This window comes from Paenibacillus sp. J45TS6 (assembly GCF_018403285.1).
Classification (GTDB): Bacteria; Bacillota; Bacilli; order Paenibacillales; family Paenibacillaceae; genus Paenibacillus.
This window is the reverse complement of the sequence record NZ_BOSJ01000004.1, coordinates 115,344-173,014: the sequence shown is the minus strand read 5'-3', so window position 1 is coordinate 173,014 and position 57,671 is coordinate 115,344. Positions and strand designations below refer to the sequence as shown.

At 41.8% G+C, this 57,671-nt stretch carries 51 protein-coding genes and 2 tRNA genes (1 of these 53 only partly in view); 6 read left to right on the top strand and 47 right to left on the bottom strand.

Translation table 11 applies throughout. The features are described 5' to 3' along the window. From KJS58_RS08005 to KJS58_RS07925, 17 genes are all read right to left on the bottom strand, one after another. Window positions 1-79 carry the 5' end (the start) of an HRDC domain-containing protein gene (locus KJS58_RS08005; protein ID WP_213532023.1) on the bottom strand. Its footprint begins 926 nt before the window's first position, so only the first 79 of its 1,005 coding nucleotides appear in the window; it begins with the start codon at window positions 77-79; its stop codon lies beyond the left edge, outside the window. 160 nt (window positions 80-239) lie between these two features. Further along, window positions 240-1,121 carry an ROK family protein gene (locus tag KJS58_RS08000; protein ID WP_332083510.1) on the bottom strand — a complete coding sequence of 294 codons (882 nt, stop codon included), beginning with the start codon at window positions 1,119-1,121 and terminating at the stop codon, window positions 240-242. Between the two features lie 22 nt (window positions 1,122-1,143). Next, window positions 1,144-1,815: an MOSC domain-containing protein gene (locus KJS58_RS07995; protein WP_249717026.1), complete on the bottom strand. Its 672-nt coding sequence runs from the start codon at window positions 1,813-1,815 to the stop codon at window positions 1,144-1,146. A 164-nt stretch (window positions 1,816-1,979) separates the two neighbouring features. Further along, a complete protein-coding gene (locus KJS58_RS07990; protein ID WP_283771256.1) occupies window positions 1,980-2,879 on the bottom strand; it encodes a 5'-3' exonuclease in 900 nt (299 codons plus the stop codon). A gap of 132 nt (window positions 2,880-3,011) precedes the next feature. Further along, complete coding sequence (locus KJS58_RS07985) at window positions 3,012-3,371, bottom strand: arsenate reductase family protein (protein ID WP_213532021.1); 360 nt, start codon at window positions 3,369-3,371, stop codon at window positions 3,012-3,014. 46 nt (window positions 3,372-3,417) lie between these two features. Continuing rightward, the gene (locus KJS58_RS07980; protein ID WP_213532020.1) at window positions 3,418-4,377 is read right to left on the bottom strand and encodes an RluA family pseudouridine synthase; all 960 of its coding nucleotides are present in this window, start codon (window positions 4,375-4,377) and stop codon (window positions 3,418-3,420) included. After that, window positions 4,374-4,943: a cob(I)yrinic acid a,c-diamide adenosyltransferase gene (locus tag KJS58_RS07975; protein ID WP_213532019.1), complete on the bottom strand. Its 570-nt coding sequence runs from the start codon at window positions 4,941-4,943 to the stop codon at window positions 4,374-4,376. The genes KJS58_RS07980 and KJS58_RS07975 overlap by 4 nt, the downstream gene beginning before the upstream one ends. A 12-nt stretch (window positions 4,944-4,955) precedes the next feature. Continuing rightward, window positions 4,956-5,498, bottom strand: a complete 543-nt coding sequence (locus tag KJS58_RS07970) for a bifunctional adenosylcobinamide kinase/adenosylcobinamide-phosphate guanylyltransferase (protein ID WP_213532018.1) — start codon at window positions 5,496-5,498, stop codon at window positions 4,956-4,958. Between the two features lie 49 nt (window positions 5,499-5,547). Then, window positions 5,548-6,114 carry a hypothetical protein gene (locus KJS58_RS07965; protein WP_213532017.1) on the bottom strand — a complete coding sequence of 189 codons (567 nt, stop codon included), beginning with the start codon at window positions 6,112-6,114 and terminating at the stop codon, window positions 5,548-5,550. 107 nt (window positions 6,115-6,221) lie between these two features. Further along, entirely contained in the window at window positions 6,222-6,407 is a 186-nt protein-coding gene (locus KJS58_RS07960; protein WP_374705797.1) for an aspartyl-phosphate phosphatase Spo0E family protein, read from the bottom strand. 233 nt (window positions 6,408-6,640) lie between these two features. Beyond that, window positions 6,641-7,861, bottom strand: coding sequence for an aminotransferase class I/II-fold pyridoxal phosphate-dependent enzyme (locus KJS58_RS07955; protein ID WP_213532016.1), 1,221 nt, complete (start codon window positions 7,859-7,861; stop codon window positions 6,641-6,643). Between the two features lie 15 nt (window positions 7,862-7,876). Continuing rightward, a complete protein-coding gene (locus tag KJS58_RS07950; RefSeq protein WP_160032851.1) occupies window positions 7,877-8,377 on the bottom strand; it encodes an Lrp/AsnC family transcriptional regulator in 501 nt (166 codons plus the stop codon). 168 nt (window positions 8,378-8,545) lie between these two features. Further along, window positions 8,546-8,944, bottom strand: a complete 399-nt coding sequence (locus KJS58_RS07945) for a spore coat protein (RefSeq protein ID WP_213532015.1) — start codon at window positions 8,942-8,944, stop codon at window positions 8,546-8,548. A 43-nt stretch (window positions 8,945-8,987) separates the two neighbouring features. After that, on the bottom strand, window positions 8,988-9,224 hold the full coding sequence (locus KJS58_RS07940) for a hypothetical protein (protein ID WP_213532014.1): 237 nt from the start codon (window positions 9,222-9,224) through the stop codon (window positions 8,988-8,990). Window positions 9,225-9,300: 76 nt separating this feature from the next. Beyond that, window positions 9,301-10,494: an MFS transporter gene (locus tag KJS58_RS07935; protein WP_283771255.1), complete on the bottom strand. Its 1,194-nt coding sequence runs from the start codon at window positions 10,492-10,494 to the stop codon at window positions 9,301-9,303. Window positions 10,495-10,671: 177 nt separating this feature from the next. Continuing rightward, entirely contained in the window at window positions 10,672-11,295 is a 624-nt protein-coding gene (locus KJS58_RS07930) for a hypothetical protein (protein WP_213532013.1), read from the bottom strand. A 150-nt stretch (window positions 11,296-11,445) separates the two neighbouring features. Next, window positions 11,446-13,803: an endonuclease MutS2 gene (locus KJS58_RS07925; RefSeq protein WP_213532012.1), complete on the bottom strand. Its 2,358-nt coding sequence runs from the start codon at window positions 13,801-13,803 to the stop codon at window positions 11,446-11,448. A gap of 155 nt (window positions 13,804-13,958) precedes the next feature. Between KJS58_RS07925 and KJS58_RS07920 the strand changes: the two genes are divergently transcribed. Next, the gene (locus KJS58_RS07920) at window positions 13,959-14,309 is read left to right on the top strand and encodes a phage holin family protein (protein ID WP_213532011.1); all 351 of its coding nucleotides are present in this window, start codon (window positions 13,959-13,961) and stop codon (window positions 14,307-14,309) included. Between the two features lie 170 nt (window positions 14,310-14,479). Next, window positions 14,480-14,863, top strand: coding sequence for a cupredoxin domain-containing protein (locus KJS58_RS07915; RefSeq protein WP_213532010.1), 384 nt, complete (start codon window positions 14,480-14,482; stop codon window positions 14,861-14,863). 86 nt (window positions 14,864-14,949) lie between these two features. Here KJS58_RS07915 and zapA read toward each other — a convergent pair whose 3' ends face one another. From zapA to leuB, 16 genes are all read right to left on the bottom strand, one after another. Continuing rightward, window positions 14,950-17,979, bottom strand: a complete 3,030-nt coding sequence (gene zapA / locus KJS58_RS07910) for a cell division protein ZapA (protein WP_213532009.1) — start codon at window positions 17,977-17,979, stop codon at window positions 14,950-14,952. 213 nt (window positions 17,980-18,192) lie between these two features. After that, window positions 18,193-20,643, bottom strand: a complete 2,451-nt coding sequence (gene pheT, locus KJS58_RS07905; protein ID WP_213532008.1) for a phenylalanine--tRNA ligase subunit beta — start codon at window positions 20,641-20,643, stop codon at window positions 18,193-18,195. 59 nt (window positions 20,644-20,702) lie between these two features. Beyond that, a complete protein-coding gene (pheS, locus tag KJS58_RS07900; RefSeq protein ID WP_213532007.1) occupies window positions 20,703-21,737 on the bottom strand; it encodes a phenylalanine--tRNA ligase subunit alpha in 1,035 nt (344 codons plus the stop codon). A 516-nt stretch (window positions 21,738-22,253) separates the two neighbouring features. Further along, window positions 22,254-24,155 carry a ribosomal protection-like ABC-F family protein gene (gene abc-f / locus KJS58_RS07895; protein WP_213532006.1) on the bottom strand — a complete coding sequence of 634 codons (1,902 nt, stop codon included), beginning with the start codon at window positions 24,153-24,155 and terminating at the stop codon, window positions 22,254-22,256. A gap of 415 nt (window positions 24,156-24,570) precedes the next feature. Continuing rightward, window positions 24,571-25,722 (bottom strand): SGNH/GDSL hydrolase family protein, encoded by a 1,152-nt coding sequence (locus KJS58_RS07890; RefSeq protein ID WP_213532005.1) that lies wholly within the window; start codon window positions 25,720-25,722, stop codon window positions 24,571-24,573. Between the two features lie 138 nt (window positions 25,723-25,860). Further along, window positions 25,861-25,931: transfer RNA gene (locus KJS58_RS07885), tRNA-Gly, on the bottom strand. Window positions 25,932-25,941: 10 nt separating this feature from the next. Next, window positions 25,942-26,015, bottom strand: a tRNA-Pro gene (locus KJS58_RS07880). A gap of 169 nt (window positions 26,016-26,184) precedes the next feature. After that, window positions 26,185-28,308, bottom strand: a complete 2,124-nt coding sequence (locus KJS58_RS07875; protein ID WP_213532004.1) for a putative bifunctional diguanylate cyclase/phosphodiesterase — start codon at window positions 28,306-28,308, stop codon at window positions 26,185-26,187. Window positions 28,309-28,589: 281 nt separating this feature from the next. Further along, a complete protein-coding gene (locus KJS58_RS07870; protein ID WP_191797775.1) occupies window positions 28,590-29,549 on the bottom strand; it encodes an aldolase catalytic domain-containing protein in 960 nt (319 codons plus the stop codon). Between the two features lie 78 nt (window positions 29,550-29,627). Then, window positions 29,628-30,965 carry a hypothetical protein gene (locus tag KJS58_RS07865; protein WP_213532003.1) on the bottom strand — a complete coding sequence of 446 codons (1,338 nt, stop codon included), beginning with the start codon at window positions 30,963-30,965 and terminating at the stop codon, window positions 29,628-29,630. Continuing rightward, window positions 30,958-32,058: a DUF58 domain-containing protein gene (locus tag KJS58_RS07860; protein ID WP_213532002.1), complete on the bottom strand. Its 1,101-nt coding sequence runs from the start codon at window positions 32,056-32,058 to the stop codon at window positions 30,958-30,960. The genes KJS58_RS07865 and KJS58_RS07860 overlap by 8 nt, the downstream gene beginning before the upstream one ends. 3 nt (window positions 32,059-32,061) lie before the next feature. Continuing rightward, entirely contained in the window at window positions 32,062-33,009 is a 948-nt protein-coding gene (locus tag KJS58_RS07855; protein WP_249717068.1) for an AAA family ATPase, read from the bottom strand. 191 nt (window positions 33,010-33,200) lie between these two features. Further along, entirely contained in the window at window positions 33,201-34,721 is a 1,521-nt protein-coding gene (locus tag KJS58_RS07850; protein WP_249717024.1) for a leucyl aminopeptidase, read from the bottom strand. 193 nt (window positions 34,722-34,914) lie between these two features. Beyond that, window positions 34,915-36,018 (bottom strand): ATP-binding protein, encoded by a 1,104-nt coding sequence (locus tag KJS58_RS07845; RefSeq protein WP_213531999.1) that lies wholly within the window; start codon window positions 36,016-36,018, stop codon window positions 34,915-34,917. Between the two features lie 443 nt (window positions 36,019-36,461). After that, the gene (locus tag KJS58_RS07840; RefSeq protein ID WP_160032835.1) at window positions 36,462-36,884 is read right to left on the bottom strand and encodes a hypothetical protein; all 423 of its coding nucleotides are present in this window, start codon (window positions 36,882-36,884) and stop codon (window positions 36,462-36,464) included. A gap of 458 nt (window positions 36,885-37,342) precedes the next feature. Further along, window positions 37,343-38,443, bottom strand: coding sequence for a 3-isopropylmalate dehydrogenase (gene leuB, locus KJS58_RS07835; RefSeq protein WP_213531998.1), 1,101 nt, complete (start codon window positions 38,441-38,443; stop codon window positions 37,343-37,345). 268 nt (window positions 38,444-38,711) lie between these two features. Here leuB and KJS58_RS07830 point away from each other — a divergent pair, with 268 nt between their 5' ends. Next, window positions 38,712-39,692 carry an aldo/keto reductase gene (locus KJS58_RS07830; protein ID WP_213531997.1) on the top strand — a complete coding sequence of 327 codons (981 nt, stop codon included), beginning with the start codon at window positions 38,712-38,714 and terminating at the stop codon, window positions 39,690-39,692. A gap of 125 nt (window positions 39,693-39,817) precedes the next feature. Here the strand turns inward: KJS58_RS07830 and KJS58_RS07825 are convergent, their stop codons facing one another. The 4 genes from KJS58_RS07825 to ilvB all read right to left on the bottom strand — a co-directional run bounded on the left by KJS58_RS07825 (window position 39,818) and on the right by ilvB (window position 44,914). Further along, window positions 39,818-41,359, bottom strand: a complete 1,542-nt coding sequence (locus KJS58_RS07825; protein ID WP_213531996.1) for a 2-isopropylmalate synthase — start codon at window positions 41,357-41,359, stop codon at window positions 39,818-39,820. A 114-nt stretch (window positions 41,360-41,473) separates the two neighbouring features. After that, window positions 41,474-42,466, bottom strand: a complete 993-nt coding sequence (ilvC, locus tag KJS58_RS07820) for a ketol-acid reductoisomerase (protein WP_213531995.1) — start codon at window positions 42,464-42,466, stop codon at window positions 41,474-41,476. 237 nt (window positions 42,467-42,703) lie between these two features. After that, window positions 42,704-43,186 (bottom strand): acetolactate synthase small subunit, encoded by a 483-nt coding sequence (gene ilvN / locus KJS58_RS07815; RefSeq protein WP_201450698.1) that lies wholly within the window; start codon window positions 43,184-43,186, stop codon window positions 42,704-42,706. A 3-nt stretch (window positions 43,187-43,189) separates the two neighbouring features. Next, window positions 43,190-44,914 carry a biosynthetic-type acetolactate synthase large subunit gene (gene ilvB, locus KJS58_RS07810; RefSeq protein WP_374705796.1) on the bottom strand — a complete coding sequence of 575 codons (1,725 nt, stop codon included), beginning with the start codon at window positions 44,912-44,914 and terminating at the stop codon, window positions 43,190-43,192. Between the two features lie 595 nt (window positions 44,915-45,509). Here ilvB and KJS58_RS07805 point away from each other — a divergent pair. Beyond that, window positions 45,510-45,962 carry a GNAT family N-acetyltransferase gene (locus KJS58_RS07805; RefSeq protein ID WP_213531993.1) on the top strand — a complete coding sequence of 151 codons (453 nt, stop codon included), beginning with the start codon at window positions 45,510-45,512 and terminating at the stop codon, window positions 45,960-45,962. Window positions 45,963-45,996: 34 nt separating this feature from the next. On the opposite strand, the gene KJS58_RS07800 is transcribed toward KJS58_RS07805, so the two are convergent. The 9 genes from KJS58_RS07800 to KJS58_RS07760 all read right to left on the bottom strand — a co-directional run bounded on the left by KJS58_RS07800 (window position 45,997) and on the right by KJS58_RS07760 (window position 54,483). Continuing rightward, window positions 45,997-46,419 carry a hypothetical protein gene (locus KJS58_RS07800; protein WP_213531992.1) on the bottom strand — a complete coding sequence of 141 codons (423 nt, stop codon included), beginning with the start codon at window positions 46,417-46,419 and terminating at the stop codon, window positions 45,997-45,999. A gap of 151 nt (window positions 46,420-46,570) precedes the next feature. Further along, window positions 46,571-47,545: an ABC transporter permease gene (locus KJS58_RS07795; protein WP_213531991.1), complete on the bottom strand. Its 975-nt coding sequence runs from the start codon at window positions 47,543-47,545 to the stop codon at window positions 46,571-46,573. A 2-nt stretch (window positions 47,546-47,547) separates the two neighbouring features. Continuing rightward, a complete protein-coding gene (locus KJS58_RS07790; RefSeq protein WP_213531990.1) occupies window positions 47,548-48,627 on the bottom strand; it encodes an ABC transporter permease in 1,080 nt (359 codons plus the stop codon). Then, window positions 48,620-50,158, bottom strand: coding sequence for an ABC transporter ATP-binding protein (locus tag KJS58_RS07785; protein WP_213531989.1), 1,539 nt, complete (start codon window positions 50,156-50,158; stop codon window positions 48,620-48,622). The genes KJS58_RS07790 and KJS58_RS07785 overlap by 8 nt, the downstream gene beginning before the upstream one ends. A 161-nt stretch (window positions 50,159-50,319) precedes the next feature. After that, complete coding sequence (locus KJS58_RS07780; RefSeq protein ID WP_213531988.1) at window positions 50,320-51,351, bottom strand: BMP family lipoprotein; 1,032 nt, start codon at window positions 51,349-51,351, stop codon at window positions 50,320-50,322. A gap of 470 nt (window positions 51,352-51,821) precedes the next feature. Further along, on the bottom strand, window positions 51,822-52,181 hold the full coding sequence (gene rplT / locus KJS58_RS07775; protein WP_160032823.1) for a 50S ribosomal protein L20: 360 nt from the start codon (window positions 52,179-52,181) through the stop codon (window positions 51,822-51,824). 73 nt (window positions 52,182-52,254) lie between these two features. Then, on the bottom strand, window positions 52,255-52,455 hold the full coding sequence (gene rpmI / locus KJS58_RS07770; RefSeq protein ID WP_213531987.1) for a 50S ribosomal protein L35: 201 nt from the start codon (window positions 52,453-52,455) through the stop codon (window positions 52,255-52,257). A gap of 30 nt (window positions 52,456-52,485) precedes the next feature. Beyond that, window positions 52,486-52,980 carry a translation initiation factor IF-3 gene (gene infC / locus KJS58_RS07765; protein WP_160032821.1) on the bottom strand — a complete coding sequence of 165 codons (495 nt, stop codon included), beginning with the start codon at window positions 52,978-52,980 and terminating at the stop codon, window positions 52,486-52,488. Window positions 52,981-53,244: 264 nt separating this feature from the next. Then, window positions 53,245-54,483 carry a glycosyltransferase family 2 protein gene (locus tag KJS58_RS07760; protein WP_213531986.1) on the bottom strand — a complete coding sequence of 413 codons (1,239 nt, stop codon included), beginning with the start codon at window positions 54,481-54,483 and terminating at the stop codon, window positions 53,245-53,247. Window positions 54,484-55,039: 556 nt separating this feature from the next. Between KJS58_RS07760 and KJS58_RS07755 the strand changes: the two genes are divergently transcribed. Next, window positions 55,040-55,567: a phosphatase PAP2 family protein gene (locus KJS58_RS07755; RefSeq protein ID WP_213531985.1), complete on the top strand. Its 528-nt coding sequence runs from the start codon at window positions 55,040-55,042 to the stop codon at window positions 55,565-55,567. Between the two features lie 55 nt (window positions 55,568-55,622). Further along, window positions 55,623-56,756 carry an MGDG synthase family glycosyltransferase gene (locus KJS58_RS07750; protein WP_483874589.1) on the top strand — a complete coding sequence of 378 codons (1,134 nt, stop codon included), beginning with the start codon at window positions 55,623-55,625 and terminating at the stop codon, window positions 56,754-56,756. A gap of 68 nt (window positions 56,757-56,824) precedes the next feature. Here KJS58_RS07750 and trmB read toward each other — a convergent pair whose 3' ends face one another. Next, window positions 56,825-57,574, bottom strand: a complete 750-nt coding sequence (gene trmB / locus KJS58_RS07745) for a tRNA (guanosine(46)-N7)-methyltransferase TrmB (RefSeq protein ID WP_213531983.1) — start codon at window positions 57,572-57,574, stop codon at window positions 56,825-56,827. Window positions 57,575-57,671 lie beyond the last annotated feature (97 nt).

Here is a 57,671-nt window from a genome sequence, read left to right as displayed (position 1 = left end):
CCCCTATCCATAGTTGTGCATACTTTGCCCCGCTTTGCTCTGATGTTACAGATAATTGATTCATAAATACAATGTTCATTTTCTTGCCAGCCTCCTCTCAAAATCAGGCAGTACAAAAGTAACACGCAAAAAAGCACCTCTCTCACATATCCATGTGAGAGAGGTGCTTCCTCATGTAACTCCGCGCTGTTCTGTTACCAAATACTATACCATAAATGTAAGTAATTTCAATCTTAATTTTATTGTTCTTCTAAAGCCAGCTTCGCAAGAGCGAGTGAACCGCAAATACCAGCATTGTCTCCGAGTTCCGGATACACGACATATTGATCGATGTGCTCGGTAATACTCGAATGTTGTACATATCCTCCTAAGAGTGTCTTCAACTGGCGTCTAATCTCAGGGAACAATTGCTCCTGCTTCATTACACCGCCGCCCATAATAATCTTTTGCGGTGAAAGAATAAGTACATAATTGACCAAAGCTTGAGCCAAATAATAAGCTTCCATCTCCCAAGCAGGATGATCGGTCGGTAGTTCCACACCAGCTTTTCCCCAGCGTTTAAGGATCGCAGGCCCGGCTGCCATCCCTTCAAGACAATCACCATGAAATGGACAGAAGCCTTCAAAGGTATCATTCGGATGGCGTCTTACACTGATATGTCCCATTTCTGGATGAGATAGACCATGAACCAGTTGTCCTCCAACAACGGCTCCTGCTCCGATTCCTGTACCGACAGTGATGTAAATACAGCTGTCTAATCCCTTTGCAGCGCCCCAAGTGTACTCACCAAGTGCAGCTCCATTTACATCCGTATCGAAATTCATAGGTACATCAAAATGTTCTTTTAGCTTGCCAATCATGTCATAACCGCCCCAAAACGGTTTAGGCGTTGTTGTAATATGTCCATATGTAGGACTATTCTTAATCGGATCGATTGGCCCGAAGGAGCCTACACCAAGTGCATCGAATTTCTTGCCTTCAAAAAAAGCAATAACTTGGGCCATCGTTTCTTCAGGGGTTGTCGTCGGAAAACTAACTCTTTCAAAAATTTCACCCTGTTCATTACCGATCCCGCATACAAACTTTGTTCCACCAGCTTCAATAGCACCTAATACTCGCACATTAACACCCTTTCGAATCATTCTAGTTGAGTTTTCGCTTTTCCATTCTTTTTGTCAGTGTGGATTTCCAGCTCGCTGATAGAGAATCCACAGAAAGAAGCTTATGTATCGCATGAAAATCATCTTTATTCTGATGCATAATGTAGTTTGCTTCCATTACACTTACACTGTTAGCTGCTCGCGAACACAGAATAAGTTCACTCTCAGCTGATACATATCCTTCTTCTAGTACTCGAAAATAGTACCCTGTAATCCCAGTCGTTTGAAACTTCAAAGGAAGCTCCTTAGCATTGTATTTCACACCTAGTTTAAAACAAGGTTCGCGCGGCTGACTCACTTGTACTGTTGCTTCTCCAAGCTTCCATATATCACCGATATATGTGTCCTGCTCACTGCAGCCGGATACCGTAATATTCTCGCCAAACGCGCCTGGCTGCAAGTTTTGTCCCAAAAAAGCTTCGTACGAAGGGTAAGCAAGATAGTCGAATACACACACGGCCTTATCTACGCCTCCATGGTGTATCAGATCGGCCTGTTCATCACGAGCAAACCCTGTTTTTGATAAATATATACGATCTGAAACAGGATGTTTATCGATGGCTGAATAAAATTCTTGCCTGCCGCTTTTCATCCGTTTCTTGGTTCCAACGTTTAGAGATACGATCCGATATGAAACTGACTCTATATCATTCAATGGTAACGCCTCCACTTTTTCTAGATACCAAGAAGTTCTATCATCGCTTTATAAGGTTAGTATCCGGCTTTATCTAATCATCGCCCGAAATCGGTTTTAGGTCAATGCCTAAATACACAAAAAAAAGATACGGAAATCAATCTTCCGTATCTTTCATTCTATCTTTAACTAATCGCAACCCCGATCAGTGAGCACAAACTTTTCATTTCAAGTTCTTCAAATTTCGCAATAACCTGATGATGATCTAAACTTAGAACACAACTTTCAAGAGAACAAGCAACGGGAACTTCCAAATGGATCTCTGCCAGTTTACGAGATAGATGTAACATATCCATGTCATTCTCAATCTTCTTGCGAATAGAAGGACTAAGTTCATCCAGATGTTCAAGAATCCCTTCAATGGATTCATACTCTTGAACAAGCTTCATCGCTGTTTTTTCGCCAATCCCCCGAACGCCTGGATAATTATCGCTTGCATCTCCCATGAGCCCCTTCATATCAATGATTTGACGAGGACGCAGCCCCTTCTCCTCATATAAGGAATCAGGAGTGTATACTTTATAATTACCATGCCCTTTTTTCATTATAATCACACTGGTACGATCGTTCACAAGCTGAAGAAGATCGTGATCTCCAGATAGAATCATCACATTCATACCAAGATCTTCGCTATATAAACGACTTAACGTTCCAATACAATCGTCAGCTTCATAACCTGGAGCACTAATGTTTGGAATGCCGAGACTTTCCATTACTTCTTGAATCATTGTAAACTGAGGAATTAAATCTTCCGGCGCTTCCGGACGATTCCCCTTATATGCCGCATAATGCTCGCCTCGGAAAGTTCCTCCACCTAAATCCCAGCAACATACCACATGTGTCGGGTTAAACGTCTGAACTGCATCCCAAAAATAACGAATAAAGCCATAAACTGCATTCGTAGCCAGCCCATCCTTCGTACGACGAATATACCCGCCTGCAGCTGTAGCAAAATACGCACGAAATAAGACGGCCATACCGTCAACGATCAGTACCGATTGTTGTTCTTTTGTTTCATTACTCACTTATGATAACGCTCCTGTTCTATTCCATACCTATATTTATAATACCTGTATTATAGCACAGGCTACACTAGGTTTGGGGATAAAACAATGGAAAGCATACCAAAGTCACGCTTCTAAAAAGGGATGATCAGGTCAACCCCATGTTTCTTGAAATTGTTCTTCTTTGAAACCAACGGTTACCTTGCTTCCGTCCGTCACAATCGGGCGTTTAATCAGTCGGCCATTAGAGGACAACAGTTGTAACTGTTCTTCTCTGCTCATTCCTTTCAACTGATCCTTAAGATTCATTTCTTTATAAACTTCTCCACTTGTATTGAAAAACTTTTTCAGCTCCAGTCCACTGTTCTCAACAAGTGATGCTAATTCATCTACCGTAGGCGGTTCTTCAAAAATTGGAATTTGTGTTAGCTCATGTCCAGCTGCCTCCAGCCATTTTACTGCTTTACGGCAAGTGCCGCATTTCGCATATTGATATACGGTTAATTGACTCATATACTATGTTCCTCCTGAATCGATAGCTGTTTTGTTATTATTTTTGTTAACCCTGCACTTCTTCAAGTTGTGCTTTTAACTGTGCCATATCTGTTGGTAAAGCCGCAGTAAACGTCACTCTCTCCCCTGAAAGCGGGTGAGTTAAAGAAAGCTTGCTGGCATGTAAAGCCTGTCTATTTATCCATGTATCCGTTAGTATTGCCTGTTCACGGTTAAATTCCACATGTGTAAGCTGATCGGCACCATAAAAGGTATCTCCAATTAGCGGACAACCGATCGAACTCATATGCACCCTGATTTGATGGGTTCGTCCACTCTCGAGCTTTATGTGCACCATGCTGCCATGTGGATAACGTTCCACTATATGATACAATGTGCGAGCTGGATAACCATCCGGTGTAACGATTCGGCGATGCGGCTCTAGTGGGTCTCGGTCAATAGGTCCGTCAATAATTCCTTCTGCGGGTTCAGGACATCCATGCACAATCGCTGTATAATACTTATCTACCGTTCCCTGTATCATTTGCTCGGAAATATGCTGATGCACGTATGGATTCTTAGCTATACACAAAACTCCTGACGTGTCTTGATCCAGCCTGTGGACAGGTCTAAAACGCACTTGTTCACCTTTTTCCTGCCAGTAATGTACCACTCCATTAGCGAGTGTTCCCGTATAGTGACCACTGGTTGGATGTACAATGAGTCCAGCAGGTTTATTCACAATGAGCAGGTGCTCATCCTCATATATGATGTCAAAAGGAATAGGCTCCGGTAAAATATCTTCCGAAGTCTCTTTTTCCATTCGAAGTTCGATTCGGTCTCCGCCCTTTACTTTCTCACTGATATAGACGCGCTGACCATTTAATTGAATTCCACATTCGGTCATTTTCACTCTGGACATTAACTTGCGGGAGACTCCTAATCTTTTTTGCAAAATCGTTTTTAGAAGCATCCCTTCATCTTCTGGAAGAACAACATATACAATTGGATCATAGTAAGACATCATTTGCTTCGAAACACCTTTTTACTGCGAAGATATTCTACATCGGGAACTTCAGAACGAACATTTGCCGTACGGGCGATAACAAAAAAGTAATCCGACAGACGATTCATATACAGCCTAACGCTAGGATTAATTTTAGTGTGAGACCCAAGCGTTACGACCCGGCGTTCTGCTCTCCGGCTTACGGTACGGCACACATGAAGTGCGGAAGATAAGGCACATCCTCCCGGAATAATGAAACGTTCAATTTGCGGATTTTCAGCTTGATGAAGATCGATCCACTGTTCTAAACGTTCTGCCATATCACCAGACACTTTATAATTCCCTTCCTCCAATTTGACAAAAGCAAGATCAGATCCGCAATCGAATAACTCCTGCTGGATTATCTCCAGTTCTTCTTTCAAATCCGCAAACTTCTCTTCGTTCGTTATGATACTGATGGCTTGACCGACAAAACTATTTAGTTCATCAATCGTGCCATAAGCCTCGACCCGGTCATCGTCTTTCGGTACTCTTGCACCGATCACTGAAGTCTGGCCTTTATCACCTGATTTAGTATATATCTTCATTATTCCCTCCACTTAATATCTGATTTTGTTCCTGCTGATCTCGCTTGCAATGCCTGAAGTGAGCTGAAACACCTGGTCGCTTCTGACTGCAATCATACGATTCATCTCAGCCATTGAAGAAATGAATTGTTTTTCCTCCTCAGAAGGATGAAAACTTCCCTGCATTTCGTTAGTAATAATCAGAAGTAATCCCTGATAAGAAAAAACAACTTCCTTTAATTGCTCCAACCTTGCTATAATACGAGCTTGATCCGCACTATTCCAACAGTTTTTCCATTCACTAATCATCCAGCTGGTCAAACTATCAATAACAACAATTCGACGATCGGCACGGAACAAGTTAGATTCCCTGTTGATGTGATCAAGTGTATCTGGAAGTGACTGGTGAGAAGAGATATGTACTCTGCGCAGTTTGGACGGGGCTCTCATTTTTTCAGGCAAAGGTTTTGCATGTTCATCTGTAATATAAATGCCTTCCCGTGCAAGTGTTGAGGCATAGGATAGTGCAAACTGGGTTTTACCGCTGCTTACTCCCCCTGTTACCATAATGAGCATCCCTCGGCCCCCCTCCTACTGGTATATCACTTTGTCCGTTCATTATAAATTAATTTAATTCCGTCATAAACTTAAGAACTTCTTTTGCTAATGCGATATCAGATGTAGAAACCGGGATGGTTGCGAACAGATTTTTTGCTGGGTAATTCAACTCTTGGAATATCTTCATTTCATCAAGTGGAATTCCAAACAAATGATCACCCGTCACCATATCTTTAGACATATCTCCATTTTCGTCAATCTCATATGTACCGCCCTCAAAAAAACCACGACTATAGGTTTTTGGGTTAAATGTATCTTCAAGTTCAATATGTGATCCTTGACTGCCATACGCTTTCATATCATTTTCGGGCATAATCATCAGATCATTCGCTTTTCCAACGTACTCAAGCAGAAGTTTTTGTTGATTATAGATCGGACTCGAAATGACTTCTATCGTTATTCTGTCCCCAAACTTTTCTTGTAACTTAGATTGAAGTTCCTCTTCAATGCCGGCGATACTGCCTTGATCATCTGTCATAAAAATCTGGAACGCCGTATCTTCCTCTTTGCCGCATGCCGAGAGTATTACCATGAATAATAATGCAACTAGAGCCCATCTGCTTCTATTAGCCACTTTAATGATTCCTCCTTTTTCCCTTATTTCACATCATATCACAATACTGCTTCACAAAAAAAGAAGACCCTCAAAAGGGTCTTCTCCTGTAAAATGAGCTCACGCTTTTATGCTTTCTTAGGATAGGTCTTCATATATTCATTGATCTTTAAATCAAGCAAGCTGCTGATTTCGATCACTATGTCTGAAGTAAAAGACTTCTCTTCCAAAAAGATTCTTTCCATCTTGCTGCGCAGGATATGGATTTCATCTTCCAAGGAAAGATTGCGTGATGATGCTTTCTCCGAGTTTATAAGCCAAGAGGTGCTGCTATCGCTATCCACAGCATATTGACCTCGGTATGTCGGCAAATCATAATCGGCACAAAACAAGGTAAATCCCTCCCTAGAAATCTATATCCTTACAGATTATAGCATAAAAACAAATAAACCCAAGTACCAATTGTTACAATTTACGGAAATTGTTGAATTGTTTACATTTTGGTTTTATTTATACCAGCTGCTCAGGAAATGATCGGATTATATTTTTATTTACCCACTTGTTCGAGTTTATAAACAAAATTTCCGATTCTTTCTAAGGCTTCGTTTAATTGAGCAAGAGAAGTCGCATATGAGCACCTTAAATAGCCTTCTCCACCAGAACCAAAAACCCCGCCTGGAACCGTTGCAACTTTGCCTTCCGTTAATAACCTGTGGGCAAACTCCTCTGAAGTAAGACCCGTTTTGCGTATACTTGGAAATGCATAGAATGCACCTTGAGGTTCATGGCAATCCAGTCCAATGTCCCGAAATCCTTGAACAATTAATCGGCGGCGCTGATTGTAGGACTCAACCATCCGATCCTTTTCCTCTATCCCATTACGCAAAGCTTCCAGAGCGGCAACTTGCCCCATAGACGGAGCACACATTACGGTATACTGGTGAATTTTAAGCATTGCTGAAATCAGATCAGAATTTCCGCACATGTAACCAATTCTCCAACCTGTCATTGCAAATGCTTTAGAGAACCCGCTTACCAGGATCGTTCTGTCTCTCATCCCAGGGATCGAAGGAAAACTTACATGCTTTTGATTATATGTAAGTTCCGCATAGATTTCATCCGAAATGACGATAAGATCATGCTTCTCTACGATCTCAGCAATTGGCAGCCAATCTTCGTAAGTCATGGTTGCTCCTGTCGGATTGCTTGGATAACAGAGAATAAGCACTTTGGATTTAGGCGTGATTTTTGCTTCAAGAGCTTCCGGTGTCAGCTTAAAATTATTTTCTGCTACCGTTTCTACACCTACGGGGACGCCCCCGCCAAGTGCAATAATAGGCGAATAGGCTACATAACAAGGCTCAGGAACCAAAATTTCATCGCCCGCCACAATCAGTGCACGTAATGCCAGGTCAATCGCTTCACTTCCGCCTACCGTAACGAGAATTTCATCTTCAGGATCGTATGGAGTATGAAATCCCCGTTCAAGGTAATCACTGATCGCTTCTCGAAGTTCAATCATACCAGCGTTCGACGTATAGCTCGTAAACCCGCGTTCAAGCGAGTAAACAGAAGCTTCACGCATATGCCACGGTGTAATAAAATCTGGCTCCCCTACACCAAGAGAAATAATCCCTTTGTTAGGACCAACGAGGTCAAAAAACTTACGGATCCCTGACGGTGGTATTTGCTGAGCCCCTGGGTTTAGATACGAACTCATTGATTTTGAACCGGATTTATTATCTTTTTTATCTTGGTTAACTATCATCTCTCATACTTCCTTTTATGGCGAAATAGGGAGCCGTTTATCTTCTTGATGTGGCTCAAAAATGATGCCGTCTTGTTTATATTTTTTAAGAATAAAGTTTGTCTTGGTCGACAATACAGAATCGATCGTTGAAAGTCTTTCAGATACAAAATTAGCGACTTCGCGTAAATTGCGTCCTTCAATCTCAACCAGGAGGTCATACGCTCCTGACATGAGGTACACAGATTTTACTTGTGGATACAAATAAATACGCTCTGCAATTCCTTCAAAACCACGACCACGTTCCGGACTAATTTGAACTTCAATTAAGGCAGTTACTTTCTCATCATCGACTTTTTCCCAGTTCACAACGGTCGCGTACTTCACGATTACATTGTCTTTCTCAAGTTCCGATACCGCTTTCTTGATTTCTTCTTCCGAAGTCCCAAGTAAAGTAGCAAGGAGTGCCGGGGTTCTTCTCGCGTCTTCTTTTAACAAATTAAGTACTTTTAATTTCAAATCATTAAGTTCTATCATGCATTTCCCTCCAGAGTACATCTTCAGTAACGGGTCCGTGTTACGGGCCATGCAGTACCTTTTCGTTAAGCAGATTAAATATAATATGACATGAAATGAATATTACTGCAAATAAAAAAAACAACACCTCTTTGTTTGCGAGGTGCTGTTTTCCTTTAAACATCGTTCCTATCTTACGTGTGGGTTGGAGGAATATTCACTTGTATTTAATGGCGATCGAAAAGGCTGACCAATTGGTGAGCCGGGTACCGCATTGATATTTTTTTGTTGTACGAACTGTTCACATTCCTGTTTTGTTTGATTCGCTGTCTGTATTTGTTTATCAATATCCGATTGGAGTGCCTTACCTGGAGCTGGATACATATTGCTTTGTTGCATAACGGTATAAAGTTCGCCTTGTAATTTTAAAGTACTGTTCGTTAAATCAGTAAACATTTGGCGAACGGTTGGGCAGTTGGATTCCGTGGTTGCCGTTGTGTATTCACGTACCGTTCTTTTTAAATCGGCTAAGATTGTATACGCCAAATCTGCATCAGGCATAAATGAACCAGTGGACGATGAATTCATCTTTTTTCTGCCTCCCTCTCAATATTAAAATGGTTTTTATCTGTTAGTTAGATGGTTGTGTGGGAGCGAGCGGCTGATGTTGCTGCAGAGCGCCAATAAGCTGATCCGCATGCTGCTTATGCATTTGAATGTGCTGACTTAAAACTTGCTTCAGTGCTGGATTTTGAATACTTGATGCGGTCGCTGCGCACTGTTTGGTCAATAAATCTTCATTCGATAAACAATCGGCAATGTACTCGAGTTCTTTCCCGGTGATCGGCTGCATTGATCCATTTTGCATAAATCTTACCTCCTTTAGGTTATGACTCTTCATTCTCGTTTGATAGCTTGCCCGTATTCAAGACCTTTATGTACAGCTAGATACGAACGAGCTTACGAAGAAACAACCAACTGAGAACCGGAGAAAACCCGAGGATGACCATAAGCCATGTCATTGTTTTGCTTGAATCATGGATAGATAGGACTAGGATAAAGATAAGAACTCCTGCAATTCTCCCTGCGGTTAGACAAATTTCACGCAATACGACAAGTTCGACTCTTTTTGACACCATTTCATCACTTGTGCCCATGAGATCAAATACAGAAGAGATCATCGGCAAAATATAAAACGGCATAAATAATGCTGATCCTATACCAACGATGAGCAAGGTGCTGTAATTAACAGACCATAATAAAGGCAGCGTAAGCAAAGAAAGCAATACAGCCCCTATCAAAGATCCATAGTAACGATGAGATGGTTTGTACCATTTTCCAACAAAATGATAACTGACAAGAGCCACTAAAGATGTATACAGATAGAATTGTCCTAATTTTACTTCTTGAGTTGTAGCGATATATACCAAGAGGTTTACTGAAAATGAAAACACGCCTTCTCTGATCCCTTGGAAAGCAAGAGCAGGAGCTGCATGACGCCACGGACTCGCTGTATTCTTTAGTTGGCGAAAAGGTTCTATCCAGTAGTAAGTCCCTTCTGTCTTTCTTTTTTTCAAAAAGAAGCTGACAATAACGCCTACTCCATAAACAACCATCGAAATCATAAATATGATTCTGTATCCTTGATTCGCCTTTGATAGCGAAATGACAAGACCTGATGCCCAGGGACCCACAATCCCCACTAGTGAGCCGATAAGCCCAACCCATCCATTAAACAAGTCACGGTTATCTCGACTGGTCACTTCAAAATAAACCACATTAAATGAGATCCAGAACAAACCAAGCGAAGTTCCGAGTAATAACCCTAATGGCCAAATATACGATACGGCCTCCTGATCAAGCCAAAGTACAAGAAGATAGAATACAGCAGATAATAAAATGCCGACTCTGATGACATTCATTTTGTTATGTTCTTTCACCCACTTTCCAGCCAGCCAAAAAGTAAGGACAAGCGCTATTTGCTGACTGATGGTGAACCAACCAATCATGGTGAAATCCTGACGGCTTTTCCATAGAAACACATTAATAAAGGTGCCCGATAAGGCACTCGCAAGGACAAACAAACCATTTACAAACAGAAGCAGCTTGGATTGCCCGTCAAGCATTGCCTTTTTCACTTCGTTCCCCTCCTTACGCTCTGCTGCCTTTAGGAAGCAGGACTACCATAAGTATCAAAACTAATATGTCCTCTCTTGACAAAAAACTTGTCTCGGTTTAACAATTTCATAAAATTGGAAACAAAAAAAGGAACACACACCTTGAAGCGGTATGTATTCCCTTATATAAAGTGTTATTTATTTACTTTGACTTAAGCGTTTCACCATACGCAGTCTATCCTCGGAGGCTAGACTTTGTGTCGTATGAAAACATGAAGGACAAACATAAATATTCAAACCAAATGGCGCTTCAAGCGGAGGCATCACGGATTGAATTTTTGTAAAGCTGTCTCTTGTTACCGTCTGTACACCGGTATGAAGCAAAAATTCACGGCAGTTTGGACATTCAGGTGCTTCCTCTTGTAAATCGAGAATAGACTGCACAGCATCAGAATATTTAGCCAGATCAACCCCAGATTCTTCATATTGATCAAGTACTCTGGCAGTAGGAAGAAGTGTATCTGTTTCGTCCTCCCAGAGCTGATCATAATCTTCTTCGGTTACTTCCGCAGCCGCTCTTTCTTTCAAAAGTTCCTCTTCCTCTGTGAGCGTCACGTTAACCGTACGATATCCTTCAAGATTCACTTTAGGAAGATCTTCTTTTTGGTTGTTGGTTTGTAACTCATCTGCAGTGGTTTCAGGTTCTTCTTGGTCTGGAATGGCTGATAGAGGATTATTGCAATAAGGGCATTCTTCTTCCGGACCCAGCTCCTCATCCCATACGATTTCTGTTTGACACCATGGACATACTGTTGTTTCCATTTCATTCATCCTTTCATACTATCCCATTTCATCTTAGCCCATTACCCGTTCATCATATACACGATTCCTGCTGCAAAAAAAATGATGGCAGCAGCAAACAAAATCCGGGTTAAATTTTTCATGAGATCCTCCTGTACTTATAGAACCTTCTTATTTCAGTTCAACAACGGTCACACCGGAACCGCCTTCTCCATAATTTCCAAGACGATAACTTTTGACATTTTTATGTTTTCTTAAATAATCCTGAATTCCTGTACGGAGTACTCCTGTTCCTTTACCGTGAATTAAGTACACTTGTCCTAAGTTAGATAAAAATGCTTCGTCAATAAAACGATCCGCTTCAATCAGTGCTTCCTCAAGATTCGCTCCTCGCAAATCAAGTTCAGACCGCACATTATCATCACGAGTCCGTTTCACCGCGGTAACATGGCGCTGGACCTGAGTCGATGCTTTTTGCGACGTTTCGATCAGTTCCAGATCGGAGACAGCTATTTTCATTTTCATAATGCCTATTTGAACAAGTGCCTCTTTGCCAGACAATTCAACCACATGGCCTTTTTGATTCAGACTGCTAACCTTCACTTCATCACCAAGGCCAATTTTTTTAGTTCCAGCTGCTTTCTTCACTTTTTTCTTACGTTCTGCCGGTTCTGCTTCTTCCAGCCCTTTACGAGCAGCAATCAACTTGTGCTCTTTGACAGAAGCACCTTCTTCAAGTGCCATTTTTCTAAGGTCTTGAATGATTTTTTCCGATTCTTGACGGGCTTTGGATACGATCTCACGAGCTTCTTGCTCCGCCTTCGTTAACCATTTTTCACGTTGTTCTTCCAGTTTTTTAATTTCATGTTCATGCTGACTTCGAAGCTGTTCAAGTTCTGCACGAATTTGCTGAGCTTTATCATGTTCCTGCTCGGCTTTAAGCCGGTTATCTTCAAGGGATGCGATCATGTTCTCAACACGCTGATCTTCTTCTTTCACTTCACCGCGTGCATAGTCGAGAATGTCAGATTGCAGACCCAAACGTTCAGCAATAGCAAACGCATTACTACGCCCAGGTACGCCAATCAATAAGCGGTACGTGGGACTTAGTGACGCGACATCAAACTCCATGCTCGCATTAATAATTCCTTTTCGTTCGTATGCGTATGCTTTTAGTTCACTATAGTGAGTCGTTGCAATCATACGACAACCTGTAGAGTGAATATGCTCAAGAATGGAGATCGCAAGCGCAGAACCTTCAGCAGGATCTGTCCCTGCACCCAGCTCATCCAAAAGCACCAAACTTTTCGGTGTCATCTGGGATAGAATGCGAATAATATTCGTCATATGGCTTGAAAACGTACTGAGACTTTGTTCAATACTTTGCTCATCACCAATATCAGCATAGATCGCATCAAAAACACATAACTGACTTCCATCTTCAGCAGGCACAAATAATCCTGACATCGCCATAAGGCTGAGTAGACCAACCGTTTTAAGGGTAACCGTCTTACCACCTGTATTCGGTCCTGTCACAATGATCGAACTATATGAATTCCCAAGTTCAAGATCCGTTGGTACAACTTTATCCAGTGGGATTAAAGGATGACGTCCTTTTTTGATCTTCATAAACCCACGATCATTCATGATTGGCAGTGTTGCTTTCATTTCGCGGGCAACCCGTGCTTTCGCAAAAATGAAATCAAGGGTCCCCAACAATTCGACATCATCAATGAGCCACTCGGATTGTTCACCTACAAGAGCTGTCAATTTCTGCAAGATCACTTCGATTTCGCGTTCTTCTGCTAAACGTGTCTCTCTCAGCTTGTTGTTCATGGCAACGATGGATTCCGGTTCTATAAACAGAGTAGCCCCCGAACCTGATTGATCATGAACAATACCACCGAAGTGGGCACGATACTCCGCTTTTACAGGGATAACGAACCGATCACCGCGTATCGTGATCAGCTGGTCTTGTAACATTTTGGAAACCGTAGATGAACGAATCATAGAATCCAGTTTTTCTCTAATCCGTGATTCACCTGACCGAAGTTCTCTTCGAATTTGTGATAATGCGGAACTTGCAGAATCCAGCACCTCTGCTGTTTCATTGATACAAGATTTAATGGCATCTTCCAGCGGTTTTTGTTCTGAAAGCTGCTCGCTTAAAAATGACAACTTGCTGATTTCAATCTCATCTTCCATGCTGTGAAGGATTCGTTTAATCCTGCGTGCCGTATGAACGGTATTATGGATAGCAAGCAACTCATGAGGGTTCAGTGTTCCTCCGATCCGAGCTCTTTTCACAGCCGATGTAATATCGGTCACTCCAGTAAAAGAAGGAATCCCTTTTAAACGATCTACAGCCACAGCTTGGTCTGTACCTGTAAGCAATGATTTCACTTCTTCAAGATCAGATACAGGCATCAGATTTTCCGCTTTATGTTTACCTATCTCGGTTTGTGTGTATAGAGATATTGTATTTAAAATTTTACGGTATTCTAACGTATGCAAAATTTTCGAATCCAATGTGACAACTCCTCTCAGGCTCTATATTTCATTATAACGAATGAGCAGGACTTGTGCCATTTGAGAAATCAAATCTACACATAATTTGTGTCGATTTGCTACATAATAGGTTATGCATACCCAAGAATACATCAAATCTAAGGAGGATATATGATATGTCAATTTTAGGGGCAATTGTTCGTTTTATTGTGGCAGCAATTGTATTGTTGCTGGTAAGTTGGATCGTTCCTGGTTTCTCTGTACACGGTTTTGGCAGTGCACTTCTGTTAGCACTGATCATCGCACTACTCGGATGGGTGGTCGAAAGTATTTTCGGCAAGAGAGTATCTCCCTTTGGTCGGGGGATCGTGGGATTCCTAGTTAGTGCGCTTGTCATCTGGTTATCCCAATATATTGTAAGTAACGTATCCGCAAGTATTCTCGGTGCTCTTCTAGCAGCACTTGTGATTGGGATCATTGATATTTTTGTCCCAACTCCATTCGATGCTGCAAAAAAACATAAATAAATGAACATAACAGCAAAAAGATCTTCTTCTTTATGAAGGAGATCTTTTTTGCTGTTTTTATTGTTGATATTATTCAAAAATATGACGTATTTGGAATGTACACCCCTAGAAGATCTACGGTATCATAATGATGTATGTACCTAAAATATTTTTATGGGAGGTTCTCACTCTTGAAAAAAGCAATCGTACTACTTCTAAGTGCAATGTTATTATTCGTACTTGCTGCATGCGGTCAAGACTCGAAATCAGGTTCAGACAGCGGAATTACGGAACCAGATGTGGCAGCAAGTGAAGAAATTACTATTAAAGCAACAAATTACGAATTCGATCAACCTGAATATCGTGTAAAAAAAGGAGTTCCCGTTCGTATTGTTTATGAAAACGTTGAAGGAAACCATGGAATTATTGTACCAGGACTCGGCGTGCAACTCGACACCAAACAGAGTTCTACTGTGATTACTCCTGAGGAGGCCGGCGAATTTGAAGTTGCCTGCTCCATTTTTTGCGGAAAAGGTCACTCGACAATGGTATCTAAAATCATTGTAGAAGAATAGCAACACAAAAGACCCTCATCCAAGGCTTAATTAGCCTTGTACGAGGGTCTTTTTACTACCAATTTTTCTAATCAATCGAAGCTTAATTAGTTTTGATCCTGCTCAATCAGTTCTATCCATTCATTATACTCCGTTTGGAGTTTAGCATACTCTTCTTGCAATTTACGGTAGTCATTCGCCAAATCTTCTGATTTATCTTGATGCATTTCACGTTCAACCTCAAGGAGTCTCAACTGGTGAGCCGTTATTTCATAACGCTCCATAATTTCCTGAAGTTCGGTTTCAAGTGCTTTCTTATCGCTTTCGAGCGAAGAAGAACGAGAGATCGCTTCATTTTTCTCATAGGATAATTCAAGCAATCTATCATTACCAGCTGCAATCTGTTTCTGCCAGCTCTTCACTTCCTCCTCTAGATGCTTACGATTTGCTTCCCAATCAGCTTGTTGGTTCATGAGATATTGATATTCGCGCTGAAGCTCCTTATTCTCTTGATCCATTCGCTCCTGCTGATTTGTCCATTCTTGTTCTTTCTCAGCCCAATCTCTAAGTTGACTGCGAAGCTGTTTCTGCTCCTCTTCCAACTGTTTACGTTCCTGCTGAAGCTTGGACTCGGCTTCTGTAAGTTCTTCACATCTTAATTGCCATTCAATCGCTTCTTCTTCTACTTTATCGAGTTGAGACTGTCTGCTATTCACTTCTTCTTTGGCATCTTTCAGTTCAGCTTCAAGAATATTTAGATCTTTGCGAAGCCGCTGCAGCTCTTGTTCGTACTGCTCTGACATTTGAAGATGCTGCTGAGCCTCTTCGACGGAAGATTCAAATTTACCATTCAGTTCAGCATACTTACCGTCAAGAACAGACAACTGTTCTCTGAGATTCTCGGCCTGCTGTTGCGCTTTTTGTGCTTCATCTTGAGCCCTATTAAACTCTTGCTGTAAGTCACGAAGACGCGCTTCTGCAGACTCGAATTGCTCTGCACTTTCTAAGACGTCATTCTCCAGCTGACTAATATCCTTTTGTCTCTGTTCCGCAATTGTTCTCCAATTTTTCTCACTTTCCGTAAGTGTTGCAACTTCACTTTGTAATTTACGGGTTGCCGCATGAGCTTGTTCGAGTACTTTTTGCAATCGGCGCTGTTCCTCTTCTGCTTTGGCTCCCGCTTGTTTCATTTTATTCAATTCCTGCTGACTAGCCGCTTGTTGCTCCTGTAATTTGCGAATCAGCGCAGTACTCGCTGTTTCCCTTTCAGCCGCTTGTTGTACTTTTTGTTTCAGCTCTACTATTCTTTCCTGTGCTTTCAAACGATCTTGTTCTGCTGTATGGAGCTTTCTCTGCAGAGCAACACTGTTTTCTTTGGTTTCAGTAATCTGTTGTTCAAGTTCTTGTACTCGGCGTGTATATTTCGAAATGTTCTCTTCCGCAGCAACATTCAAAGATTCAAGTTTCTGGATTCGAGACTTCTCATCTTCTAATACAGCCGCCAATTGTTTGCGCCCTTCTTCTTCTTCAGATAGCTCCCTCATCGCTTCTTCAAGCTGTAAACTCGCTTCTTTTCGCTCGTTCTCCAAACTCTCCTGCAATTGAGTCAATTCTTGAAGAAGTTTCTGCTCTTTCTTATCATGATCAGCCATAATTTGCTGTTTCGTGTTATTCAGTTCTGTTTTGTATAGCTCATACGCTTCTGTCTCGGCCTTCTCTGCTTCTTCCAACGCAAGACGCTCAGCCTCTTGTACCTTAGCTTCCATTTCCTTCTTCAATTCTTGAAGCTGTTCTTCCGATCTTTCCCGTTCTGCTTCCAGATCATCATTTGCTTGTTGAAGGCGCTGTTCCAGCTGTTCTGTACGCTCTAACGCATCCGCCTTAATAGATGAAATTATATTTGCATGCTTTTCTTCGGTTTCCGTAAGCATTTCCATAACTTCATTAATACTCTTCTCTGCTTCTGCCTGAGCCTCTGCTTTGATAGATTCGATATCAAGCGCATGCTGTTCTTGCCATTGTTCAAGCTTCGTTTGCAGCTGTGCTTCTGCAAGGCGAATCTGTTCGTCAGCCGCAGTGCGAGCTTCACGAATTTCGGTATCAGCCAGTTCCTGCATGGTTTGTAATTCTTCCGCAGCCTGCTGTTTATAATCCTGCAGTGCTTGATTTGCAGCCGCACGTTCCTGTTCCTTACGCTCCAATTTCTTTTCAAGGTCTTTTTTCAACTGTTGCCAATTATTCTCTAGTTCCTGCTCTTTACGCTGGTGTTGCTCCGTAAGGTTTTTGAGTTTGGTTTGGAGCTCTTTATCCCAGTTTTGTTTATCTGTTTGGAGCTGTTTCTCCCAATTTTCTTTGTTTGCCTTAAGTTGTTTTTCCCAGTTCTGTTGATCGGTCTGGAATTTAGTTTCAAGTGCTTTACGCTCTTGAGCCACTTTATTTAGTTCAGCAGAACGCTGATTCAGGAGTAAATTCAGCTCCTTCAGTTTCGCGTCTGCTTCTTCTTGAAGTTTCTTATGCTTAAGCTCTGCTTCAGCCAGCACTTCCTTACGCCGAGCCTCAAGTGCTACCGTATACTCTTTTTGTTTCTCCGATAACTGTTGCTGCCACTTTTTATCGTTCTGCTGCATACGAGTAGAGAGTTCCGTATTATTTTGCTTCGCCTGTTTTAATTCACCCTCCCGAAGTGAAACCTTCGCAAGAGCTTCTTCAAGCTGAGCTTTGAGTACCTTTTGCTCTTCGGCACGAACACTCTCAAGCTGCGCCAGTGCTTGCTGAGCAGATTGCTTTTCTTTCTCCATCTCTTTCGTAACGGTTTCAAACTGCTCTAATTTTTCTTTTTGTTGTTCATAAGTAATTTTGAGTTTATCCAGCTCACTAACGAGCTGAGTGCGCTCACCAGTGACCATCTTCAGTTCATTCTTTACTTGCTGAACCTGAAGAGACTCTTCTGCCATATGTACTGCAGTGAGTACTGCCAGTCTTGGAGTATCTAGTCTGGAATGATTTTTAGAAATGGTGTTCATTCTTTCATCGACCATACTGGCCACTTGTTTCATATATTCGGCACTGCTGCCGACCAATTTATAAGAAGTTCCGTAGATCTCTACGGTAACGCGTGTACGATCAGGTGTAGTCACAGTTGTGCCCTCCTTCAAGTCTGTATGTTGATTCTTAGATGATGTAACCCTATTTATTAGGTTATAAGTGTAAGTATAAAGATCCCTAAACAAAAAGTCACATCGAAGCCTTTATCTTTAAGGATTCGATGTGACTTAGAGCAATTCCTTCAATTAATTCCTCAAAAAATAAAGGAGAAACATGGAAACTTACACGCCAAGCTCGTCATATCCTTATTTTCGGAGTTCGGCTCCAAAGCGAGTAGAAAGATCTTCTACTACTTTACTATGAACGGCTGTAATTTCTTCTTCTGTCAGTGTATGTTCATGGTGACGGTAAGTCAGGGCAAGAGCAACACTTTTCTTGCCAAGACCTAGTTTTTCTCCGGTAAAGATATCGAATACCTGAACTGATTGTAACAGTTCTCCCGCGGATTCGCGAATAGACGTCAGCATTGCACCTGCTTCAACGCTCTCCTCAACCACAACTGCAATATCACGTTCAACAGCAGGGAAACGAGGAAGTTCACGATATACGAGTGCAGGTCTAGCATATTCATAGATTGCTTCAAGCGACAATTCTGCAACATACGTATCCGCCAGATCATAGCTGTTTTGAATTTCAGGATGAACCTGCCCCATTGTTCCGATCAGGATCGCATCTTTGCCTTCTACATTTAGATAAATGGAAGCAGAACGTCCCGGATGGAAGTCCTTCGGTTCATTTGCGATATAGGACACGTTTTTATCAAGACCGAGATAAGCAAAAATAGACTCAATAGCTCCTTTTAGATCAAAGAAGTCCACTTTTTGTACAGATGTATTCCATTGTTTTTCTACACGATTTCCACTAAGAAGCAGGGATAGCGCAGGAATCTCACGTGGCTGCTTCGTCAAGCTTTCTTCCTCTGTATAAAACACATTACCAATCTCAAAAAGTGCCAAACTGTCCTGTTTACGATTCCGGTTGTATTCAGCTGCGGAAAGCATCTGCGGCAAAATACTCGTTCTCAGCACACTTTGCTCTTCACTCATCGGCATAGCCAGTTTAACAGAGTGACTGCCTTTTGTAAGTTCCGAGAACAATGAACCGCGCACCGGATTTACGAATGAGTAACTGATCACTTCATGATAACCGCCATTCGAAAGAAGAGCGCGAAGCGCACGGCGAATCGTTTGATCCTTCGTGAAGGAACCTGGTGTAGTTGGACCTTCAATCACCGTCGTTGGAATAAGATCGTATCCATATAGTCTTGCTACTTCTTCGATTAGATCTACATCACGAGTAATATCACCACGGCGGGTAGGAACGGTTACTTTAAGTTCATCACTGGATGATACCTCATATGCAAAATGAAGACGATCGAAAATCGCTTTGATCTCTTCTGTTGTGAGTAGGGTTCCCAGATAATTATTCACTTTATCAGTAGATAAAGAAATCACAAACTCTTCTGTTTGAGCCGGTGCAGATTCTACAATCCCCGGATGTACCGTACCTGCTGCATACTGAGCGATCAGGGATGCTGCGCGATTCAGTGCCGGAATAACAGCATTCGGATCTACGTTTTTCTCAAAACGAAGACTGGATTCGGAGCGAAGCCCAAGATCACGAGATGTTTTCCGTACAGTAGTTCCATCAAATCTAGCTGATTCAAGCAAAAGGTTGACCGTATTACTCGTTACTTCGGAGTTTTCTCCGCCCATAACTCCTGCGATCGCAACTGGTTTTTCACCATCGGTAATAAGCAGCATCGTTTCTTTCAACTTGCGCTCTTGTCCGTCAAGTGTCACCATCTTTTCGCCTTCAGCTGCCGTACGTACAACAATGTTGCCGCCAGCAAGGCTATCTGCATCAAATGCATGTAAAGGCTGTCCATATTCAAGCATGACATAGTTCGTAATATCCACAATATTGTTAATTGGACGAATGCCAGCTGCCATAAGACGATTTTGCATCCACTGTGGAGAAGGAGCAATTTGGACACCTGTAATATAGCGAGCAGCATAGTGAGTGCAGAGCTCAGGCGCATTCACCGTTACCGAAATATGCTTCGCTGCTGGGGAACCCGATTCTGTTAATTGCTCTTCCGGTTTTGGCAAAGTAATCTCTCTGCCTAAAATCGCGCTCACTTCATAAGCTGCACCGATCATTGATAATGCATCAGAACGGTTTGGTGTCAAATCCAGTTCAAGCACATGATCATTAAGACCGAGTACTTGTTCAATCGGCGTGCCTGGTTCAAGATCGGAAGGCAGAACAAGAATACCTTCTTGTTGTTCTTTTGGCAGCAATTTATCATTAAGTCCCAGCTCTTTCGCAGAACAAATCATCCCTTGGGATAATACGCCGCGCAGTTTTGCTTTTTTGATATCGAGACCGCCGGGAAGCTTGGCTCCGATCATAGCTACCGGTACTTTTTGACCTGCATCTACATTTTTCGCGCCGCATACAATTTGAAGTTCTTCTTCAAGACCTGCATCGACTTTACAGATATTAAGCTTATCCGCATCTGGATGCTTCTCTTTGCTCTTCACGTAGCCAACCACAACTTTCGTTACGCCTTGGTTACGGTTTTCCACTACATCAATTTCAATACCCGCTCTTGTAATACGCTCAGCCAGATCTTCCGGAGCTACATTTTCAAGAGATATATAATCAGACAACCACTCTGTAGATACTCTCACGGACGTTCACTTCCTTCTATATAAATAGGTTTACCTTGTGATTTTTGATTTTGAATATTCTATAATCTTGCAAACTGTTTCAAGAATGACATATCGCTGTTATAAAAATGACGGATATCATCTACACCATATTTCAGCATAGCGATACGCTCGACACCCATACCAAATGCAAAACCGCTGTATTCAGCCGGATCGTATCCGCCCATCTCCAGCACTTTTGGATGTACCATTCCTGCTCCGAGAATCTCAATCCAACCTGTTTGTTTGCAAAGTCTGCATCCTTCACCGCCGCATTTAATGCAAGTAACGTCAACTTCTACACTCGGCTCTGTAAAAGGGAAGAAACTTGGACGGAGTCTGATCTCAGTATGAGCACCAAACATTTCACGAACAAATTGTAAAAGGGTACCTTTCAAGTCACTCATACGGATGTTTTTGCCTACAACGATCCCCTCTACCTGATGGAACTGGAAGGAATGAGTCGCGTCATCATCATCTCGGCGATATACTTTTCCTGGCACGATAACTTTTACTGGGGTTTCTCCTTGCATGGCTTGCATGGTACGAACCTGCACGGGAGAAGTATGTGTTCTCATGAGGATGTCATCTGTAATATAGAACGAATCCTGCATATCCCGGGCTGGGTGGTTCTTCGGCAAGTTAAGTGCTTCAAAGTTAAAATAATCGGTTTCGACTTCTGGTCCTTCCGCCACTTTGTAACCAAGCCCAACGAAGATATCTTCAAGATCCTGAATTACTTTTGTTAACGGATGAAGACCTCCTTCAGGCATACGGCGTCCTGGCAAGGAAATATCAATTTTCTCTTTGGAAAGGCGTCTCGCAGTCTCTTCTTTTTGGAAAGCCGTTTGTTTTTCCTCAATGACAGACTCAATCGCACCGCGCACTTCATTCGCCACTTGACCGATAACCGGACGTTCCTCTGCACTTAGGGCACCCATACCGCGTAAAATCTCAGTGAGTGCTCCTTTTTTACCTAAATATTTCACACGTATTTCACTTAGCGCCTTATCATCGGCTACGTTTGCAAGCTCAGCGAGAGCTTCAACTTGCAGTGCTTCCAATCTTTCTTTCATGTTGCGGTTACTCCCTTCGTAACTCTTTAGATTTTAATCAATAAAAAAGGCCTTTTCTCCCCCAAAAAAAGGGACGAAAAGACCGTGGTACCACCCTTGTTAGATTCATGTACGACTAAATAAATCTATGGTTTTATAATAAAACCGAGCTAGTCTGTACGAAAACAATCTCACTTTAGCACGTTTGTAACGGTCGTGAACCGGTATCCTCTACTGACCATGAAATAAGGCATTTACATAGGCACCCTATCTGCTGTTCAAGGAACTGCTCCGGAGCGAACTTCGACAGCCTGATTTCGTAGAAACGCTCTCAATCTAAGTGGCGCTTCCTCCCTGTACAAAAGCACTGTGTACTCTTCTCCATCCACGCATTTTGCTCATTAAAATCTCATATATAGATGAAACTAAAGGGTGTAACAATTCTTCGCTTCATTCCTTTAGTTTTTCTATATTCATTGCTACATTATTATACGCAAATGACAAGTGCCAATCAAGTCCTCACCTCAAAAATAGGCACTACTTCTTCTCATATGCATCCAGCTGTGCACGTATTTGACGGATTTCCTCAAGAACAGACTCTTCCATATAGTAAGACTCTACATCCGCAGGCTGACCGTTACGATGATTTGAGGTGACTGATCCTGTCAGTAATTCATGCAAACGGTGCTGCAAATGCATACGCCGGTTATCTTCCTCACGCTCTGCTGGAACTTTATTTTTGCGGTCAAGATGGTCTTCATACTCTTCCACAGTTCCATCATATATCTGGAGCTGACCTTGTTCATCTCCGCTCAGCTCAATCAGCTGATTAGCAATCTTTCTAACGAGTGTACGGTCATGAGATACAAACACAAGAGATCCTTCGTAGTGAAGCAGAGCTGTCTCGATCACTTCCCGTGTATCAATATCTAAATAGTTAGTCGGTTCATCCAGAACCAGTAAGTTTGCCCCACTAAAATATAGACGAATAAATGCCGCTCTGCATTTTTCTCCCATACTCAGATTCCCTATCTTCTTAAACGCATCATCTCTTGAAAACAAAAAATTACCGAGTACCGTACGAGCTTCGGTCTGCGTCATGTAGGGATTAACGAGCAAACTGTCCAGTAATGTCATTTCTGTTTGAAGACCTTCCAGCTCCTGAGAAAAATAGCCGATCTTTGTCTTCGGATGAAGGACAACATTACCCTTCTGCGGAGTCAAACTTCCCGTGATCAGCTTAAGCAGTGTTGTTTTTCCTGCTCCATTCGGACCCCGAAGGACTAGTCGCTTCCCGCGTTGGACCGAAAAAGTAGCTCCTGTGATGACAGGTTTTCCACTTTCTTCGTATCGATATTCTACATCTTGAAGCTGAACAAAAGTGCGGGCTTCGAACTCACCATCCTTGAGTTCCATACTGACTTTCGGTCCCAAGCGTGGTCGTTCCACACGCTCTCCTTCTAATCGTTCCAGTTGCTTCTGCTTGGCATGATATCTTGATATATTTTTATTGGCTCTCGCCTTGTAATAGCTTGCAGCTGCTCTTGTTTCAGTCACATTACCTGCATTATTGTGAGATTTCACGAACCATTCTTGATATTTTCGAATGGATTCTTCTAGGGCTTTTTTTGCAAGTTCTTGTTTACGATACTTCGTTTCCTGCTCTTTGCGCTCACGCTTCTTCTGTTCCTTATAATCTTCATATCCTCCGGGATATTTACGGACACCGTCTTTGCTGAGTTCACAGATCCCCGTCGCTACATGATCTAGGAAAGTTCGGTCATGCGAGACAAATATAATAGTGCCCGGATAAGATGAAATCCAGTCTTCAAGCCAGATCAAACTTTCTTGATCCAGATGATTGGTTGGCTCATCCAGAATAAGAAGCCGGGGTTTGCTGGCTAATAAAGCGGCTAGTCGTAGTCTAGTCTTTTGCCCGCCGCTGAGTGATGCATAAGGACGGTTCCATAACTCTGCTCCAATCCCCAGGTGAGTCATCATTTTTTCAAGTTCAATTTCTCTAGCATAGCCGCCGTGTGCTTCATATTGTTCCGTAATCTGTTCATACTGCTCCATTAATTCTGAGGTCTTATCTTGATCGCCTGATGCAAGATTTGCCTCGGCTTTCTGCAATTTTAATTTCAAATCTCCCCAGGTACCGCTCTCCTTATACGCAACTTCTTGTACTGATTCCACCGCATCTGCTTTGAAATCTTGCCGCATAAATCCAATCTCTTCCGGTTCTAAGTGAATGGTAAGCGTCCCCTTTGTTGCCTGTTCGCTTCCCGTCAAAATGTGCAGCAAGGTCGTTTTACCACATCCATTACGGCCAAATATAGCAATTCGCTCATGCTCGTTCACTTCCAGATTTACATGTTCAAACAGCCGTCTACCGTTCCATTCCTTACTGATTTCATGCATATGAATTAGTGTCGTCATATGAATATCTCCCTCTTTCTCTTCGCGCAAGCTAAAACACTGCAAGCAAGCAGCCTGCAGCGAAGACGAGAGCCTATAGAAATGAATGCACCTAAAGATGGGTGGTTGGTAAAATAAATCCAGGTCTTAATGTGCTACCTTACTCTGCCATAGTTAATGAACAGAACTTATTCAAGGTACAAAAAACTTATAAATAGCACAAAAAAACCACACCATTCCCATGACTGAATATAGGCACACTTATCCTAGGGTCGTCAGCCGCAAACAGCTAACCTGCTTTACCATCGGTTTGCAGTTATCCGTAGGATTTCATGTGCTTTACTTCATGGGACGTGTGGTTACCTCTCATTCATCTTTAATTGTTAGTTAGTATAGCACAGCATCATTAATTTCTAAACATGTAATTTTTTGCACTTCATAAATTTTGTTCGCGAAACCACTCTAGAAAAGCATCCGCGACTTCTCTTCCCGCAATGCCGTTTGGATGCGGATCATATTCATTACTCATGAATTTAGGCTGAATCCGGTGTTCCTCTGGTGCCGGGCAGGATAAAACTTTGGCAATATCAAACACAACATCCGTTCCTTCTGGCGGACACGTCCGAATCGTTTCATTGACGGTTCGCCACACTCCTTCTCTTTCCTGTGTAAAATTAAACGGCGGCACCGTAAATAAGATCACCCGCACACCCCTGCGCTCTGGATTTTGCTTTATTTTTCGGATAATAATAGATAAGTCCGCAAGCAATTCATCCGCGCTGCGACTTCCAATATCAATATCATTCACACCGAGGACAATTGCTACTATACTGCCCTGTTTTGATTTAGCAAGCCAAGGGCCATCCGTTGCTGCATCATAGGCTCTTGCCCATCCGGAACCGATATTCCAAATACCATATTCAGGACCAAGACCATCAGCTATGCGAGAAACCCAGTACTCGTAGCCATCTTTTCGCGTTCTTACTCCCTGAGTTATCGAATCTCCCAAGAAAACAATCTCTTCCCTCACCTGTTTTTTATATCCTATAAAAGCTGGCAGAACAAGACGATTCTCGGATGCGGTAAACAAGACTCCTTGTTCTTCACCTGCCTTATTCCCCTCCGCTTCAAAAGCAGATACAAGCAGCCCCTCCGTATTGTATGGGAATGATCTTCCTGCAGAAGCTGTAATCGTCCACGAGAATACTAAATCATGTCCTGCCGGAACATCTATATGTACCGAATCACTCCAGAACTTCTCTGCAGGAGTCACTTCCTTGCTAACTTCTCCATCAAAAGTCACCTTTATTGCGCTGCCAGGTATAATGCTGCCATCTCGTTTATGCCCGCTAACCGCTACACAAGCGCTTTCAATAACCCATACACCGCCAGGCATACTTCCTTTCGCCGTGTTCCCTACATCCCAAGTCGAGTCTACCGCATTACTGTGCCAAAACTTCAAATCAAGCTGACCTGTTTCTCTCAGTCTTACGTACGTCCGGTAGGTACGTGTAGTTGCTGTTTCCTGCTCCATGATAAAATTAGTTGCCGTAGAGACTGCTGTTGCGGATCCATATTCATCTGCCATTTTCCACCCACTCCCTCCTCATTATGTAAAATCAAACTACCCTCATCCATTATACTAAAGCTTTGGTTATATTCATTATGAATTAGGTTCTCGAGAACAAAAAAAAGCCTCTTGCTAAGGCAAGAGGCTTTACTATGAAGCGGGTGATGGGAATCGAACCCACGCTATCAGCTTGGAAGGCTGAAGTTCTACCATTGAACTACACCCGCACAGTGACGATCGGGACGACACGATTTGAACATGCGACCCCCTGGTCCCAAACCAGGTGCTCTACCAAGCTGAGCTACGTCCCGTCAAATGAATGTGCGTCATTCATTAGTGACAAGAAATAATATATCATAACTCTACTTTCTCTGCAACCTTAAATTTATAACTACAATCCATTTTTCTCAGTCTCAGCACATGCAACTTCACGTAACAAAAAGGTAAACGCATGTGCTGGATATCCTCTGAGAATAAATTTTAGGCAATAGCTTTTAAAAATCTAGATTCGAAATCAACGGATGCAAGTGGTCTGCTGAAAAAATAACCTTGCGCATCATTACAGTGCTGTTCTTGTAAAAATAAAAGTTGATCTTCGTTCTCTACCCCTTCCGCAGTCACTTTGAGCTGAAGATGCTTTGCCATAGAGGTAATCGTGGATACGATTGCTTTATTGTTACGATCCACCATCAGTTCCCGCACAAAGGACTGATCAATTTTAAGACGGTCGATAGGTAGATTTTTCAGATAATGAAGTGAACTGTATCCCGTACCAAAATCATCGATACTGATCTGCACTCCAAGCTTTTTAATACTTTCGAGTACTTTCATACCTTGTGTCATATCAAACATCGTACTTTCTGTTATTTCAAGTTCTAAGTAAGCAGGATCAAGGCCTGTTTCCTGCAAAACACGTTTAATTCGTTCTGCAAGCTGTACTTCCTGAAATTGTTGAATCGATAAATTTACGGATATCGTCAAAGGTTTGTATCCTTGATTTTGCCACATTCGGTTTTGATGACACGCTTCTCTAAGCACCCATTCTCCGAGCGGTACGATAAGTCCGCATTCTTCAGCAAGAGGAATAAAATCGATTGGTGATATACGTCCTCTCCTCGGATGATTCCACCGAACAAGCGCTTCTACTCCAACCACTTCACCGGTAGCAAGATTCATCTGCGGCTGATACTCAAGATAGAATTCTTTACGTTCTAGACCTTTACGTATATCGTGTTCCATCTGTAAGCTCTCTTGAGCTTCTCTCTTCATAGATAAGGTATACCTATTAAAATCTTGTCCTTCATTTTTTGCAAAATATAAAGCCGTATTTGCATTACGAAGAAGTTCGTCCGGCTTAGCACCATCATAAGGATATATACTAACTCCTGCAGAAGATGTAATGTATAGTTCTCGTTCTTTTATAAAAATAGGATCTTTTACACGCTCTAAAATTTCATAAACCCGATTATGTAACATTTCTACGCTTTCTATTCCGGTCATAACGATTGCATATCGATCTCCTCCAAGAGAAAACACTTCTTTTCCCCCTTGATAGTCAAGCAAGCGTTCCCCTGTCTGTTTCAAAAGCTGGTCCCCAAGTATATAACCAAGGGAATCATTAATGATCTTAAATCGACTAATATTAATAACAAGTAAACCTAACAGTGCACCATCAGCCTCTGCTTTTTCAAGACATCCACTCACATAGTGAAGCAAAGATCTCCGGTTACCAAGCCCAGTGGTCTCATCATAATGAGCCATATAGTCTAATTTTTTTCTGGTTACATTTTGCTCTTCTAATGGACTCTTAATATAGACGTTATAATAAATATTTTGAAAAATAATATACGAAATCAATTGAAACAACATCGAAAAAGTAAAGAATAAATCCTGAACATAAGTAACTCGAAGTATAAAACCTTGGCTTATAATACAAAAACAAACGCCTAGGATCAGCCGGAAATTAATTTCCTTACTGCGCTTCTTTCGCGAGAAAATAATACCTGCTAACGCGAACACAAAAAATAAAAGAAGCGATGCATGCACAACATAATGAGTTGAATTGATCGTTTGTGACCACGGATCAGAACTGCTGAAAACATATTCTGTTATGCCGTTATTGTAAAGAATCAACATAAGAAAACTGATATACAAGGTCCCCATCGTAAAACTTACCCATCTTGGGAATGGCTTCTGCTTTGCAGGCAGCTTAAATCCGAGAAACAACATACACAGCACACAGATTAAGCGAGCCATAAAAATAATGACAAGTACATCTATGGAATCAACCAACCGTTCATTACCTATCGTAATTTCCCCGTAATAAAGAAATAGCAAAAGTTCAAGCAGTCCTCCAGCAAAGAAGACGTAAGAAAAGTATTGTCCATTCCTGGTTTGGTCCCCTTTTGCCTGCATCCTGCTCTGATTATAAGCAGATAAACAAATAATCATAGAAACTAATGAAATTCCAAGACCTAATAGATGAAAAAATTGTTGATTTACAATGGATGATAATGAACCTGGTATCCATGGAGTCAATAAACATAAGAACAAACCCGCTAACACCAATTTGATGGATTTGTGATATCCATTTTTAAAGTTCATAACATTTTCTATGCCTCCATTCATCTATAACTAAAATCATTTTACTTGTTGCCCAAAAATTTAATCTTATATGACACATTTCAACAATATTCTTCCGCTTTACTGGACTATAATACCATTTTTACAAGGAATCGTGTATCTTTTTTTGTGTACAACGATGCATAACAACGTATTTTGTAGTTCTAAAGACATATAAATTAAGGATTGAACACAAAAAACGCCCTATGTGAATATCACATAGAGCGCCTGATCATTAAGCAAAGTTTTTGCAAATTTGTTATCTATTCAAAATTAACTTCGGGTGTGGTGAGCTTGTCGTAGAATTCTACGACCTGATCTTTACTTTCCGAAGCACGAAGAGCCATTGCTGAACGGGGATGTTCATCAAGATGTCCTGTAACCATGTAAGGAAGGAGATAACCCCATTCTTCCTTTTCTCGCAAAGGCACAAGCCAGTTTTCCAGCACGCTTAGAACAGGACGCAGTTTGTACTTGGTTCCCTTCAAATGAGCAATAAGCAGTTCTGTCGGACAATTGCCGGCCGCACGCCCCATTCCATATACAGATGCATCAAGAAGTTCTACACCAAGTTCTGAAGCAATTAGTGTATTTGAAAAAGCTAGTTGCATATTGTTATGTGTATGTACACCGAGTCGTTTATTAGGAAGATGCTTTTTGAATTTCTCAACGAGATATTTAATGTCGTTATGATCCAAGCTGCCGTATGAGTCTACGATGTATACTACATCTACAACACTCTCATTAATCATTTCAAAAGCTTCTAAAAGTTCATTCTCCATAACGTTAGAAAGAGCCATGATATTCAGTGTTGTCTCGTAACCGCGGTCATGGAAAGTCTGTGCAAGCTCAAGACCTTTGTCCACATCCTTGATATAACAAGCTACACGAATTAAGTCCAGCATACTTTCACTACGAGGTAAAATATCGGCTTCGTCTACTCTGCCAATATCAACCAGAGCAGATAATTTCGTATTTCCTTTTTGCGGGATCACTTTACGCAGAAAATCATCATTCAAAAAGCGCCATGGTCCTGCTTTTTCTGCTCCTTTAAGTAACTTGGGAGAGTTTTTATACCCAATCTCCATGTACTCTACCCCTGCTTCATTCAGCCCTTCATAAAGTCCTTGGACAAACTCAACGCTGAAATCCCAATTGTTTACGAGACCGCCGTCTCGAATCGTGCAATCTACAATTTTGCTTGTGTTCGTCAATGTCTTCATGCATAAGCTCCTTTGGCATCTTTATCTATTTCTACCATGATACTTGAACGTAGAAGGAAAAGTAAAGGGAAGGTTTACCTATTGATTTGTCTTCCATTCCCTATCTATTTGTTGAATCGCTTCTTCACTTACATTTCTCTTTCCATACCTAACTTCGTTATATAAGGGGAATAGGTCATTAGGAGCTGCTCTCAAGTCATCCTTATGTTTTTTATTCGTTCTTTCTGTCTTCGCTGTCGTCTTTATCTTATCCAGCTCTTGTTTCACTTCAAAAGGAGTTAGATGAACTGGGATCTCAAGCCCCTGTCCTTTGACCCGGAGAATGTACTCTCGATAATAATACCGAATGCGCTCCTTAGGATCGCTCGGCACGGATTCTCTTTGAAAGAAACGAAGCCAGCTCTTCTTCTTCGGTTTTTCTTCAATCGTTTCAATGATATCTATATATGCCGTTTTAGGCGGGACGCCAGGCATTGGATTCTTTTTACGATGTTCTAGATACTCAGTGAACTTCAAAAATAATTTCCAAGCCTTATAAAGTATAAAACATAGCACTACGATAGCTGCCAAAAAAACAAATGTTCTCAGCAAAAATTCCCAAATAGGCGATGGTTCTTGTGGAATCCTCTCCTCATTAGGCAGAAAGGGAGGAAGAACCTCCGTAACTCCCGAAGAATTAGGGATATTCTCCTGCGGAGTCTCACGGTTAAATAGATTTCTCACCCAAGCAGTAAACCAACTCCATACAGAGGCAGCTACTTCTGATAAGCGCTGAAATGCTCCGACAAATAAAACGATAGTGATGAAGATCAAGGTACGCAATTGATTAATCCTTGTAAAACTCCTTACGAGCGGCCTTTGCCCCTTTGGATCAAGTGTAACCTTGCGCATTTCCTGGCTATGACGATTCCAGAGCAGCAAGATAAAACTAACCAGTCCGCTTACATAAACCCCCACACTGTATGGCATAAGCGAAGAATACCTTCCGACAAAAAAACTGAGCACCACCAATGATATAAGACCAAATAACCGATATTTCCCTGATATAAAAATCGAATGCTCGATATGCTTCTGCAAATAAAATCCTCGATAGCCTACAGCTCCGCCAAGAACGACACCTGCTATGATGAAAAGTAGACGATTTTCCGCAGATCCTGCCATTAAAGCCGCAGTGGTAATTAACATTCCACCAAGTACAGCTGCAACAACAGCAAATGTTGAACTCTTCATATATAGCACTCTTCCGCCCAGTACCCCGGCACTGATCGCAACAAAACCAATACAGAGCACATATATAGGTGAATTCCCTAGAACATAGACAGATAAAATAACAATAAGGGCATAGCTATAGATTAATTCGGCAGCGCCTTGTAATATAGCTAGAACAGGAAAAGTATAGGTTTGTTTCTTATTCATTTCGCCCCTCCTTATCCTCTATAAACAGGACGGTGATCCGGTTACCTGCGGTTCGCAGTCTTGCTAACTGGGTTTCCATCGCTTGTGACACATAGGCAGTGATCAGTAAATAATCGAGCTTCCGTTCCTCATCTTCTTGCCGGTCAGCTTCATCCCGCAGCATTTGTTCCATTGGCATAAGACACTTCAATTGAACCTCAGCCATGGTTTGCATAATATATTCTGCATGAACAGAGCCATAATCCGCCTCAATCCGAACACTTGTATCTGCCTTTTCCGAATAAGCATTGTGTGCAAACCCCGCCTTCAGCCCTCTGCCTGCCGCATAACTGACTGCAGTTGCCGCATAAGACAAGCCTCGCTCCACCAGCTCTGGTCTTGTCACTACACTCCACATTTCTTCCGATTCTTGTATATTAAATAGGATCATCGTCTGTGGGTCAGAACTGAAGCCCTGTTTAAATACTTGAAGATCGCCTGTCCTTGCGGTAGCGCTCCAGTGAATACGATTCATTGGATCACTTTCCCCATAAGGACGAACCCCTACGATTAAAAAGGGATCTTCCACGATCCACCTGGATACTTCCAATTCTCCTTGCCATACTTCGAAGTTCGACGGCATTTCATGATCCGAGAGGATTGCCGGATACACAGTCAAAGCAATGGATACGGGCAACTTTTGACTTGTAGAGTAGATATTAAAGAGATCTCCCCCCGTCATCGTGACCGTCTCCATCTGATAAACACCCCGTTTCTGACATACCACAAAGTGTCTTCTTGAGATTTTAGTGAAGGGTCTCATCGTAAACACGCTTTGATGATTTTGATAAATGTTTCCTTTACTGATCCCCATTTCCTCTCCTGTTTGAAAAGAAAAGGAAGCAGGCATCATCGCTTCTAGACGCAGCCAAGGAATAGGCAGTCTTTTTTCATTAGCAATCTTTTCCGTCATAACTAACTGATCACCTGCATAACAGCGTTCTTTTTCAAATTCTCTCGAATACGTAACGCGCCTAAGTACAGGGACTCCAAATATCGCTTGCTCCACCAAAATTAGCAAAAGACCGACGACAATAAACCATAAGAGATCCATCAGCTAGCCTATACTGCTTTCTGAACCTATGTTTTCGCTCGGGACTGGGATTTGTTCAATGATACTTTGAAGCAGGGCAGCAGCCTTCCCTTCCTGTTGTCTTGATCTTTGGTGGAGCACAAGTCTATGAGATAAAACAGGCAGAGCGAGCGCTTTAATATCGTCAGGCAGGACGTAGTCCCTGTTTCTTATGGCAGCCCGAGCTTGGCTAGCTCTAAGCAGTGCCTGTGTTCCTCTCGGGCTTACACCAAGGGCAATATCAGGATGACGTCTTGTAGCCTCAGCTATAGCAATCATATACTGGAGGAGGTCTTCCTCAACTTGAACAGACTTAAAGGATTGCTGGGCTGAAATCATATCCTCCTGTGTGATCACGGGGGTTATGGAAGTCTGAAAACCGCCTTCTATCGTCCGTTGCAAGATTTCAATGCCTTCGGCTTGGGATGGATAACCCAAATTCATTTTCAACATGAATCGATCCATTTGCGCTTCTGGCAGCGGAAAAGTCCCCTGGTTATCGACTGGATTCTGCGTTGCTATGACAATAAAAGGTTTGGATAGTACATGAGTTTGTCCATCCACACTAATTTGCCTCTCCTCCATACACTCTAGCAAACTGGATTGTGTTCTCGGCGTTGCTCTATTAATCTCGTCCGCTAATACGATATTCGCAAATAATGGGCCTGGCCTAAACTCAAACTGTCCCTCTTTCTGGTTGTAGAAATGGATTCCCGTCAAATCCGACGGCAATAAATCTGGAGTAAACTGAATCCGCCGAAATGAACATTCCATCGAGGCAGCTACCGTTTTCGCGAGCATCGTCTTACCTGTCCCCGGAACATCTTCCAATAAGATATGGCCCGAAGCGATCAATGCGGTCAGTAACAAATCTACCGATTCTTCTTTTCCGATCATGTACTTCGCTATACTTGTTCTCAGTTCTTGGGCCATATTCGCAATTGCCTTGATTTCTGCCTCAACCACAGAAAAACCACCTTTGTATTTGTAATGAGGAAACGTTTTCATATATGTGTTTTATTTTATCACAATGCCAGAAAACATGCAGTTTATGTAAAAAAAAGAAGGTATATCCCTTGGTTTCTCCAAGACATATACCTAATCTATAATTACAAATCCTATTCTTATTCCACGCTTGTGATCCACTCCACAATGGTACGGACCATAACACCGGTGGCTCCTTTCGGATTTACACCTCGCTCTTTCGAAAGAAATGCAGTTCCAGCAATATCAAGATGAATCCAAGGCATCCCGTCAGCAAAGGTCCCTATAAACAAACCAGCGGTACTTGAAGCTGCATTTCGTCCTGTACTGTTCCGTAAGTCTGCTACGTCACTTCTTAGCATCTCTTGGAATTCAGGATACGCAGGAAGCGGCCATACTTTTTCACCGGTTCGTCTCGAAGCCGAAATAAACCGACTCAAGAACGTCTCATCATTCGATACCGCACCAGTGGCAACATCTCCAAGTGCCGATAATACAGCTCCGGTTAACGTTGCTACATCAATAAGGCTAGTTGCACCTAATTCCTTCGCGTAGGTCATACCGTCAGCAAGTACAACTCTTCCTTCTGCATCTGTATTTAGAATTTCAACGGTTCTGCCGCTAAGTGTTGTAATGACATCACCTGGTTTGAATGCACTGCCAGAAGGCATATTCTCAGCAGTAGGAATAATTATAAGTGTGTTCAGTTTCGGACGAAGGATACATAATGTCTCAAGTGCGCCGAGCACAGTTGCCGCACCGCCCATATCACTGATCATTTCTTCCATACCGACACGTGGTTTCAAAGAAATACCGCCTGTGTCAAAGGTAATTCCTTTTCCTACAAGTCCTACAATCTCGCCATCCCATGTTTCTTTTCCTTGATACTTAATTACGATCATTTTTGGCGGATGGATGCTGCCTTTCCCTACAGCGAGAATTCCGCCCATCCCTTTTTCCTCGAGTTCTCTTTCATCTAAAATGGAATACTCTAGACCGTGTTTCTCAGCCAATTGTTCTGAAGCTTTGGCAAGATCTTCAGGAACGAGCATATTCCCTGGAAGATTGGTTAAATCTCTGGCATAATTGGTCCCTGCCGCATAAGCTTGACCCCGCTCGATCCCTTTCTCCCATTCTTTATGAAAATCAGGGTCTGTGATCTTTTCTTGATGAAAAGTAAGTTTACTTGGGCCTATATAAGCTTTTTGCTTCTGTTTATAGTTTTTTCTCCGGTATGCTCCTAAAATAAAACCTTCCGTTAAAGCGTGTGCTACTTTGGAAATATCAAGTGTATCGGAATAGGACACCAGCGAGGAAGGCATAGCAAATACCACTTCATCTGCGCTGACCTGCAGCGAAGCTTTGGCTGCTTTTGCAGCGAGATTACGGAGCTCATCCACACTCATGGGATGCTCTCCTGTTCCTACTAAAACAAGTGTAGCAGCTGCACTTCCCTGCTTTACAGGGATGGTGAACAGTTGATTCTCGGATCCATTAAAAAGTCCTCTTTCTCTTACCGAAATAATCGCTTGCTTCCATGATTCCGGAAAATGTCCCGTAATCCACTCGGCTTCTGATACCAAACATATGACGGCATGTGCCTCAAGTGATTCTACAGGAATCGCAGTTTTCCATGTGACTTCTAATGTGTTGTACGTCAATATCTTCATCTCCCAGTCGGTATATCGTTCTGATTAAAGCAACTAAAGGTATTATGAAATTGATTCATTTATACACGTGTTCCCTACTACTCCATATATACCCTTCGTCATACATACAAAAACAAAACAGGCCGGGAGCTGGTCTAGCTCCTGACCTACTTTAATGAAGAGGATCTAAATCGCAAAAGATAATCTATACGAGAGGCAGGGAGATTTTAAACTCAGTCCCTTCTCCTACTTTACTATGTACAGCTATAGTCCCACCATGATTCTTAATGATACGATAGCTGACAGACAGTCCAAGTCCCGTCCCTGTCTCTTTCGTTGTAAAAAATGGATCAAATAATCGAACCAGTGTGTTGTTATCCATCCCATGGCCATTATCTTTTATCGAGATGACTACCTGACTTTGCTCCTCATGCGTATCAATCTGAATGATGCCAGAACAGTCTTCTCCTACAGGATCCATAGCGTCCATCGCATTTTTCACTATGTTCAGCATGACTTGTTTAATCTGTTTTACATCAATAGAAACATAAAGGGGAGTCAGATCATTATTCAGCTGTATTTCACAGCCATTCATTAAACCTTCACTCTCTGTAAGCAGGACAATTTCTTTAAGTAAAGACTGGATAGGAATGACCGTTTTCTGAGGCGCTGAAGGTTTTGAAGAATTCAAGAATTCATAAATAATATCGTTAGCTCGGTCAATTTCTGTTAAAATAATTTTCGCATATTCGTCCTTGCCCAGCTGCAGCAAATGAGGACGAAGCAATTGAATAAACCCCCGAATAGCGGTAAGTGGGTTTCGAATTTCATGCGCTATTGAAGCGGATATTTGACCGAGCATTGCAAGCTTGTCATTTTGATAAGCGGTCTGTTCAATTTGTTTGAAATCTGACACGTCTTTTACACTCAGCAGAAAATTCCCATCCATCTGATCACCATAGGTAATCGTAATCAGCCAATGTTTCCCATACTCATCAAGCAACTCATGATAGCGCTTACGATGAAAGATGGTCTCTCGATATATCCTGAGAATTTTCTTCTTTTTGAACCGGCTGATATAAGGATGTTGAACTAACCGAAGGACGTTACATCCAAGTAACTGATGCCTTGGAAGCTCCAGCAATTTTGCCATCTGCACATTGATAAAAGTTAGAAAACCTTCGCTATCAAACAACATGATTCCACTGTCCAAATGTTCCAAAATATTCTCATAATTACTATTATCGAGATGCCTTAGTGGAAAAGCCTCATTGGCAGAAATCAAAGTGTCCTGAAACTCACTGATCATACTCAGGTTCCCCCTTTTTACTTAAATGGAACTTGCCGATCGGACTAGCAATGGTCGCAGAATAGTGAGACCGTCTACCTTGAAGTGTGGTGTCTTCCCATCAGAAGGGCATTGGGTCTGCCTTTCTTAAGACTTTCGTAGAGTAAGTATAGAGGTAGTCCAAATATTACGCATTCCTTTGTTTCTAAGTCATGTATCCAAAGATGGGAAGATCTATTTTCCGATACGGAATAGTGATTGTGTGAGCCAATGTTATTAATTAGCTGATTCCGCTTTGAAAGAAGTCTATTTTATCATAGACAAGGTTACCAAGCCTAGTCAATCAGAGATACTGTCGAATAAACAGAAATAATTGAGATAAACCCTTTTCGTTCAGGTATAAAGGATGACTTCTCAATAAAAAAACCTCTGCCCTAGGGCAAAGGTCGTCATTTACAGACATACTATGGTTGTCTTCCCGGTTGATTGTGCTTAAGTTTTGAGCGTTTTTTACTCATGACAGCAAGCCTGCGCTTTAATTCGCTCTCCCACTTCTCGTCTTTTATATTTTTGGCTATGGACAGCAAGTCAAGAGACGTATCGATTTGTCTTTGGACGACTTCGAGCGGATCTTCATTTTCACGGTTTACACAGTTCTCATAAATCGTATCTTCGTCTTCCATTACATAATCTTGAAAGTCAATCTCAGAAGCACCATCACCATGTGCATATTCAGCTAATATTTCATATTCATTTTCTACTTTGTAATGGACTTCTACCCGATGACATACTGGACAAAAGAGCAGGGGAACATTGTGGACCTGCGTACGGTAATGTTTTAATGTTCCCTTCGTTCCAATCATACTTGCTCCACAACAAAAACTCATTTGTTCACCCTCCTTGTAGAAACGCACCGGATGCATTATTTACATTATGTTCAATAGCGTATTCTTTTACCCTATTCGTTATGACAGTTCGTTTTCCTCTTTATAAGAAAAAAAGATTCCCTACCCCTTATAACACCTTTTTTCGTGTTCTTAAACGCAATTTTTTGTAAAAAAAAGGTACCCGCGTTATTTGGTGAAAAAAGCCCTCACAACATAAAAAATGCTGTAAGGGCTTGTCTATTATTTTTGAAAAATGCGGAAATTTATAGGTTACTGACCGGCTGAGGAAAAGAATATGTAATCAAGATCCTTAGCCCACTTTACGAATAATATATAGATCCTATCACTCGCCTAACTCAAAGTCAAATTGACAACTCATGAAGAGGATCGGAGCAGATACTCTCTTCTCCGTATTACATACGGAATCCAAAGAATATCTACTCTCTATCGTTACCTATTTAATAGGAAGAAACTAGTGTCGATTTCTCCATATTTTTCACGATTAAATCTCCCATTGCTGAAGTACTGATTGCTTGGCTCTTGTCTACTGCAATATCGCTTGTACGATGACCTTCATCCAGCACTTTAGCTACTGCTTTTTCGATAGCATCTGCTGCATCTTCATATCCAAAAGTCATCCGGAACATTAAAGCGACAGATAGGATCGTAGCAATAGGGTTCGCTGCTCCTTGTCCTGCAATATCAGGAGCGGAACCATGTACCGGTTCGTACAATCCGAAGCTGCCTTCTCCCAAAGATGCAGAAGATAGCATCCCAATCGAACCTGTCAACATCGCTGCTTCATCACTTAGAATATCTCCAAACATATTCTCGGTTACAATGACATCAAAGCTAGCGGGCCTGCGAAGAAGCTGCATTGCACAGTTATCTACGAGTACATGTTCTACTTCTACATCTGGATAGTCAGGAGCTACACGGTTTACCACTTCACGCCATAGTCTCGATGTTTCCAGTACATTAGCCTTGTCTACAGATGCAAGTCTCTTTTTCCGCTTTTGTGCGATTTCAAAAGCCTGTCTAACAATACGTTCCACTTCAGTTACGTTATAAACACAGGTATCAACTGCTTCTTCCCCGTGCTCTCCTTGTCTGCGAAGTTTGTCACCGAAATAGATTCCTCCGGTCAGTTCTCTTACGACCATTAAGTCCGTTCCTTCTAGAACTTCTGGTTTCAAAGTAGACGCATCTTTCAAACAATCAAATACAACAGCCGGGCGTAAATTAGAGAATAAACCAAGTGCCTTGCGGATTCCCAGTAATCCTGTTTCTGGTCTAAGTTCTTTCGGGTTATTATCCCACTTCGGACCACCCACTGCTCCAAGCAGAACTGCGTCTGCATTCTGACATACTTCGAGCGTTTCTTCCGGAAGCGGTGTTCCTTTTTGATCAATAGCGATCCCGCCGAATAAGGCATGAGTGGTTTCAAAAGTATAACCGAATATTTCCTCCGTCCGTTTCAATACTTTCTCTGCTTCCGCAACAACCTCAGGGCCGATCCCATCTCCTGCAATGACCGCAATCTTCTTCACATCTGACATAAACAACACGCTCCTTTTTTATGTAAAATCATAAACTTCTATTTTCTCGTCGTTGTAAACTTCTTATATACCTTTGTACCATAGATGTGGTGGATTTGACCAAGATATAGAATCTATTGCTTTAATAGGTTTAGACTATAACCGCTAAATCTCAATTTCATAATTCATTCAAAGGATTGTAAGTAAATCAGTTGATTGAACTCGAATTAACCGTTTACAATAACATAGAAAGGTAAATTTGGTTCCTATGAGGAAGGATGAGTGGACTATGCAATACAGTTACCTGGGTAAGTCTGGTTTAAAAGTAAGTAAACTATGTCTTGGTACAATGAACTTTGGTCCCGAAACAGATGAGAAAGAGGCATTCCGAATTATGGATGCAGCTCTTGATGCAGGAATCAATTTTTTTGATACAGCAAATGTATACGGTTGGGGTGAACATTCCGGCTTAACAGAAAAGATTATCGGCAGATGGTTTAAACAAGGCGGAGGCCGCCGTGAAAGAGTGGTACTCGCTACAAAAGTCTATGGTTCCATGCAGGATCAGACGGATGGTCCTAATGATGACGCAGGTTTATCTGCCTATAAAATTCGCCGTCACCTGGAAGGATCATTACAGCGTCTTCAAACGGATCATATTGAACTTTATCAAATGCACCACGTGGATCCCGTCATTTCATGGGAAGAACTTTGGGGAGCGTTTGAAGTCAGCATTGCACAGGGGAAAATCGGCTATGTCGGCTCTAGTAATTTTGCAGGTTGGCAAATTGCGGTTGCCCAAAGTGCTGCCAAACAGCGGCATTTCCTCGGACTCATTTCGGAACAGCATAAATATAGCCTCAATTGCCGGCTTCCGGAACTTGAAGTCCTTCCTGCTGCTCAAAATTTAGGACTTGGGATTATTCCTTGGAGTCCGTTGGATGGTGGATTGCTTGGCCGTAATGCTCTTAAAAAATTAGAAGGTACTCGAACCGGTAATAATGCAGCTTACATCGATCAGCACAAGGAGCAGTTGGAGCAATTTGCTGCACTCTGCCGTGAACTCGGTGAACCTCAGGATAACGTTGCTCTTGCTTGGCTGCTAGCAAATCCTGCAGTAACTGCTCCGATCATCGGACCTAGAACCATGGAGCAATTTGAAAGTACACTGGGTGCACTTGAGGTAAGCCTTGATGAATCCACGATGAAACGTCTAGATGAAATTTTCCCAGGACCTGGCGGACATGCACCTAATGCGTATGCTTGGTAGACCTATATAAACTGTGAATTGAATAATTTCATAATATAAAAGTTACTCGAAAAGCCCTTTCTAGGAATCTTTACTCAGCTGAGGAAAGTTCCAAAAAGGGCTTTTTTTATCGAATCATCATGATTTTATAAATTTACATTAATACGCTCTGTATATGTTTTACGTTTTTCAACAAGATGATTGAGAGCATCTACATAAGCACGCGCGCTCGCTCCAAGTATGTCGGTACTTACTCCGCGTCCTTGCACCGTCATCTTATCCTGCCTTAGGACGACATGTACTTCACCTAATGCATCTTTACCGTGAGTAACGGACTTAATGGAATAATCAGCAAGGATAACATTTTCTCCACTTGCTTTATCAATCGCATTATAGATTGCATCTACCGAACCATTTCCCTCTGCTTCTGATGTCACATATTTATCGTCTTCCAAGCAAAGACTGATTCTAGCAGCGGGTACAGAGGCATCTCCATAAGTGACATACATTTCCTGGAGTTTGAACACCTCTGGAATATCGACTAACTTTTCTTCTAAGAGAGCGATTAGATCGTCATCCGTCACTTCTTTTTTCTTATCTGCAAGATCTTTAAATTGTGCAAACGCCTGGTTTACTTCATCCTCCTGAAGGATAAATCCAAGCTCAACCAATTTTTCACGGAAAGCATGCCGACCTGAATGTTTACCAAGTACAAGCTTGCTCTCTTTCAGTCCAATGGTTTCAGGTGTCATGATTTCATAGGTTGTTTTTTCTTTGAGCATGCCATCCTGATGAATACCTGACTCATGAGCAAATGCGTTAGCACCGACGATCGCCTTATTACCAGGGACGACCATACCCGTTAACCTGCTGACGAGCCGGCTGGTGCGAGCAATCTCAGATAATTGAAGTGTTGTTTTAGCACCAAACAATTCTTGTCTTGTCTCTAAAGCCATCGCTATTTCTTCGATAGCTGTATTTCCGGCACGTTCCCCAATTCCGTTAACCGTACCTTCAATTTGATCTGCTCCATTCATAATCGCAGCCAGTGTATTGGCAGTCGCCATACCTAAATCATTATGACAATGAGCGCTGAGTTGCACCTTCTCAATATCCGGTACTTGCGCTTTTAGTATTCTGAATAGATTACCGTATTCTTCTGGATACAAATAACCTACCGTATCCGGGATATTTACAACGGCTGCTCCCTCTTGGACTGCCATCGACGTCACTTCAACTAAGAAGTCATGTTCTGTACGACCGGCATCTTCGAGTGAAAATTCAATTTTGGAAAAATAACGTTTCGCATACCGAATTGCAGACCTTGCTGTATCAAGCACCTGTGCTTTGTCCATGCGAAGTTTATGCTGACGATGTATTGGCGAAGTAGCTAGAAATAGGTGGATACACGGATCTTGTGCTCCTTGAAGCGCTTCCCGAACAGCTTCAATATCCTGTTCTCTAGAACGCGAAAGTCCAATAACGGTTGAGTTTTTTACCGCTCTAGCAATGGCATTTACTGCAGCAAGGTCGCCCGGGGAGGCTGCCGGAAAACCAGCCTCCATCCGGTCCACTCCCAATTTTTCAAGCTGATAAGCGATCTCCAGTTTCTCTCGCGTGTTCAGATTAACTCCAGGAGATTGCTCTCCGTCACGCAGCGTAGTATCAAAGATATGAATTTTGCGCACACTCAGCACCTCCAAAAAAGTTTGTGTTTAACCTCCTATAGCGGCTCACGCATAATCGCACGGCCGCTTAGGAAGAAATATTTCAATTCATTATTTTTCGGTTATGATCAAATCTTATTTATGAGTCCAGTGCATCATTTCACGCAATTGACTGCCAACGACTTCAATCGGGTGATTTGCTTCATTACGGCGAGTAGCTGTCAAGAATGCACGACCTGATTGGTTCTCAAGGATAAAGTCACGAGCAAATTTACCTTGTTGGATGTCAGTCAGAACGGCTTTCATTGCTGCTTTTGTATCTTCTGTTACAACACGAGGACCTGTAACATAGTCACCATACTCAGCTGTGTTGCTAATGGAATCGCGCATGCTTGCAAGTCCGCCTTCATACATCAAATCCACAATTAGTTTCAGTTCGTGCAGACATTCGAAGTATGCCATTTCTGGTGCATAACCTGCTTCTGTCAGCGTTTCAAACCCTGCTTTTACGAGTGCACTTACACCACCGCACAATACAGCTTGTTCACCGAACAAATCTGTTTCGGTTTCTTCACGGAAAGAAGTTTCGATAACTCCAGCACGAGTACAGCCAATCCCTTTTGCATAAGCAAGACCAATTTCTTTCGCTTTACCTGTTGCATCTTGTTCGATCGCGATCAAACCAGGTACACCAAAACCTTCTACATATGTACGACGAACCATATGTCCTGGAGATTTAGGAGCCACAAGCAATACATCGCTATCTTTAGGAGCAACGATTTGACCAAAATGAACGTTAAAACCGTGAGAGAACATGATTGTAGCGCCTTTTTTCAAGTTAGGCTCAATTTCATTTTTGTAAACGGAAGCTTGTGTTTCATCCGGCATCAAAATTTGAATGACATCAGCACGGCTTGTTGCCTCTGCTACGGAAAGTACTTCAAAACCATCATTTTGAGCGGTTTGGAATGATTTACCTTCGCGTAGACCGATTACTACATTTAGTCCACTGTCACGTAAGTTTTGTGCCTGAGCATGTCCCTGACTACCATATCCGATTACGGCGATGGTTTTACCTTTCAATACACTAAGTTCTGCATCCTGTTCATAGTACGTTGTAACTGCCATTGTTAAAGTCCTCCTTTGTATTGTAAAGAAACCCTGCATGAATGAGCGGGTGTTTCAAGGGACTATTCTCCCAGACTGCTCATCATCGTCTTTAGTTATGAAGTAGCAGCAATCCCCTCAAACCCCCGCCCATTCTTCAGGACTGTGATTTTCTGTCGCGGTGAATGACTAAACTATTACTTTAAAAAAGAGAATGAATGACAATTCCACGAATTAAATATTCATTCTAATAAGTTTTTATACATTACCTCTAATCATTGCGGTAACTCCGGTTCTGGATAATTCACGGATTCCGTAAGGCTTCAGAAGCTCAATCATTGCATCAATCTTATCTGTATCCCCTACAACCTGTACCATCAATGAGGTATTTCCGATATCCACGACTGAAGCGCGGAAAGTCTCAACGAGTCCCATTACTTCAGGTCGTTCTGAAGGATCTGCTTTTACTTTTATCAACGCAAGTTCGCGTCCTACCATTGGATTTGAACTAAGATTGACTACCTTAATTACATCAATCAATTTGTAGAGTTGCTTCTCAATTTGCTCGAGTAGTTTGTCGTCTCCAAGTGTTACAATGACCATTCGAGATAAACCTGCTTCTTCCGATTGACCTACTGTAATACTTTCGATGTTAAATCCACGGCGACCGAACAGACCTGATACCCGTTGAAGCACTCCTGGCTGATCGTTTACCAGCACGGCAATCGTATGTCTATTCATGATTTATGCATCTCCCATCAGCATTTGATCAATTGTCGAACCCTGCATTACCATCGGATATACATTTTCATCCCTATTAACTACAAATTCGACAAGTACAGGACCATCCGTATTCATTGCTTCTTCCCAAACTTGCTGAGCTTCCTCTTTGTTTGTTGCACGCAGGCCTTTTACTCCGTACGCTTCAGCCAATTTTACAAAATCAGGACTACCTGATAGATCAATATGGCTAAACCGATTATCGTAAATTAATTCCTGCCACTGTCTAACCATTCCAAGTACCTGATTGTTAATGACTACAATCTTAACCGGAATTTTGTTTATCGCGCAGATGGCAAGTTCTTGAGAACACATTTGCATTCCGCCATCTCCATTGATGGAAATAACCAGTCGATCTGGATGAGCCATCTGTGCACCAATCGCAGAAGGGAATCCAAATCCCATTGTACCAAGACCGCCAGAAGTAACCCATGAACGCGGTTGATTAAATTTATAATATTGCGCAGCCCACATCTGATGTTGACCTACATCTGTCGTTACAATTGCACTGCCGTTTGTGGTGTCATTCAACATTTCAATAACCCACTGTGGTTTTAAGACTTCATCTGAATCTTTGTAATGATAGAGACGATCGCCTTTCCATTCCTTGATCTGTCCCCGCCATGCATCTGCCTTATCTGCACGAGCTGCATCTTGATTAAGAATTTCTAGTACGGTTTTCACGTCACCCACAATAGGAATATCGGCAGCGACGTTTTTGCCAATCTCAGCTGGGTCAATATCAATGTGAACAATTTTTGCTTTAGGTGCAAAACCATCCAGCTTTCCCGTAACCCGATCATCAAATCTTGCACCGATACAGATTAGGAGGTCTGCTTGTTGGATGGCATGATTTGCTGTATATGTTCCGTGCATTCCGGGCATCCCCATCCACAATTCATGACCGCTTGGGAAGCCTCCGAGTCCAAGAAGTGTAGTTGTAATCGGAATTTCCGTTTGTTTAACAAATTCGTACAGTGCTTCATGTCCTCCCGAATATACAACCCCGCCTCCAGCTAGAATGACTGGACGTTCTGCTTCTTGAATGGCTTGATGCAGTTTATCAAGCTGAATCCGGTTTGGAATTACTTTTGGATTGTAAGCTCTCATCTGCACCGGTTCGGTATGCGGTTTAAAAAGGGTCTTCGCTGAAGATATATCTTTAGGAATATCAATGAGTACCGGCCCTTTTCTACCAGTGTTCGCAATGTGGAATGCTTCGTGAATCACGCGAGGCAAATCTTCAACATCACGTACCAGATAACTATGTTTCGTGATCGGCATGGTAATTCCCGTAATATCAGCTTCTTGGAATGCATCGGTACCAATCAGGCTTGAAGCGACATTTCCTGTGATGACAACAAGAGGTACTGAATCCATATACGCAGTTGCAATTCCAGTAACGAGGTTCGTAGCACCAGGACCTGAAGTAGCAATACATACCCCTACTTTTCCACTTACTCGTGCATAACCATCAGCCGCATGAATAGCACCTTGTTCATGACGTGTAAGAAGATGATTGAAATCTTCGAATCCATGCATCGCATCATAAATATAAAGTACTGCTCCGCCTGGATAACCAAACACACATTCAACACCTTCAAGGAGTAAGCTTCGTAGCAAGATATCCGAACCGGTAATGACTTCCGGCTTCATCCATTTCTCTCGTAGTTGATCTGTTGACCGCATTTCAGAATTATGTGCATTCACTCTAAGATCTCCCCCTTCTAAAGAACTGCATAGAACTTGCAAACTAGAAAACAAAAAAACCTCTCATCTCAAGCGGACACAATATGTGCCTCGCAAGGGACGAAAGGTTGTTTCTTCCGTGGTACCACCCAGTTTTGTCTGATTCCTCACAGAATCTGACCTTAGCAAGTAGAAGAATAGCAAGGTAAATAACCCACCCCATCTTCTTACCTAATGTCTGTAACGTAGACTTACGATTTTCCCTAATAAGCAAATGCCTTTCAGGAAAACAGCTCCGAGGTGAGCTCGTATATAAGGGATTATGGTGGAGCTTGCAGCATATTCCGTCCACTCTCTGAGCATAAGCGCCCTTACAACTTCGTCCTCATCATTGCCGATGAACTATAGCGGTTAAATGTTAGGAACATTATATGATTCATTTATGGAAATAGTCAACACTTTATTTTTCAAGAGTATTACAGTTTTTGGACAAACCTTGCTGTAACAACTGTTTTGCCCTGGAAAATAGCACCTGTCATCCCGACTATACATATACTATTTCAACAAGAACTTGCTCAATAAGGAGGTATTTTCCATGATTCGAAATCGAAGACCTAAACAGGATGACTCTGCTATCATGGAACTCATTCAAACCCAATTGGTCCCTCTCTCTCACATGAGCAAACAGGACATCGATCAAGTCATAAAAGAAATCCCCTTCAGATTATCAAGGGGATTTTCTTTGGTATCCTCTTCGACATACGAATCGGATTTATTTGGCTTTATTCACTTTATGATGCATGGGAATCTGCTTTATATTGACATGATGGCAGTCTCACCGAAACAACAGAGAAAGAATCACGGCAGAGAACTGTTACTCAAAGCAGAACAGTTTGGAATCTCACGAGGTTGTAAAAAATCAAAAGTGATGGTGGATGAAGGCAACCATAAAGGAGTGCTTTTTTATAAGAAATCCGGTTATGAATTGATTGGTTATATGGACATTGGCCGTTGTTATGAGATGGGAAAAAATTTAGAAATCTATTGAAATGATACAAAATCAATTTCAAGAAATGGATTCACTAGTAGAAAAATTTATTTTTAAATCCATATCCTCCTCCAAAACCTGGGCCTGGTCCCGGTCCTGGACCTGGTCCAAATCCGTAACCACCACCAGGTTTGCCTCCGTAGCCATAACCGCCGCCAGGATATCCGCCGCCCTGGTAGCCTCCTCCATTATAACCTCCTTGATAACCTCCGCCGCCAAATGGACCGCCAAAGCCGCCGCCTGCAAAAGGTAATGTTCCGATTGCAAGAAGATCAAATAAGACTAAAGGGAGAATCGCCCGTGTACCTGCCTCTTTTCCGCCCACCGGTTCGAGTATAAGTTTATTACCCGTTATAGACACCAGCTTGCCCGCTACCTGTGTTCCATCTTTCCGAACAGCTACAATTTCCTGTCCAATCCATTTTTTCGCTTCATTTGCGCTCACAGATTTACTCATCTTTCTCCCTCCTTCTGAGTAGAATTCACTATTATACTATTCATAGATCAGAGATTTGCCTGTTCCTATGTCCTGCATGTACAAAAAAACCCGAAGGTGTACACATGAATGTGAACACCTTCGGGTTATCTGTCCATTCTCTAATCCCAAATTATCGTTTGCCTGGATCGTATGGTTGACCGAGTGCAGCAGGAGCAGAAGAGCGACCTACGGCAGCGACCAATACGACAATGGTAAGTACATACGGCAACATGAAAATAATTTCCTGGGGAATAGCCTGAGACCATTCGAATATTTGAATATAGTTACGAACGGCTTGAGACAATCCGAAGAACAAGGCAGCGCCAAATGCACCAATCGGATTCCACTTACCAAAGATCATCGCAGCAATTGCAATGTATCCTTGTCCGGAAATGGTATTGTGTGAGAATACTCCCGTTGTAGTAAGAGTCAGTGTTGCACCACCAATCGCTGCTAGTGCTCCACTAATCATAACTGCAACATATCTATATTTCGTTACGTTAATTCCCATTGTATCTGCGGCACTAGGGTGCTCCCCGACTGAACGAAGACGCAGTCCATAAGGCGTTTTATACAGGAAGTAGTAAGCAATAATAACGAACAATATAGCCAAGAACGTAGTCGGATAATGATTAATAAATACACTTCCAAAGAACGGAATTTCAGCTAACTTTATACCGAACAAAGTTGGATCCCATTTTTCAAAACCTAAAATAAGCGGAGTTTCTCCTGAACCATCAAAGAGTAATTTAACCATATACAGGGTACTTCCTGCAGCCAGGAAGTTAATAACGATACCACTGATAATCTGGTCTGCTTTAAATGTAATCGAAGCTACTGCGTGAATAAGAGATACAATCAGTCCGAATACGGCAGCAGCAATAAGACCGATCACCGCTGCGGATCCTCCCGACATGCCTGCATCTTGTGCATAGTGAGCCGTAACACCTGCTGCAAAAGCTCCGAAAATCATAAAACCTTCGATCCCGAGATTCGTTACCCCGGAACGCTCGGAAAAAATACCGCCTAGCGCAGCAAAAACAAGCGCAGTTGCGAAAACGAGTGTAGTATTAATCAGTTGTCCAGAAAGGGTTATGAAGTCCATGTTTACAACACCTTCTCTTTCTTGCGCTTGGAGTTAAAGGGTTTAAGCACCCAGCGCACAATCCCTTGTGCAGCTATAAAGAAGATGATCGAACCGATTACGATTCGGATCAATTCCGGTGGAACATCCGCAGCAAAGCTCATTCCGGAAGAACCATAGGTTAATCCACCAAATAAAATGGCTCCTAGTACAACACCAAGTGGATGATTCATACCAATCAGAGCAACGGCAATTCCGTCAAATCCGATACCTGGAGAACCTTGGAACACAGTTTGATATCCAAATACCCCTAGTACTTGGAACGCACCGCCAAGACCAGCAAATATCCCACTGATAAACATCGCTTTTACTACATTTCGGTTTACTCTCATCCCGGCATATTGTGCGGCATGATGGTTGAAACCAACGGCTCGCAGCTCAAAACCTTGTTTCGTCTTCCACATGAAAATATAGAAAAACAAGGCTGCGACAAGAGCAATTAACGTTCCCCAGTGAACACGTGAATTGTTCATCAGTTCAGACAACCAGCCGATCGCGATCGACGCACTAGGCTGAATTTGCTCTGAGCGATTCTCACCAGGCATAAGTAAGAACTGTCTGACTACAAGATTAGCCATATAAAGAGCAATCCAGTTCATCATAATACTGGTGATAACTTCGTTAACTCCGCGTGTCGCTTTAAGAAAACCCGCTACAGAAGCCCAAAGTCCACCTGCAATCGCCCCAGCAATGAGAGCAAGCGGTGCATGAATGATTAAGGGTAAACTAGTAAATTTAATTCCGATAAACGTAGCTGCGGTCATACCTACGATATACTGACCTTCAGCCCCGATATTAAACAAACCTGCTCGTGAAGCAAAAGCGAAAGCGAGACCCGTCATTAGGAGCGGAGTCATCTCACGAATTGCCTCACCAAAGTTATAGGTACTTCCAAAAACTTTATCAATCAGTGCACCATAAGCGGTAATAGGATTATATCCACCAATCAGCATAACGAATGCACCCAAGAATAGACCCATAATAATAGCGACTACAGGATAGATAAATGAGTCCTTCGTAAACCATTTTAATACATTATTCACCCGCTGCACCTCTCTTCTTCATGCTGCCTGCCATCATAAGTCCGAGTTCTTGATCATTTGTTTCCTCTGGCAGGACTTCACCTACGATATGTCCTTCATAGATAACAGCGATCCGGTCTGATACATTCATAATTTCATCTAGTTCAAAAGAAATAAGAAGAACAGCTTTCCCTTGATCGCGCTGAGCAATGAGTTGTTTTTGTACAAATTCAATTGCACCAACGTCAAGTCCGCGTGTCGGCTGTGCAGCGATAAGCAGGTCCGGATTTTTATTCACTTCTCTCGCAATAATCGCTTTCTGCTGATTACCACCAGAGAGTGCACGAGATTTCGTATCAATGCTTGGTGTTCTAACATCAAATGCTTCTACCAATTTCACCGTATGCTTATCGATCTCTTTAAAATCCAAGAAACCTTTCTTTGAAAATGGTTTTTTGTAGTAAGATTCGAGTACCATATTTTCACTTACAGAGAAGTCAAGTACCAAACCATGTTTATGACGATCCTCCGGTATATGGCCTACACCTGACTCTGAAATTTTACGAGGAGTTTGATTCTTAATCTCTTTGCCGTTGAGCTTGATACTTCCTGAATCAACTTTACGCAGTCCAGTAATAGCCTCGATCAGTTCACTTTGACCATTACCGTCTACCCCGGCAATTCCGACAATTTCGCCAGCTCGCACTTTCAGATTCAATTGATCAAGAACAGCGATGTGATCTTGATTCTTGGATGTAAGATTTTGAATATCCAGAACTACTTCTTTAGGCTCGGCCTGTTTCTTATCTACCTTGAAAGTCACTTCTCGTCCTACCATTTTAGCTGCTAGATCATTTGGAGAAGTTTCAGAAGTTTTAACCGTGTCAATTACTTTCCCGCGGCGGATAATGGTAACCTTATCTGATATCTCCATAATTTCTTTCAGTTTATGAGTAATCAGAATAATGGACTTTCCTTCAGCAACGAGTTTCTTCATAATCACAAGCAATTCCGAAATTTCCTGTGGTGTTAGCACTGCTGTTGGTTCGTCAAAAATGAGAATTTCTGCTCCTCGATACAGTGTTTTAAGAATTTCAACACGTTGCTGCATACCTACAGATATATCTTCAATCTTGGCGTTTGGATTTACTTGTAATCCATACATTTCTGATAAACGTGTAACCTCTGCTACTGCCTTTTTATAGTTAATACCCAGCCCTTTTCTTGGTTCAGAACCCAGTATAATATTCTCAGCTACAGTAAAAGGTTGCACCAGCTTAAAATGCTGATGGACCATTCCAATTCCCAGTTCAATTGCTTTGTTTGGACTATCAATTAATACAGGCTTGCCGTTCACTTCGATGCTGCCTTCATCAGGCTGATACAATCCAAATACAATATTCATCAACGTTGATTTACCCGCACCATTCTCCCCTAGCAGCGCATGGATTTCACCCTTGTGCAGCTGCAAACTTATGGAATCATTGGCGACAATACCTGGGAAGCGTTTTGTAATTTGCTTTAACTCTACAACAGGAGTTGCTGCACCCATGAGATCACCCTTATATAGAATTTATTAGTAATTATGGCCCTAGACGTGAGAACAAGGCTAGTTCTAATAACCAGCCTTGTCATTATGCTTATTTACATCGTATCTACTTTTACGTAAGAAACAGTAAAACTTGAACTACTCAGTTGCACTACTTAGTTATACTACTCAGTTGGAACAACAATTTCGCCGCTGATGATTTTTTCTTTATACTCGTCAACGAGTTTCAGAACATCTTCAGGAACGTTAGCTGTTGAAGTCTCAGCAATACCTACAGCGTTGTCGGCAAGGTCAAGCTCTTCAATTCCACCCTCGAAAGTACCGTTTACTAACTCAAGTGATACTTTTTTTACTGCTTCGTCTACTTTTTTGATCATGGACGTCAGTGTGATTTCATCACCAAACTCGATAGATTGGTCTTTATCTACACCGATTACCCACACATCTTGGCCGGATTTTTTACGGGAGAGACCTTCGTTAAACACCCCAGTACCTGTAGCACCAGCAGCGTGGAAAATAATATCTACTCCATCGTTGTAAAGTGTTGCTGCTGCCGTTTTTCCTTCGTCCGGTTTATCAAAGTTACCAGTGTACGTAGGAATAAACTTAGCATCAGGATTTACAGCTTTAACACCTTCTCTAAAACCAACTTCGAATCTCTTGATAAGCGGACTATTCATACCGCCGACAAAACCAACTTTATTTGTTTTTGTCATTTTACCAGCGATCACACCTACGAGGAAAGAACCTTGTTCTTCTGCAAAAGTAACAGATTTCACATTTGGTGCATCAACAACGCTGTCAATAATCGCTAGATTTGATTCTGGGTTTTGTTCAGCTACCGTTTTAATTGCATCGGCCAGTTGGAAGCCAATTCCCCAAGTAAGATTATAATTGTTTTGTACGAACTCGTTTAGGTTTGTGTTATAGTCACTATCCGATTTACTCTGCAAATATTTAACTTTTGCGCCTGATTCCGCTTCTACAGCTTGCAGAGCTTCCCAAGCAGATTGGTTAAAGGATTTGTCGTTTACACCGCCGACATCCGTTACCATACCGATTTGTACGTCAGATTTTGCTGCTCCTTCGTTACCATCGCTACCTTGCGAACTGCTACTGTTGTCATTACCGCAACCGGCAAGTGCAACTGATGCTGCAAGGATCATACTTAGAGACAAACTCAATACTTTCTTCATCTTGGAATTGTTCCCCCTTAAAATATTGCCTTCTTGATTCTTTCATTCGCTCTGCTACCTGCCACAATTCATCTTAAACAATCAATCTTAATCGAGGCCTCTTGTAATTCAAGCGAATGCGAAGTTCAAGTAGGACTGTCCTACTAGGTGTGATTATACAATCATCCTTTTTTAAAATCCAGCAGTTTCATCACTTAATTTTAAGTTTTTATAGCAAAAAAGTAATGTAAGCGTTTTTACTTTCGTGATTTAACACGTTAATGTAACTTGCATGTAACTTTCCTTGCCATATAAGTATCTTTATCATCCCTTTTACTTCCTTAAGTCCCAATTATTATTTGCACTATTTTAAGTATTATACAAAGAGAATGATTTAGCACATTATGTCAGAAGACCTAGTTCATTTATGCAAATGAACTTAAAGATGTCCATAAAAAAGCCGCCTATAACGGCGGCAACATATTATTAAATTATGCGTTCACTTTTTCTTTAGCTACAACAGCCAAAGAGTTGAATGCATTGATATCGTTCACTGCAAGATCAGCGAGCATTTTACGGTTCATGTCTACTCCAGCGAGTTTCAAACCGTGCATGAATTTGCTGTAAGACAATCCGTTCATGCGAGCTGCTGCATTGATACGAACGATCCACAATTTACGGAAGTTACGTTTTGTAGTACGACGGTCACGGTATGCATATACCATGGATTTCATTACTTGTTCATTAGCAGTTTTAAAGATACGGTGTTTAGAACCAAAATAACCTTTAGCAAGTTTCAATACTTTTTTATGACGACGACGAACAACGAATCCGCCCTTTACTCTTGCCATATTAGAAGACCTCCCAGAAAATATATATGTTTAGTAGTTATACTGCTTAGATGCAGTTGTTGGCATTACGCGACTATTTAAGGTTAGACAAACCTTGTTTCAAACGTTTAACATCTCCAGGTGCCATTACAGGGCTACCAGCAAGAACGCGTTTTGTACGTTTGGATTTGTGGGAAAGCAAGTGATTTCTGTATGCTTTATAACGTTTCACTTTACCAGTACCTGTAATTTTGAAACGACCCTTCAGACTGCTGTGAGTTTTCATTTTAGGCATTTTGTATTTCCTCCTCCAAGTTTAACTGGCTCAAGCTTTTGGAGCCAAAATCATAATCATGCTTCGACCTTCAAGTTTTGGTTGACGTTCGATGCTGCTGATTTCAGCAACTTCTGCTTTAACGCGCTCCAAAATCTTTTGACCGATATCCGCATGGGCAATCTCACGTCCGCGGAAGCGGACGGAGCACTTCACTTTGTCGCCGTCCTTCAAGAACTTAACTACATTGCGAAGTTTTGTTTGGTAGTCGTGTTCCTCAATGTTAGAACGGAACCATACTTCCTTAATGTCCACAATCTTTTGATTCTTGCGTGCTTCTTTTTCTTTCTTTTGTTGCTCATAACGGAACTTACCGTAGTCCATAATACGACATACCGGCGGTTTAGCCTGCGGCGCTACATTCACCAAGTCTAAGTTGAGATCTGCAGCCATCTGCAATGCTTCGCGAATTGGTGTTATTCCAATTTGCTCCCCTTCAGCTCCAACCAAACGAACTTCCTTCGACCGAATTTCATCGTTAATCATGTGTTCTTTACTAATAACTGTCCACCTCCATGTCGTTATCGATACCCATTCGAAAAAAAATAGGGATGCCGGTAGGCTACCGACATCCCTGAACAATCGACAATTCTTCATGAAAAATCAAGTTTCATAAATCATTGGGATCGTACCCGTCAGCTTCAGCCGATCAGGTGAGAAGTCGTACCTTCTTCTTATGATTCCGTAAACAATCACTTAATTAATATAACATAGCTCATTCAAACCGTCAAGCATTAAATATATATTTTTTTATCCTTGTTTGCTTTGTACTTCTTCCAAGCGAACAACACGAGTATGCTTCGTGTGGCTCCATTGTTTGTTATTCTGTGTAAAGAACGCGTACAGCGTAATTGGATACCAGGATAACAGGTAGATCGGGAACAAGATAAGTGATGTATACACTTTCTTGATTTTAACCTTCTCCAGTGCAAGAGACGCTAGGAACGTCACGACGTTTGCCAAAATAGCAGTAAACCCTACCCATATTGGCAAGTATCCATAAATATTTGTGATATTTGGACCTTTAAACAACGTAATATCGATCAAGCTGACCGCCGTCATCAGAAACGTCAGTAATACTACATACACGTTCGCACTGTAGACAGCAAGGTCAAATTTAACCAAACTGCCCTGCTTGATACTCTTCCATATCAGCGGGAAGAAATATCTTCTCGCTACGGTGAAGTGACCCTGCATCCAGCGTAGACGCTGTCTTGCAGAAGCTTTAAACGTAAGTGGCTTCTCGTCAAATACCTTAGCGTCATAGTTGAACACAGGATACACATCACGTTCAACAGCACGCATCGTAAACTCAAGATCTTCTACCAGGGATGTAGCTCCCCAGCCCATATCTTTAAGGAGTTTACTTTCAAAACACATTCCCGTACCGCCTAAAAAGTTAGCCATATTCAGGTTATGACGGGACAACTGCCACAAACGGTTAATATACCAGTATGAAATACCGTAAGCAGCTGTAATCCAGGAGTCTTCCGGATTCTTAGTATCGATATATCCTTGAATAACGCGAGCTCCGCGATTTAAATCATTATTCATTTCTTGAAGGAAATTCGTAGCTGCCAAATTATCTGCGTCAAACATAACGATTGCATCGTATTGTTTTGGCATGCTCCAAAGTTCTTTGAGCATCCATTCAATCGCATATCCTTTACCGCGTTGTTCTGGATTCACTCTGACACAAGCATTCATTCCGTGTGCCCTAACAATTTCAGCTGTATTATCTGTACAGTTGTCACAGATTACAAACACATCATACAACTCTTTTGGATAATCCAACTTTTTCATATTCTCAAGCAAAGCTCCAATAACTTCTGCCTCATTGTGAGCAGCAACCAATACAGCAAATGACTTGTTCGGCGGAAACTGTTGTTTCTTTTTCTTTTTAATCAGACCGAACAGAGAAAAACTAAACTGATACACAGCAAGAAACGCCAAGATCACTTGGAACGTCACAAATATCGCATTAAACATTTGTTCTCTGCTACCCCCTCTTTAATATGAGCTTCTCTTTTTTTACGCACATCTTTTTTTGTAGTACATGACCCGTTCTTTGTTTCTTTTCTATATCTTCACCACTATTCTTAACTGCCTACTCGATTTTGTATGCTTTCTGAAGTTTTGTCAAAATCCTCAAATGACAGCATCTCGGCAATAAAGCGTTCTTTTGGGCTGATTTCGCTATAAGAACTACTTCAAGCCTTCATTCATAGCAGTTAAGTCTTATTTTCATCCGTTTACGCGTTTTTTATTTGATCTTTCCCTCCTCCATTTTTATTTATTTCTAAATGCAGGAATAAGATCTAAATATTAAACGCAAAAAGCAGGAAAAAGGTTTAAATAAACCTCTAAACTTTTTAAACCAGAATTGGTGGCTTGAATCATTTTATATTTTTTTCTTGAGTAAAGTCAAAAGCACTGTTTTTTTACAGGGTGTAAATGGGTTATTATTGAAAGGGATATCATTTAAAAATGTGATAAACTAGGGTTAATACTCATTGTGGACGCAATTGATGCAGGGGGATGTTATATGAGCCGTTTTTTCGTAAGACTACAGGCATTTGAACAAAAAATTTTTATGTGGATTAACGGACGTCTTCATAACCGTTTCCTGAATTTTTGGCTTTACTACTTAACTCATTTGGGTGGGGCAACATTTACGATTGCAGCTTCTCTTCTCATAGCTACACTCGCACCCGATCCATGGAGACAAGCTGGTTATATGGCTTGTGCCTCCTTAGCGATTAGTCATATCCCTGTTGCAGCAGCAAAGAAGCTGTATCCTAGGATCAGACCTTATCTAGCGCTGCCTGGTACAAATACTTTTCGTAATCCCTTATCTGATCATTCTTTCCCGTCTGGTCATACTACCGCGATTTTTTCTGTCACGGTTCCTTTTATGATGATCGTACCCAGTGTAACATCCGTCCTACTGCCTTTAGCAAGCATTGTTGGTTTCTCAAGAATCTATCTTGGATTACATTATCCTTCTGACGTACTCGCTGGAGCAGTAATTGGGACTTCAGTTGCACTCGGAACGGTTGCATTTTGGCCATAATGTTTAGTATCTTTGAATGACAGAAAACAAAGAGCAAGGAACAGGTGAGCTGAGAGTGACCAAAAAAAGAGTGTTGTTATTATCTGAAGGTTTCGGAGCCGGACATACTCAAGCAGCATACGCACTCTCGAGCAGTTTAAGGAGACTCTCATCTGATGTGCAGACGAAAGTGCTTGAATTAGGGAGTTTTCTCAACCCGCATGTTGCTCCCCTCATTATAAATGCTTACAAAAGAACGATTACAAAACAACCCAAGCTTGTTGCACTTATGTATCGAAAACAGTATAAAAAACCAATTAATCGTTTCGCAACGCTCGCATTACACAGGCTGTTTTATACCCATACAAGGAGCATTGTAAGACAGCTTAAACCTGATATTATTGTCTGCACTCATCCAATACCAAGTGCTGTCATCGCTCGTCTTAAGCGTCTTGGAGTTGATGTTCCATTATGCACGGTTATAACGGACTACGACGTTCATGGAACATGGATCAGCCCAGAAGTCGATCGTTATCTCGTTTCAACCACGGAAGTCCAGCTCAAGCTTATTAACCGCGGTGTTACAAAAAATAAAATTCAGGTAACCGGTATTCCGGTCCATCCTAATTTTTGGGAACATCCAAGTCGTGAAGAGATCCGCCTCAAATTTGAGCTGAAAGACATGCCTACGGTTCTAGTCATGGACGGCGGCTGGGGACTTATGACTGATGAAATTGTCAATGAATACCTTGCTCAGTGGCAACAAAAGGTACAATTGATCTATGTGTTGGGGAATAATGACAAAGCCAGGGCCCATATGGAGCAGAATCCGCTTTATCAAAAACCCAATATTCATATCATGGGATTCACTAGAGAAATCGACAAGCTCATGGAAGTAGCCGATGTTCTGGTGACGAAACCTGGCGGAATGACTTGTTCAGAAGGACTCGCTAAAGGGATTCCTATGCTGTTTCATAACCCCTTACCTGGTCAGGAAGAAGAAAATTGTCTGTATTTCACAGAACAAGGACTTGGTGAACCCATCACTTCTTTAGAAGTTGTCGAGAAATGGATGAACCGTCTCCTTAGTGAATATGAGACGATTGTCGAAACAAGAGAGCGTCACTTAAAAGAGATTGAAAAATTTCACCCGATGCAAAGTGCCAAAAGTATTATTGAAATGGTAGAAACAAGAAAGGTGCCTTTCTAAAAAGGCACCTTTCTTATTTTCCACTATTCAAATGTTATGAGGACAAGCAAGTAAACATTCCCATTTTTTTAATTTTGTTCTTGTTCTTGTTTGCCTGTACTTTCTGTTAAACGATACTTCTTCAAACGCGTTGCATTATATTCAGCAAGGGCTTGTTCACCGATAATAACCTCTACACGATGAATGTTCATTCCTTTGCCCATAAATTTCTGTTCGTATTCTGTCATTACATGCTCTTCATTGATTCCATCACGGTGTAAGTTAAGAGAAATATTAGTCATTTGAAGACCATAATCAGCAAATGAGTTAAGTGAGAACTCAAATAGAGTCTCTGAGTCAGTCTTGAAGTGAATCTGCCCCAAACTGTTCAGCACCTCTTTATACTTATCAAGAAAACGCGGATGAGTCAGTCTTCTTCTTGCATGTTTTGATTTAGGCCACGGATCACTGAAGTTCAAGTAAATTCGTTCCACTTCACCTTTTTCAAAAACATCGAGAATATCTTCAATGTTTGCGAGTGCCAATTTAAGGTTTGGCGGAGTTTCGACACCTTCTGGCTCCCAAGCTGATCTAGCCTTATCACTTGCACGGCGAACAAGCTCATCATACATATCAATTCCGATATAGTTAACTTCCTTGTTGCGATAACTCATCTGACTGATAAACTGTCCTTTACCCATACCGAATTCCACGTGAATTGGTCTATCGTTTCCAAACAATTCTGACCATTTCCCTTTATAATCAGCAGGATTCAGAATAACAAGGTCTTTTTGCTCTTCTAAATTTTCACGAATCCCTTTTCTGCCCCTTAAACGCATAATTCTCCTCCGTTATATAAAAAAATTCATCGGCATTAATTGTGCCTAAATATCAGTGAAAAGTAAAGATAAAAGAAAAAGGAATCACACACTGTAC

What these genes read in the sequence shown, in the direction of transcription:
- KJS58_RS07985 (WP_213532021.1), bottom strand. Translation starts at nt 3,371, where the DNA reads ATGAGTCAATTAACCGTATATCAATATGCGAAATGCGGCACTTGCCGT.
- KJS58_RS07980 (WP_213532020.1), bottom strand. Translation starts at nt 4,377, where the DNA reads ATGATGTCTTACTATGATCCAATTGTATATGTTGTTCTTCCAGAAGAT.
- KJS58_RS07975 (WP_213532019.1), bottom strand. Translation starts at nt 4,943, where the DNA reads ATGAAGATATATACTAAATCAGGTGATAAAGGCCAGACTTCAGTGATC.
- KJS58_RS07970 (WP_213532018.1), bottom strand. Translation starts at nt 5,498, where the DNA reads ATGCTCATTATGGTAACAGGGGGAGTAAGCAGCGGTAAAACCCAGTTT.
- KJS58_RS07955 (WP_213532016.1), bottom strand. Translation starts at nt 7,861, where the DNA reads ATGATAGTTAACCAAGATAAAAAAGATAATAAATCCGGTTCAAAATCA.
- KJS58_RS07950 (WP_160032851.1), bottom strand. Translation starts at nt 8,377, where the DNA reads ATGATAGAACTTAATGATTTGAAATTAAAAGTACTTAATTTGTTAAAA.
- KJS58_RS07945 (WP_213532015.1), bottom strand. Translation starts at nt 8,944, where the DNA reads ATGAATTCATCGTCCACTGGTTCATTTATGCCTGATGCAGATTTGGCG.
- KJS58_RS07940 (WP_213532014.1), bottom strand. Translation starts at nt 9,224, where the DNA reads ATGCAAAATGGATCAATGCAGCCGATCACCGGGAAAGAACTCGAGTAC.
- KJS58_RS07930 (WP_213532013.1), bottom strand. Translation starts at nt 11,295, where the DNA reads ATGGAAACAACAGTATGTCCATGGTGTCAAACAGAAATCGTATGGGAT.
- KJS58_RS07920 (WP_213532011.1), top strand. Translation starts at nt 13,959, where the DNA reads ATGTCAATTTTAGGGGCAATTGTTCGTTTTATTGTGGCAGCAATTGTA.
- pheS (WP_213532007.1), bottom strand. Translation starts at nt 21,737, where the DNA reads ATGAAAGAAAGATTGGAAGCACTGCAAGTTGAAGCTCTCGCTGAGCTT.
- abc-f (WP_213532006.1), bottom strand. Translation starts at nt 24,155, where the DNA reads ATGACGACACTAATTCATATGCATGAAATCAGTAAGGAATGGAACGGT.
- KJS58_RS07890 (WP_213532005.1), bottom strand. Translation starts at nt 25,722, where the DNA reads ATGGCAGATGAATATGGATCCGCAACAGCAGTCTCTACGGCAACTAAT.
- KJS58_RS07875 (WP_213532004.1), bottom strand. Translation starts at nt 28,308, where the DNA reads ATGAACTTTAAAAATGGATATCACAAATCCATCAAATTGGTGTTAGCG.
- KJS58_RS07870 (WP_191797775.1), bottom strand. Translation starts at nt 29,549, where the DNA reads ATGAAGACATTGACGAACACAAGCAAAATTGTAGATTGCACGATTCGA.
- KJS58_RS07865 (WP_213532003.1), bottom strand. Translation starts at nt 30,965, where the DNA reads ATGAATAAGAAACAAACCTATACTTTTCCTGTTCTAGCTATATTACAA.
- KJS58_RS07860 (WP_213532002.1), bottom strand. Translation starts at nt 32,058, where the DNA reads ATGGATCTCTTATGGTTTATTGTCGTCGGTCTTTTGCTAATTTTGGTG.
- KJS58_RS07855 (WP_249717068.1), bottom strand. Translation starts at nt 33,009, where the DNA reads ATGGCCCAAGAACTGAGAACAAGTATAGCGAAGTACATGATCGGAAAA.
- KJS58_RS07845 (WP_213531999.1), bottom strand. Translation starts at nt 36,018, where the DNA reads ATGATCAGTGAGTTTCAGGACACTTTGATTTCTGCCAATGAGGCTTTT.
- KJS58_RS07840 (WP_160032835.1), bottom strand. Translation starts at nt 36,884, where the DNA reads ATGAGTTTTTGTTGTGGAGCAAGTATGATTGGAACGAAGGGAACATTA.
- leuB (WP_213531998.1), bottom strand. Translation starts at nt 38,443, where the DNA reads ATGTCAGATGTGAAGAAGATTGCGGTCATTGCAGGAGATGGGATCGGC.
- KJS58_RS07830 (WP_213531997.1), top strand. Translation starts at nt 38,712, where the DNA reads ATGCAATACAGTTACCTGGGTAAGTCTGGTTTAAAAGTAAGTAAACTA.
- ilvC (WP_213531995.1), bottom strand. Translation starts at nt 42,466, where the DNA reads ATGGCAGTTACAACGTACTATGAACAGGATGCAGAACTTAGTGTATTG.
- ilvN (WP_201450698.1), bottom strand. Translation starts at nt 43,186, where the DNA reads ATGAATAGACATACGATTGCCGTGCTGGTAAACGATCAGCCAGGAGTG.
- ilvB (WP_374705796.1), bottom strand. Translation starts at nt 44,914, where the DNA reads ATGCGGTCAACAGATCAACTACGAGAGAAATGGATGAAGCCGGAAGTC.
- KJS58_RS07805 (WP_213531993.1), top strand. Translation starts at nt 45,510, where the DNA reads ATGATTCGAAATCGAAGACCTAAACAGGATGACTCTGCTATCATGGAA.
- KJS58_RS07800 (WP_213531992.1), bottom strand. Translation starts at nt 46,419, where the DNA reads ATGAGTAAATCTGTGAGCGCAAATGAAGCGAAAAAATGGATTGGACAG.
- KJS58_RS07795 (WP_213531991.1), bottom strand. Translation starts at nt 47,545, where the DNA reads ATGGACTTCATAACCCTTTCTGGACAACTGATTAATACTACACTCGTT.
- KJS58_RS07785 (WP_213531989.1), bottom strand. Translation starts at nt 50,158, where the DNA reads ATGGGTGCAGCAACTCCTGTTGTAGAGTTAAAGCAAATTACAAAACGC.
- KJS58_RS07780 (WP_213531988.1), bottom strand. Translation starts at nt 51,351, where the DNA reads ATGAAGAAAGTATTGAGTTTGTCTCTAAGTATGATCCTTGCAGCATCA.
- rplT (WP_160032823.1), bottom strand. Translation starts at nt 52,181, where the DNA reads ATGGCAAGAGTAAAGGGCGGATTCGTTGTTCGTCGTCGTCATAAAAAA.
- rpmI (WP_213531987.1), bottom strand. Translation starts at nt 52,455, where the DNA reads ATGCCTAAAATGAAAACTCACAGCAGTCTGAAGGGTCGTTTCAAAATT.
- infC (WP_160032821.1), bottom strand. Translation starts at nt 52,980, where the DNA reads ATGATTAACGATGAAATTCGGTCGAAGGAAGTTCGTTTGGTTGGAGCT.
- KJS58_RS07760 (WP_213531986.1), bottom strand. Translation starts at nt 54,483, where the DNA reads ATGTTTAATGCGATATTTGTGACGTTCCAAGTGATCTTGGCGTTTCTT.
- KJS58_RS07755 (WP_213531985.1), top strand. Translation starts at nt 55,040, where the DNA reads ATGAGCCGTTTTTTCGTAAGACTACAGGCATTTGAACAAAAAATTTTT.
- trmB (WP_213531983.1), bottom strand. Translation starts at nt 57,574, where the DNA reads ATGCGTTTAAGGGGCAGAAAAGGGATTCGTGAAAATTTAGAAGAGCAA.